General features: G+C 38.8%; 56 protein-coding genes and 1 riboswitch (2 of these 57 cut by a window edge). Of the genes, 28 read left to right on the top strand and 28 right to left on the bottom strand.

All coding sequences use genetic code 11. The annotated features are described in order from the left end of the window. From FCR2A7T_RS04325 to FCR2A7T_RS04260, 14 genes are all read right to left on the bottom strand, one after another. Window positions 1–1438, bottom strand: partial view of a T9SS type B sorting domain-containing protein gene (locus FCR2A7T_RS04325; RefSeq protein ID WP_023570066.1) — the 5' portion only. Its footprint begins 884 nt before the window's first position; 1438 of the gene's 2322 nt are visible here — the first part of the coding sequence; its start codon is at window positions 1436–1438; its stop codon lies beyond the left edge, outside the window. Window positions 1439–1453: 15 nt separating this feature from the next. Beyond that, on the bottom strand, window positions 1454–2293 hold the full coding sequence (locus FCR2A7T_RS04320) for an ABC transporter permease (protein WP_023570065.1): 840 nt from the start codon (window positions 2291–2293) through the stop codon (window positions 1454–1456). Window positions 2294–2303: 10 nt separating this feature from the next. Beyond that, the gene (locus tag FCR2A7T_RS04315) at window positions 2304–3200 is read right to left on the bottom strand and encodes an ABC transporter ATP-binding protein (RefSeq protein WP_023570064.1); all 897 of its coding nucleotides are present in this window, start codon (window positions 3198–3200) and stop codon (window positions 2304–2306) included. Between the two features lie 70 nt (window positions 3201–3270). Next, complete coding sequence (locus tag FCR2A7T_RS04310) at window positions 3271–4947, bottom strand: hypothetical protein (RefSeq protein ID WP_023570063.1); 1677 nt, start codon at window positions 4945–4947, stop codon at window positions 3271–3273. 275 nt (window positions 4948–5222) lie between these two features. Then, window positions 5223–6293, bottom strand: coding sequence for a tyrosine-type recombinase/integrase (locus tag FCR2A7T_RS04305; RefSeq protein ID WP_023570062.1), 1071 nt, complete (start codon window positions 6291–6293; stop codon window positions 5223–5225). Between the two features lie 99 nt (window positions 6294–6392). Then, the gene (locus FCR2A7T_RS04300) at window positions 6393–7451 is read right to left on the bottom strand and encodes a nucleoid-associated protein (RefSeq protein WP_023570061.1); all 1059 of its coding nucleotides are present in this window, start codon (window positions 7449–7451) and stop codon (window positions 6393–6395) included. Window positions 7452–7491: 40 nt separating this feature from the next. Next, window positions 7492–7851, bottom strand: a complete 360-nt coding sequence (locus FCR2A7T_RS04295; RefSeq protein ID WP_035117311.1) for a four helix bundle protein — start codon at window positions 7849–7851, stop codon at window positions 7492–7494. 83 nt (window positions 7852–7934) lie between these two features. Beyond that, window positions 7935–8486 carry an IS1096 element passenger TnpR family protein gene (locus FCR2A7T_RS04290; protein ID WP_023570059.1) on the bottom strand — a complete coding sequence of 184 codons (552 nt, stop codon included), beginning with the start codon at window positions 8484–8486 and terminating at the stop codon, window positions 7935–7937. 86 nt (window positions 8487–8572) lie between these two features. Next, window positions 8573–8962 (bottom strand): SMU1112c/YaeR family gloxylase I-like metalloprotein, encoded by a 390-nt coding sequence (gene gloA2, locus FCR2A7T_RS04285; protein ID WP_035117309.1) that lies wholly within the window; start codon window positions 8960–8962, stop codon window positions 8573–8575. After that, a complete protein-coding gene (locus FCR2A7T_RS04280) occupies window positions 8962–9561 on the bottom strand; it encodes an HPP family protein (RefSeq protein ID WP_023570057.1) in 600 nt (199 codons plus the stop codon). The genes gloA2 and FCR2A7T_RS04280 overlap by 1 nt, the downstream gene beginning before the upstream one ends. A 5-nt stretch (window positions 9562–9566) precedes the next feature. Next, window positions 9567–10847: a chloride channel protein gene (locus tag FCR2A7T_RS04275; protein ID WP_023570056.1), complete on the bottom strand. Its 1281-nt coding sequence runs from the start codon at window positions 10845–10847 to the stop codon at window positions 9567–9569. A 109-nt stretch (window positions 10848–10956) separates the two neighbouring features. Next, a complete protein-coding gene (locus FCR2A7T_RS04270) occupies window positions 10957–11304 on the bottom strand; it encodes an MmcQ/YjbR family DNA-binding protein (protein ID WP_023570055.1) in 348 nt (115 codons plus the stop codon). Between the two features lie 3 nt (window positions 11305–11307). After that, window positions 11308–11766, bottom strand: a complete 459-nt coding sequence (locus FCR2A7T_RS04265; RefSeq protein WP_023570054.1) for a YciI family protein — start codon at window positions 11764–11766, stop codon at window positions 11308–11310. A 44-nt stretch (window positions 11767–11810) separates the two neighbouring features. After that, window positions 11811–12161 (bottom strand): helix-turn-helix domain-containing protein, encoded by a 351-nt coding sequence (locus FCR2A7T_RS04260; protein ID WP_023570053.1) that lies wholly within the window; start codon window positions 12159–12161, stop codon window positions 11811–11813. Window positions 12162–12744: 583 nt separating this feature from the next. Here FCR2A7T_RS04260 and FCR2A7T_RS04255 point away from each other — a divergent pair. The 8 genes from FCR2A7T_RS04255 (at window position 12745) to FCR2A7T_RS04220 (ending at window position 20519) form a co-directional block, all read left to right on the top strand. After that, on the top strand, window positions 12745–14898 hold the full coding sequence (locus tag FCR2A7T_RS04255) for a TonB-dependent receptor (RefSeq protein ID WP_023570052.1): 2154 nt from the start codon (window positions 12745–12747) through the stop codon (window positions 14896–14898). A gap of 207 nt (window positions 14899–15105) precedes the next feature. Next, window positions 15106–15735 carry a hypothetical protein gene (locus FCR2A7T_RS04250; RefSeq protein WP_023570050.1) on the top strand — a complete coding sequence of 210 codons (630 nt, stop codon included), beginning with the start codon at window positions 15106–15108 and terminating at the stop codon, window positions 15733–15735. A gap of 55 nt (window positions 15736–15790) precedes the next feature. Then, window positions 15791–17128: a histidine kinase gene (locus FCR2A7T_RS04245; RefSeq protein WP_023570049.1), complete on the top strand. Its 1338-nt coding sequence runs from the start codon at window positions 15791–15793 to the stop codon at window positions 17126–17128. A 2-nt stretch (window positions 17129–17130) separates the two neighbouring features. Beyond that, on the top strand, window positions 17131–17457 hold the full coding sequence (locus FCR2A7T_RS04240) for a 2TM domain-containing protein (protein WP_023570048.1): 327 nt from the start codon (window positions 17131–17133) through the stop codon (window positions 17455–17457). A 2-nt stretch (window positions 17458–17459) separates the two neighbouring features. After that, window positions 17460–17765 (top strand): 2TM domain-containing protein, encoded by a 306-nt coding sequence (locus FCR2A7T_RS04235; protein ID WP_023570047.1) that lies wholly within the window; start codon window positions 17460–17462, stop codon window positions 17763–17765. Between the two features lie 8 nt (window positions 17766–17773). Then, a complete protein-coding gene (locus FCR2A7T_RS04230; protein ID WP_023570046.1) occupies window positions 17774–18091 on the top strand; it encodes a 2TM domain-containing protein in 318 nt (105 codons plus the stop codon). Between the two features lie 124 nt (window positions 18092–18215). Next, window positions 18216–19706: an ArnT family glycosyltransferase gene (locus FCR2A7T_RS04225; RefSeq protein WP_023570045.1), complete on the top strand. Its 1491-nt coding sequence runs from the start codon at window positions 18216–18218 to the stop codon at window positions 19704–19706. 60 nt (window positions 19707–19766) lie between these two features. Further along, window positions 19767–20519 carry a LytR/AlgR family response regulator transcription factor gene (locus FCR2A7T_RS04220; protein ID WP_023570044.1) on the top strand — a complete coding sequence of 251 codons (753 nt, stop codon included), beginning with the start codon at window positions 19767–19769 and terminating at the stop codon, window positions 20517–20519. A 64-nt stretch (window positions 20520–20583) separates the two neighbouring features. Here the strand turns inward: FCR2A7T_RS04220 and FCR2A7T_RS04215 are convergent, their stop codons facing one another. The 4 genes from FCR2A7T_RS04215 to FCR2A7T_RS04200 all read right to left on the bottom strand — a co-directional run bounded on the left by FCR2A7T_RS04215 (window position 20584) and on the right by FCR2A7T_RS04200 (window position 24181). Further along, window positions 20584–21606 (bottom strand): COX15/CtaA family protein, encoded by a 1023-nt coding sequence (locus FCR2A7T_RS04215; RefSeq protein ID WP_023570043.1) that lies wholly within the window; start codon window positions 21604–21606, stop codon window positions 20584–20586. A 75-nt stretch (window positions 21607–21681) separates the two neighbouring features. Beyond that, complete coding sequence (locus FCR2A7T_RS04210) at window positions 21682–22041, bottom strand: four helix bundle protein (RefSeq protein WP_035117306.1); 360 nt, start codon at window positions 22039–22041, stop codon at window positions 21682–21684. Between the two features lie 54 nt (window positions 22042–22095). Then, the gene (locus FCR2A7T_RS04205) at window positions 22096–23517 is read right to left on the bottom strand and encodes a CCA tRNA nucleotidyltransferase (RefSeq protein ID WP_023570041.1); all 1422 of its coding nucleotides are present in this window, start codon (window positions 23515–23517) and stop codon (window positions 22096–22098) included. A gap of 97 nt (window positions 23518–23614) precedes the next feature. Beyond that, on the bottom strand, window positions 23615–24181 hold the full coding sequence (locus tag FCR2A7T_RS04200) for an L-threonylcarbamoyladenylate synthase (RefSeq protein WP_023570040.1): 567 nt from the start codon (window positions 24179–24181) through the stop codon (window positions 23615–23617). A 146-nt stretch (window positions 24182–24327) separates the two neighbouring features. Here FCR2A7T_RS04200 and pseB point away from each other — a divergent pair, with 146 nt between their 5' ends. Genes pseB through FCR2A7T_RS04165 form a run of 7 tightly spaced genes read left to right on the top strand, consistent with a single transcriptional unit; the run spans window position 24328 to window position 33023 of the window. Then, window positions 24328–25341, top strand: a complete 1014-nt coding sequence (gene pseB / locus FCR2A7T_RS04195; RefSeq protein WP_035117305.1) for a UDP-N-acetylglucosamine 4,6-dehydratase (inverting) — start codon at window positions 24328–24330, stop codon at window positions 25339–25341. 2 nt (window positions 25342–25343) lie between these two features. Next, the gene (pseC, locus tag FCR2A7T_RS04190; RefSeq protein ID WP_023570038.1) at window positions 25344–26534 is read left to right on the top strand and encodes a UDP-4-amino-4,6-dideoxy-N-acetyl-beta-L-altrosamine transaminase; all 1191 of its coding nucleotides are present in this window, start codon (window positions 25344–25346) and stop codon (window positions 26532–26534) included. Window positions 26535–26536: 2 nt separating this feature from the next. Beyond that, the gene (locus tag FCR2A7T_RS04185) at window positions 26537–27385 is read left to right on the top strand and encodes an aldo/keto reductase (protein WP_023570037.1); all 849 of its coding nucleotides are present in this window, start codon (window positions 26537–26539) and stop codon (window positions 27383–27385) included. Further along, window positions 27382–29469, top strand: a complete 2088-nt coding sequence (locus FCR2A7T_RS04180; protein ID WP_081709363.1) for a glutamate-1-semialdehyde 2,1-aminomutase — start codon at window positions 27382–27384, stop codon at window positions 29467–29469. Before FCR2A7T_RS04185 ends, FCR2A7T_RS04180 begins: the two co-directional genes overlap by 4 nt. A 14-nt stretch (window positions 29470–29483) precedes the next feature. Beyond that, on the top strand, window positions 29484–30500 hold the full coding sequence (locus FCR2A7T_RS14955) for a GNAT family N-acetyltransferase (RefSeq protein ID WP_023570035.1): 1017 nt from the start codon (window positions 29484–29486) through the stop codon (window positions 30498–30500). Next, entirely contained in the window at window positions 30497–31534 is a 1038-nt protein-coding gene (pseI, locus tag FCR2A7T_RS04170) for a pseudaminic acid synthase (protein ID WP_051369500.1), read from the top strand. Before FCR2A7T_RS14955 ends, pseI begins: the two co-directional genes overlap by 4 nt. A 13-nt stretch (window positions 31535–31547) precedes the next feature. Then, the gene (locus FCR2A7T_RS04165) at window positions 31548–33023 is read left to right on the top strand and encodes a capsular polysaccharide export protein, LipB/KpsS family (protein WP_023570033.1); all 1476 of its coding nucleotides are present in this window, start codon (window positions 31548–31550) and stop codon (window positions 33021–33023) included. 24 nt (window positions 33024–33047) lie between these two features. Here FCR2A7T_RS04165 and FCR2A7T_RS14675 read toward each other — a convergent pair whose 3' ends face one another. After that, a complete protein-coding gene (locus FCR2A7T_RS14675; protein WP_023570032.1) occupies window positions 33048–34058 on the bottom strand; it encodes a glycosyltransferase family 2 protein in 1011 nt (336 codons plus the stop codon). Between the two features lie 116 nt (window positions 34059–34174). Between FCR2A7T_RS14675 and FCR2A7T_RS04155 the strand changes: the two genes are divergently transcribed. Beyond that, a complete protein-coding gene (locus FCR2A7T_RS04155; protein WP_023570031.1) occupies window positions 34175–35041 on the top strand; it encodes a hypothetical protein in 867 nt (288 codons plus the stop codon). A gap of 1 nt (window position 35042) precedes the next feature. Beyond that, window positions 35043–35828 (top strand): glycosyltransferase family 2 protein, encoded by a 786-nt coding sequence (locus FCR2A7T_RS04150; RefSeq protein WP_023570030.1) that lies wholly within the window; start codon window positions 35043–35045, stop codon window positions 35826–35828. Between the two features lie 6 nt (window positions 35829–35834). On the opposite strand, the gene FCR2A7T_RS04145 is transcribed toward FCR2A7T_RS04150, so the two are convergent. Continuing rightward, the gene (locus FCR2A7T_RS04145) at window positions 35835–36587 is read right to left on the bottom strand and encodes a glycosyltransferase family 2 protein (RefSeq protein WP_023570029.1); all 753 of its coding nucleotides are present in this window, start codon (window positions 36585–36587) and stop codon (window positions 35835–35837) included. A gap of 79 nt (window positions 36588–36666) precedes the next feature. Between FCR2A7T_RS04145 and FCR2A7T_RS04140 the strand changes: the two genes are divergently transcribed. Continuing rightward, a complete protein-coding gene (locus FCR2A7T_RS04140; protein ID WP_023570028.1) occupies window positions 36667–37374 on the top strand; it encodes a polysaccharide deacetylase family protein in 708 nt (235 codons plus the stop codon). On the opposite strand, the gene FCR2A7T_RS04135 is transcribed toward FCR2A7T_RS04140, so the two are convergent. After that, entirely contained in the window at window positions 37366–38103 is a 738-nt protein-coding gene (locus FCR2A7T_RS04135) for a glycosyltransferase family 2 protein (protein WP_023570027.1), read from the bottom strand. The genes FCR2A7T_RS04140 and FCR2A7T_RS04135 overlap by 9 nt on opposite strands. Window positions 38104–38157: 54 nt before the next feature. On the opposite strand from FCR2A7T_RS04135, the gene FCR2A7T_RS04130 reads away from it, so the two are divergent. Beyond that, complete coding sequence (locus tag FCR2A7T_RS04130; protein WP_023570026.1) at window positions 38158–38976, top strand: glycosyltransferase family 2 protein; 819 nt, start codon at window positions 38158–38160, stop codon at window positions 38974–38976. Between the two features lie 68 nt (window positions 38977–39044). Here the strand turns inward: FCR2A7T_RS04130 and FCR2A7T_RS04125 are convergent, their stop codons facing one another. Beyond that, window positions 39045–40106, bottom strand: a complete 1062-nt coding sequence (locus FCR2A7T_RS04125; protein ID WP_023570025.1) for a glycosyltransferase family 9 protein — start codon at window positions 40104–40106, stop codon at window positions 39045–39047. 64 nt (window positions 40107–40170) lie between these two features. Between FCR2A7T_RS04125 and FCR2A7T_RS04120 the strand changes: the two genes are divergently transcribed. Beyond that, window positions 40171–40926: a lipopolysaccharide kinase InaA family protein gene (locus FCR2A7T_RS04120; protein WP_023570024.1), complete on the top strand. Its 756-nt coding sequence runs from the start codon at window positions 40171–40173 to the stop codon at window positions 40924–40926. A 63-nt stretch (window positions 40927–40989) separates the two neighbouring features. Here the strand turns inward: FCR2A7T_RS04120 and FCR2A7T_RS04115 are convergent, their stop codons facing one another. After that, window positions 40990–41805, bottom strand: coding sequence for a 2,3,4,5-tetrahydropyridine-2,6-dicarboxylate N-succinyltransferase (locus FCR2A7T_RS04115; protein WP_023570023.1), 816 nt, complete (start codon window positions 41803–41805; stop codon window positions 40990–40992). 303 nt (window positions 41806–42108) lie between these two features. Between FCR2A7T_RS04115 and ruvX the strand changes: the two genes are divergently transcribed. Both ruvX and FCR2A7T_RS04100 read left to right on the top strand, forming a co-directional pair. Beyond that, a complete protein-coding gene (ruvX, locus tag FCR2A7T_RS04105; protein WP_023570022.1) occupies window positions 42109–42525 on the top strand; it encodes a Holliday junction resolvase RuvX in 417 nt (138 codons plus the stop codon). A gap of 104 nt (window positions 42526–42629) precedes the next feature. Continuing rightward, complete coding sequence (locus FCR2A7T_RS04100; protein WP_023570021.1) at window positions 42630–44138, top strand: malate:quinone oxidoreductase; 1509 nt, start codon at window positions 42630–42632, stop codon at window positions 44136–44138. Window positions 44139–44273: 135 nt separating this feature from the next. Here the strand turns inward: FCR2A7T_RS04100 and FCR2A7T_RS04095 are convergent, their stop codons facing one another. Further along, window positions 44274–46490: an FUSC family protein gene (locus tag FCR2A7T_RS04095; protein ID WP_023570020.1), complete on the bottom strand. Its 2217-nt coding sequence runs from the start codon at window positions 46488–46490 to the stop codon at window positions 44274–44276. 155 nt (window positions 46491–46645) lie between these two features. Between FCR2A7T_RS04095 and def the strand changes: the two genes are divergently transcribed. The 6 genes from def (at window position 46646) to FCR2A7T_RS04065 (ending at window position 51846) form a co-directional block, all read left to right on the top strand. Beyond that, the gene (def, locus tag FCR2A7T_RS04090) at window positions 46646–47233 is read left to right on the top strand and encodes a peptide deformylase (protein WP_023570019.1); all 588 of its coding nucleotides are present in this window, start codon (window positions 46646–46648) and stop codon (window positions 47231–47233) included. 60 nt (window positions 47234–47293) lie between these two features. Continuing rightward, a complete protein-coding gene (locus FCR2A7T_RS04085; protein ID WP_023570018.1) occupies window positions 47294–47722 on the top strand; it encodes a DUF5606 family protein in 429 nt (142 codons plus the stop codon). A 77-nt stretch (window positions 47723–47799) separates the two neighbouring features. After that, on the top strand, window positions 47800–48573 hold the full coding sequence (gene mazG, locus FCR2A7T_RS04080; RefSeq protein ID WP_023570017.1) for a nucleoside triphosphate pyrophosphohydrolase: 774 nt from the start codon (window positions 47800–47802) through the stop codon (window positions 48571–48573). A gap of 80 nt (window positions 48574–48653) precedes the next feature. Continuing rightward, the gene (locus tag FCR2A7T_RS04075) at window positions 48654–48971 is read left to right on the top strand and encodes an antibiotic biosynthesis monooxygenase family protein (protein ID WP_023570016.1); all 318 of its coding nucleotides are present in this window, start codon (window positions 48654–48656) and stop codon (window positions 48969–48971) included. Between the two features lie 13 nt (window positions 48972–48984). Continuing rightward, window positions 48985–50121 carry a hypothetical protein gene (locus tag FCR2A7T_RS04070; RefSeq protein WP_023570015.1) on the top strand — a complete coding sequence of 379 codons (1137 nt, stop codon included), beginning with the start codon at window positions 48985–48987 and terminating at the stop codon, window positions 50119–50121. Between the two features lie 310 nt (window positions 50122–50431). Then, a riboswitch (Fluoride riboswitch) is annotated at window positions 50432–50499 on the top strand. 30 nt (window positions 50500–50529) lie between these two features. Then, window positions 50530–51846, top strand: a complete 1317-nt coding sequence (locus FCR2A7T_RS04065) for a voltage-gated chloride channel family protein (RefSeq protein ID WP_023570013.1) — start codon at window positions 50530–50532, stop codon at window positions 51844–51846. Between the two features lie 69 nt (window positions 51847–51915). On the opposite strand, the gene FCR2A7T_RS04060 is transcribed toward FCR2A7T_RS04065, so the two are convergent. The 4 genes from FCR2A7T_RS04060 to FCR2A7T_RS04045 form a co-directional block, all read right to left on the bottom strand. Continuing rightward, on the bottom strand, window positions 51916–53808 hold the full coding sequence (locus FCR2A7T_RS04060; RefSeq protein ID WP_023570012.1) for a DUF349 domain-containing protein: 1893 nt from the start codon (window positions 53806–53808) through the stop codon (window positions 51916–51918). A gap of 300 nt (window positions 53809–54108) precedes the next feature. Beyond that, window positions 54109–54873 carry a shikimate dehydrogenase family protein gene (locus tag FCR2A7T_RS04055; protein WP_023570010.1) on the bottom strand — a complete coding sequence of 255 codons (765 nt, stop codon included), beginning with the start codon at window positions 54871–54873 and terminating at the stop codon, window positions 54109–54111. A 109-nt stretch (window positions 54874–54982) separates the two neighbouring features. Beyond that, entirely contained in the window at window positions 54983–56386 is a 1404-nt protein-coding gene (locus FCR2A7T_RS04050; protein ID WP_023570009.1) for a tetratricopeptide repeat protein, read from the bottom strand. A 204-nt stretch (window positions 56387–56590) separates the two neighbouring features. Then, window positions 56591–57671 carry the 3' portion of an aspartate aminotransferase family protein gene (locus FCR2A7T_RS04045; RefSeq protein WP_023570008.1) on the bottom strand. 116 nt of this gene lie beyond the right edge of the window, so only the last 1081 of its 1197 coding nucleotides appear in the window; the start codon falls outside the window, past its right edge; it ends in the stop codon at window positions 56591–56593.

The raw sequence follows: 57671 nt of genomic DNA, 5'->3' as shown, positions 1-57671 counted from the left end.
TTTGTTGTGTGATGTTGGTCAGATTAAATTGATTGAATCCGTCCTGAGCGTCTGTATCATAATCGCAAACTTCAACAGTTGGTATAGGGTTTAAAACCACACTGCTGTTTACTTGGAGTGTGATGGTTGCATAAGCCACACAATTAAAACCGTTTTTAACTCTTGCCACAACAGTGTTTCCGGCGGTGTTTTGATACGCTTGCGGAGTGGTAATCATGTTTTGTTGATTCTGCGCTTCTGAAATAGTACGGTAAAATCCCTGAACCGTCATGGCTGAATTTCCTCCTGTTACTACTGAAACGGCATCGTTCAGGTTAAAAGTGGCAATTCCGTCATTATTGATATCACATTGGGATAAAGATGTATTGTTGGCGGTTATCGGAGCATATTCAACCTGGATATAGCCACGAACAGTGCAGGTTCCGATGTCGGCTACCAAAGTATATACTCCCGCAGCATTAATCGTATAAGTAGGTGAGCTAACATTGGTGTATCCCGGAATGGGGATGCCGTCTTTCAGCCAGGTATAATTTAAGGTGCCCGGTACGATATAATCGGGTGTTACGGTCAGCGTTTCTCCGGGGCACAATGGGTTTCCGTCTGCAATCAAACGATCATCTCCCATGGCATAATCATTATTAAAACTGTTTCCACCAATAAAAATGGCCGAATCATAAAGATTATTTCCCTGATCGGCTATGACCATTTTTATATGATAGGAACGTCCGGGAATGATATCCGCTTCGGCGTTCATTACTTTAGTTTGTCCGTTAAAATTGGTGGGATGATTGCTGCCGTTGAAAGCATCAAAATATTGTGCATTGGCCGCCGGACAAATCGTTCCGGAACCACGAACTGTGGTAACTTTAACCGGAATGGTTGTGCCGGGAACTACAGCCAGATTCTGGTTTGAAGGCGAACCGTTTTCTTTCAGCAAAAAAGCGAATCCATCCGAATAATTGCATTGGTTTGAGCCGGGATTCGACAAATATTGTTCTGATGAAAAAATATAATTGAAACTGACATAATTGGTTACCGCAACAAAGTCAAATTCCACAACCGTTGCATTTATGGTGTTGGTTTCGTTTATGGCTCTTTCCAAATCTGTATCACCCGGCCATGAACTTGGTCCTTCACTTAGCAAAGAAGTATTCGGGCCAATGGCTGAACTGGCTCTTCCGGTGGAAATCAACAATCCTTTTTCAAGCGGAAAACCGGATCCGTTACTGTCAAACCAGGCAAAACTTTTTTCACCACCACCAAAATCATAACCGTTTATGGATATGTTGGTGGGCTGAACGCAACTTCCTGTGGTTATTAATTCCTGAACAAGTTGTGTTGGTGTTTTTGAATTGTCGACAGTAATCGTCTGTGCCGATGCCAAATTGGAAAGAATCAGCAGCAACAGTACCGAAAAAAGAATTTTATATTCACGCATAGTATCGCAAAGATACTACAAATCTCTTTTTTTAAGTATTTTATACGATATAAACATAAAAATACCTGTCCAAATTAACACGATTAGTATTTCATAATAATGAACCGAATAATCTTTCTCAAATGCCTTACCTCCAATGGTTTCGCCAACGTTTTTAATTACTGAAAGCCTTGAGAAAGGTTCTTTTATCAGATTGCTCATCGATTCCAGTGGGAAAAACTGACTCACTTTGGCAGCAACATCGGTATCTTTAAAGAAATTCCACTTCATTAATCCGATGGAAATGGCTTCGATAATGTTCCAGACAAATAAAAAGCCCAAGGCAAATGCCGATCGTTTTACCAAAATTCCCAAAAACAAACAGAAAGAGAAAAATCCAACCAGTTTTATGAAGTAGGCCAGCAGGTATTCTAAGTCGGAAAAAACAATTCCGATTTCATTATACGAAGAAAAACTATAGCCTAAAATAAGCGACATTACAAAAACAAAAACGGTTGAGCCAAAGGCAAACAGCATGACCGTTAAAAATTTCGACTGAATGAATTCTTTTTTACTCATCCCGTCAATAAGGTTTTGTTTTAGTGTTCCATAGCTGTATTCGTTGGCCATCATGGAAACAATTACAATGGCTAAGAACAGTTTTAGGATTGCGGCAATATAAGTGTTAAAGTGCCAGATGTAAGGGAAATTAAAAATTCCCTGTTCGGCGATGTGAAGCTGAAAAGCGCCAAATTCAAATTTAATGGAAGCAATTAAGGCAATAAAGGAAAGCAGTACGAAATAAGTAATGATTAAAATCTTGCTCGATCTGTTTTTCCAGAGTTTTTGTAATTCTATATCTAAAAGTCGTTTCATCGTAGGAGGATTAATTGTGGTTGGTTAGTTGTAAGAACTGTTCTTCAAGGCTGTGTTTTCTTTTTATCAGATGGTTTAGAATAATGTCGTTCTGAAATAAATAGCGGTTTAATTCAGAGGCTTCTAATGGTGACTTCAGATACACAAAAAGTTTTCCGTCTTCGTCTTCCATTTTATCCACAGCGGGATGGTTTTGCAGGATCTCTTTTAACCTGATAGTGTCGTTGGCCTGAAGTTCGAAGAAACCTTCGTTGGCAATAATTCCGTCTACAGTGCCGGAATATAATATTTGCCCTTTGCGCAAAACAACCACATGAGTACATACTTTTTCCACTTCATCCAAAAGGTGTGAAGCCAGCAATATTGTTGTTCCTAAGGAAGCAATGTGTTTGATAATATCGCGAATCTGGCGGATTCCCTGTGGGTCCAACCCGTTTGTAGGTTCGTCCAGAATTAATATTTCCGGATCGTTTAGCAGTGCTGAAGCAATAGCCAACCGTTGTTTCATTCCAAGCGAAAAAGTTCTGAATTTACTGTCTTTTCGATCCAAAAGACCTACAACTTCCAGTTTTTCATTCACTTTGTCGTAATGGATTCCTTTGATTTTACAAACCAGTCTAAGGTTTTCCTCAGCGGTCATGTAAGGATAGAAATTGGGGCGTTCAATGATGGCGCCCACTTTTTTCAGGGCATGATGGGTATCCATTTTTCCGTCAAACCATTTGTAATCTCCCGATGTTCGGTTGACGACATTCAGTATGATGCCTAAAGTGGTTGATTTTCCACTTCCGTTCGGACCTAAAATCCCGTAAACATTTCCTTTTTTAATTTCAAAGCATACATTTTTAACGGCGTGAACCCTTCCGTAATGTTTGTTTAGATTTTCAATGGTAAGAATAGTTTCCAAAGCTGTTTTTTTTTTGATTGATAGTAATAGGACGACCAACGACTGGTTTTGTTACCGAATCGGATGAGAATTACTGAAAAGGAACAATTGCCGGTTTTCCGATTTGAAAATCAAGCATGTCGATGTCGTTGTTTTTGAAGGAATTAAGCTTGTAAATATTGTCTCCTGTTCCCGGAATAGTAGGGTAGTAGGCAAACGACAGTAAAAAACTGTTGAATACAAGATAATCATTACTGATTAAGACGCCAATCCCGAATTTAGAATAGAGCGGACTTTGGAATAATTTCCGGTTTTGGTCGGCAAGCATTCCCATTGAGAAATTGAAAAAAGGACTCATACGGAATCCAAGGTAATTGCCCGGAATATAAGATTGTGTCTGGAATGTTGTTATAAATTTTTTGGTACCTTGAACAGAATTCTTAAAACCTTGAATGCCATTGTCGTCACTGAGGTTCAGCAAATCACTTTTGGTTGGAATACGATTGTTACCAATGGTTAATTGCGGTTTGATAAACTGTCGGAATTTCCATTTTCCAAATTCAATCAAATCGGTAAAATACAAGGCTTCGGCCCTAAAAGTGGTTTGTTCGGATATGCCTTCTCGTACGAAGCTTCCCAATTCAAAACTGCTTCCGAAATAACCGAAACTGTGGAATCCTCCAAAAGCAAACCGTCCTCCGAAATAGGCTCTTCGTTTGTTGTTTTTTTCTTCAAATCCCGTAGTAAAGGCATACGTCTTTCCAATTTGAACATATTCTGGAATTCCATAATTGAAAAGGTATTTGTTTTCAACAAATCGTCGGGAGGTGATGCCGATACTGCTCAGATACAATTTCGAGTTGCTGAAGTAATTGATGGAATCGTAGGCAAGATCCGGACTTTCGAGATATTTGATGTTTCGGAAGCGCAATGTGGTTACAAGGTTTGTAATGCGGTCTTCTTCCGTATTTCCTTTGAAAATTCGGAACGAATGTCCGCCCCAGTAATCCTGAGTTTCCGATTTGAAATTTTTCACCGCTAAAATAGCATTCGCATCGCCAATGGAATCCCTGTAGAACCGTTGTTCGAATCCGATACCTCCTGCCCAGCGGGTATAAGGTGAAAAGAATGGTCGATTGCTTCCTATTGCTTTGACATAATTTTTATCGAAATCTTCATCAAAAATAAAAGTGGTACTTATAAATGTGTTTCGGAAATTCGGAATGGTGTAACGCATCCCGTAAGCCGTTGTATTGTCAGTAAACCGTTGTTTGAAATTGTTTTCGAATTCATGTCCCAATCCCAGAAAATTTCTTTCGGTAATTTCCGTGTTTCCGTTGGTAGACGATATGGAACCGTTGGGAATCAAACTCCAGGAGTCTAAAACAAGGATGGAAATATCTACCGAATCTTTACTGTTTTTTATAGGAACCGGCTTTATGCTTACATTGCGGATGTAGCGCTGTCTTTGTATTAAACGTTCTGATTCTTTCACCAAGAGCGAATCCAGTTCGTCATTTTTTTTGAATAATAAATGGTTTCGGATGGTCCATTTTTTTGACTTCGTATGCAAACTATTTCCCGCCTTTTCAATCCATTTTTTAGGAGTTCTGTTAGGGTCGTCCATCGAAAAACCAAAAGGATCCATAACTTCAATAGTGATGTTTCGGATGATTTTGCACTCGTATTTTTTGAAGACATTCTGTTGTTGACGGGTTTGTTTCTTCTTTTTTGTTGGAGTTGTCCGTTCGGTAGGCTTAAAAATCAATTTGTGTACAAATTTGGTAAACTTCCTTTTTTTCGAATATCGTTCAATGTAACTGTAAACCTTTGTAGTATCTCTTGGCATTCTGGTCACTTGCCCAATTATAGGCTGACAAGTGAAAAATACTACTAGAGAAATAAAAAGGTAACGTTGTAACATAATGTGGCGATAAAAAATAGCTCAACGAAATTTAGTCTTTATTGTTGTGTTGAACAAGAAAAAATGGTGCCGAAATAGTGAAAAACCTTAAATAGGTTAATACAAGTGTTATCAGAAAACTAAAGTTTGTCTAACGGACTAATAATCTTTCGAATAGATTTATCCGTAACATGCGTATAAACAAACGTAGTTTTTATATCGTTATGTCCCAATAATTCCTGTATGAACCGTATATCGGTACCGCTTTCTAGTAAATGAGTTGCAAAACTGTGCCGCAAACTGTGAATGCCTACTTTTTTTGTGATTCGAGCTTTTTCCAGGGCTTTTTTAAACACTTCCTGTATGGTTCGCGAACTGTATTGTCCTCCGTGCAGTCCTTCAAACAAATATACTTTCGGTTTGTATTCCAGATAATAGGCGCGGAGTTGTTCCAAAATACTTTCCGGTAAATTTACATAGCGGTCTTTTTTCCCTTTGCCGCGCTCTATGTGTACCCGCATGGTTTTACTGTCCACATTCGAAACTTTAAGGTTCAGTATTTCACTCACCCGCAACCCCATGCCATAACAAAGTTTCAGCATCGTGTTGTGTTTCAGGTTTTCGGTTACGTCAAAGATGCGTTTTACTTCATAAGTATTTAAAGCTTTGGGAAGTTTGCTTTGCTTTTTTGGGCGTGGAATTTCCAGAAAGATCTTTTCCAGCAGCAACACTTTTTCATAATAAAATTTAACGGCATTGATTCTGCTGTGTAATGAATTCTCAGTAAGTCTTAAATCTTCAATACAGAAAATAAGGTAGTTGCGCACTTCGTTTTCCCCACATTTATTTGCAGATAAATTTTTCAGATAATATAAATACTGCGCAAATTCACTCACATAGGAACGAATCGTGTTCGGACTGTAGCCTTTTAATTTAAGTTGATGAACAAGTCGTTGTATTTCAGTCTGATTGACCTCTGAAATTTTGGACAAAACATATTTCCCAATAGCAAAATCTTCCGGTAAATTAAACAGTTTTCGGTAATCGGCAGTGTCCGGAACATACCAAGTAATAAGATTCCAATCCCACTTAGCATCTTTCAGTGCCTTGATTTGGGTAATAAGTTTCTGATTTTTTTCAAATCGGATGAAAATGACGTTCTTGTCATTAAGTTTTCCAAAGGAAAAAGTAAAAGGCTTTAAATCAATCATAATGGCGTATATCTAATAGAATCAAATATAAGAAAAATCCCCATGTAAATGAATGCATGAGGATTTTGTTTAGGATTATTTTTGAAATCAATTTCGGAACTAACTTTTGTTTTCTTTGTTGAAATACACCAAATAGTAGTACATCTGTTTTTCTTCGTCCCAGCCTTTTTCTACAAATTTTTCGGCACTTTCCGGGTTGATGAAATCCAGTTTAATCTGAATGTTCGTATCCAGTTCGATAACGTTTTTCATTTTCTTACGTGCATCCGAAACCGCTGCATTGGCAATAGGGAAGGTGGTTAAATCTTCGATAGAGTATTTCTCACCTTTGTCTACTTTATAGTTTTTGAATTCCGAAATCAAATCCGGATTGTCAATCACTTCGTTTAAGAATAACGATTCTTCAAAGTTGTCGTTTTTCGCAAAATGGTTTACGGCGCGGTTCATGAACATTACTTCTTCTTTCTTGTCTTCTGCCGGAAGTACTACTTCTTTGGCAAAATCCTGACAGAATTTCAAATACTTTTTCGTGATGAAATTCTCATCCTGAAACGCATCTACTGATAAGAAATGCTCTAACCAGTAACGTGCATCATAACGGTTGCTGTCGACAGTTAAAATCTTGTAGCCTTCTTCTTTTTTGTAATTGAAAATCAAACAGCCTTTGTCTAATTTGTTCAGATTGATTCCTTGTTGCAGAATCATTTCCAAATTGGTGTCTTTCTCTTCAAACTGAAGGAAATCCGCTTTTAGCTCACTTTTGAAAACACCAATAGCGTCCACCACATTGTTGTCAATTGATACATTTGTTAAGTAAGTCACATACACTTCTCCGTTTTTAATGTGCGGATGGTTGGACTGCTCAAACAAATGACGGGTAATTTTTTTAGTAACCTCATGTACGTTGCTCGGATTCGCGAAAATCTCGTTCGCAAAATTGTACATTTCATTGTAATCCAAATCCACATCGTGTGCAAACTGATAATAATTTTCTTCTTTGTCACGGAAAGGTTTAAAGAAAAACTCTTTCAAAAGCGGCATAATCTCATCATTAAGATTATACGGTTGCTCTGAAAGGAAAATAGCTTCGTTACGACTTTTGTTTCCAACGCGGTGGATGGACAAATTGTCTATGTGGGTGTTGAATAAGTTAATCATTTTTTGAGTTGCTGAGTAGCTGAGTGACTTAGTTTCTGAGTTAATTTGTTTCTTTTACTTTTCGGATTAAAGAAACCATCATTACTTCTAATTCACGGCTATTTTCGTACAGCTTATTAAAATCGTTTTCGTTTAAATAATTAATATTTTTAGCTATTTCAATTTGAGTCTGATATTCAAAAAGGGAACTCATGGAAATAGTTAGAAATCGGTGATACTCTTTGTTACTTCCTCTTCCGTAGCCTTCTGCAATATTACTGGGTATGGAAACTGCACATCGTCTAATTTGTGAAGTTAATCCAAAAAGTTCTTCTTTTGGAAACAGTTGCGTTATTTCATAGGTTTTAGTAACTAATGTCATTGATTTCTGCCAAATCAGAAGATTTTTAAATGTACTCATTTTTTATATTTATTAAGAATTTTCTTAAAAATACAAAAACTAAGTGACTCAGAAACTAAGTAACTCAGTTACTCAAAAGAAAATTAATTCCAATTCTCTTCGTAACCGAAATCCTCAAACGAATCATCGCCGTCGAACATGTCCATGTCGTCTTCGTCAAACTCGTCTTCGAAATCACCGTAGATGTCATCGTTGGAAACATCCGCGCCTCGGAAACCGCTTGTTGCTGCTTCTGCCGGTAATTCACCGTGAGAGAATAATAAGGTTGGGTAAGTTTCACCGTCTTCTTTTTCTTCGATTGCCGCTAATTCCACGAAAAACGTCCACATGCTGAAGAAATCATATACATACACCATTTTTGTACTGTCGCGGTGCAGTAAATCGTTCAGTTTGAAATCGGCCATTGTTTTCATTTCGCCGGGAACATCACCGGTGTCGAACATCGGAATTTCATCTTCTTCGTTCCATGTCCAATCGTCCTCACAAGTGAAAAAAGAACCGGTTTCGGTACCGTCAAAGCCAAAAGCATTAACGATAGCGTTGTGCAAATCTTCTAACGTGTCGTCTTCTAGAATTGCAATGTCTCTGAAAATATCTTCCTCTGCATCGAGGATTACTCGGAATTTGTAAACCATGACCTTATCATTTTTTTGAAAGGTCAAAGGTAATTATAATTTTAGATTTCAGATTTGAGAAATGCGTTTTGTTGATAAGATTTTAATCAGCTCTCATAGAATTCGATAGGCAAATCATCAGGATCGGAGATGAAGAAAAAACGTTTGTGGGAGTATTCATCCACGCGTATTGTTTCGGCTTCGATGTTGTTTGAAACGATGAAAGCTCTGGTTGCTTCAATGTCGTTCACTTCAAATGCCAGATGCCTTAATCCTGCTGCTTCCGGTCGGGAAACGCGTTTGGGCGGGTTGGGAAACGAAAACAGTTCCACCACATAATCACCATTTAAAGCCAAATCCAGTTTGTACGACTGACGTTCTTCCCGATACACTTCCTGAAGGATTTCCAAACCCAGAATTTGGGTGTAAAAGTGTTTCGATTTTTCGTAATCGGAAGAGATTATGGCGATATGATGTATTTTATTGAGTTGTAACATTATTTGTTGTTTATCCTGCTGACAATTCCTTTTTTAAGCTTAGTGAACTTCTTATTGGTAGGATATTGGCGGTTGACGGTCATATTGTTCACAATTAATGCGATAACCAAAAGCAGTAAAGCACCGCTTAGAACGGGTGAAATTACATACCAATAACCCAGTTTTAAAATTGCAGGCGAACCGGTAACGGCAATAAGGGCAGTGGCTCCACCGGGAGGATGAAGGGTTTTGGTAATTTGCATGAACACAATCGCACCAGCTACGGCAACGGCGGAAGCCAACCAAAGCATCTCCGGGAAAAGTTTGGCAGCGGTAACACCTACAATGGCCGAAATTACATGGCCACCAATAAGGTTTCGCGGTTGGGCAAGCGGACTCTGAATTACACCATACACCAACACACAAGAGGCTCCGAAAGAACCAATCAGAAAGACGAAGTCTTCTTTCGGGAACATATTGTACTGAAAGTAGGCGATGATTCCCATTCCCACAAAAGCGCCTACAAAAGCCCAGAAATGTTCTTTAAAATCAACCAGGGTTTCTTTGTAAAGTACGTATTTCGCTTTGCGGTAATTGCGTTTGATTTTGTGTGTGGGCATGCTAATTAGTTTGCAGGTTTTGGCTGATAGGTGTAAACGGTGTAAGGATATATAAGTTGTGCGGTGGTTTTGGAAACCAGACAAACGATTAATATTGGGAAGAATAAAGTATAGTCGTTTATCAGTCCGCAAATCAGGAACAACGCGGTAAACGGAGCGTGAATGCTCGCGCTTAACATGGCTGCCATTCCGATGATCATGAAGTTGAGCGGAATCACATTCGCATCAAAGAAGGTATTTAAAACTGTCGCCACCAGCAAACCAAGAAAGGCTCCGATAAACATACTCGGTGCAAAAACACCGCCATCGCCACCGGAAGCTAACGTTATCGAGGTGATAATGGGTTTCAGAAACAAAATTCCGATCATGGTCAACACGAAAGAAGTTGTAAGCACCACCGATCCGGAACTTACAAACAGGGTTTTCACCGCATGATAGCCTTCGCCGTATAGTTGCGGAAATAACAGTAAAGAAGCACTTATGATGACAGAACCAATGATGATTTTGGTTGCATGGTTGTCGATTTTGGTAAAACGACCTTTAATGTATACCACACATTTGGTCAGGTAAACTGAATTCGCTCCCGCCAATACCCCCAATAACAGGAAATAAGGAAAGGCGTGCAGGTGCCAGGTAGTAACGCCAACTTCAAACAGCGGTTTTTCATCTAAAATAAGGATGAAAGCATAAGCAACGGCAACAGCCAAACCCGAGGTTATGGCAAAAGTTTTACTGGTTTTTCGGGAAATGACTTCGTATGCAAATAAAATCCCGGCAATGGGACTGTTAAACAACGCAGTGATTCCGGCGGCAATTCCGGCGCAGATGAGTTCGGTTTTATGACGCTTGAAAACGTTTTCTTTTTGTTGTGCCACGGATCCGATAGCGGCTGAAGCAACCACGGTAGAAACTTCAATTCCAGTAGAACCTCCAAAAACTACCGTTAACAAGCCATTGAAAAAGTGGGAAGGGATTTTGTATACCGGAAGTTTCTTTGTAGGCGATTCGGTGCTTTCGAAAATCTCCTTAATGCCTTTGTTTTCTTTCTTTTTGAAGAGATAATACCTCAGGAAATAAATTACCGACAGTCCGAAAACTGGAAAAATGATGAAGAAAATCCAATTTGTAGCTGCTTTGTGAAATAAAATTGCTTCGTAATGTTCGGTAAGGTGTTTTAAGCAAACCGCCATAAAAGCGCAAAGAAAACCAATAATGATGGAAACAATACTTAGTTTTTGCAGCGTTATTCGTTTATGGTTTTTGCGAAGATGTGTGGTTGTATTCATTGAAAAACAGGTAGTCAGACAAAAAGTGAAGTACAAAAATAGCGACTGAAAAACGGAAAATTCTTTTTGAAACGTTAAAGTTTTCATTTGTTGTGGTTCCGTTGTGGTATCAGATGTTTAATTCTTTCCTGACTTTCGCCGGTAATTTGTCTTTAACTAAAGTATACGATTGTGTAACATAGTGCTGCCATTGTGCGGGCGATAAATTGTTGATGTCTTCGGCTAAAACCCATTTGTAACGGGCTACATAAGGTGCAGGTTTGAATCCGTTTCGGGTGGAAAGTTCGTCGAATTCCTCTTCCAAAACTTTAAAGGAAGCCGAAGTTGGAGTCTGATTCAAACCGATCACACAAAACATCTTTCCGCCGATGCAAAAACACAAATCATGTTCCCATTTAATGTCTTCGGTTACTGCGGGAAGGGATTTGCAGAGCTGTTGTAGTGCTTCGATATTCATGAATTACTGGGCAGGTTTGGTGATTTTTTTGTGGGTTTCCGGAACCACCATCAAAGCGGCGCTACAAAACCACGGGGTTAGTTCGGCTTCAAAAATTTTGGCTTTCACGGCTGGGTCGGTTTCTACCAACGCTTGTGCTTCTTCCACGGTAGCAACATTGAAGATGAAAATACCGCGGTAGTTTTTGTCGTTTTTCATGAACGGACCGGCTACGATTAGTTTGCCTTCCTCGGCAAGACGGTTGATGTTGGCCATGTGTCCCTCGAAATACTTGGTTTTTTCTTCTTTGGTGGCGGTAGTGTTGGAACCGGTTTTAAGCAGGCAGAAGACATAAGTTTTCATGCCGTTGTCGTTACCGCCTAAGGTTTTCGCAAGCTTTTCGTCGTAAACGGTTTCGGTTTTTTGCGCTGAAAGGGTGTTGAGGCCTATCACAAATGAAAGGATATAGAACAGTTTTTTCATGATGTTGCTGAATTTAGCGTAGTGTAAATATACACAATCCCAATTTATTTGGTGTTTTCGTTTTTTAGGAGTGCGGCAAGTGCTCTTATTTTTTCTACCGGAAGGTCGTGCAGCAGGTTGATGACCTCTTCGGCGGTGTCGTCGCGTTTTAGGGCATGCAACGGATGGGTTTCGGGTAAGGGGTTTTTCGAATCCGGACGAAATTCGAAGAGGTCGTTGGGCGTGCAATTAAAGTGAATGCACAATTCTTCCAGTCGTTTCACCGAGAAGGTCTGCATCTGACTTTGCGCCATTTTAGAAGCCAGTCCACGAGGATAGCCAAGCGACATAAAATAGGAAAACGGACGGTTGATGCCTTTGAGTTTGGTTAAGCGTTGTAAGTTTAAGAATAACATAGTGTGGATAGAATGTTAGTGGTTTATAATTAGCTTTTAGTTATCAAATGTAAGAAATAAGTTATTTAAAAATTAGAATTTGGTATCAAAAAATAAGATGTAATTATCAAATAATTGAATTATGTTGTCAAAATAAAGGATTATGTTATCAATGAGTAAAATAAGTTTATCAATAAATAAAACTATAGTATCAAATAATAGTATAATGTTATCAAAAAAGAGGATAGTTTTATCAGATCAAAGAAATTTGAAGACAAAGTATCCGGAAATCGATTGCAAACCTTAGTTTCTTAGCTCCACAGTACCTTAGTCCCTTTCAAAATTAAAAAGAAAACTTGTCTTTGATGATGGGATTTCTCCTTCGTCGAAATGACAAAAACGTTTTTAGAATTATACTAACGGAGTAATAATATGAGTCATTAATTATTATCCGGTAGACGATTGCAAACCTTAGTTTCTTAGCGCCATAGTACCTCAGTCCCTTTCAAAAAAACAGTTCATCCTTAAAAAATAACAATTCGGCATTCTTTTTTGTAAAGTGTGGTTTTTCTGATGCAAATTTGTCCTGTTAAAATAAAACAGCATGAAAACCGTATTCACATTTTTAGTTGCCTTGTACAGTATGAGCCTTTTGGCACAAACCACGATTTCGGGAAAAGTAACCGATAATAAAGGAAGACCGATTGAAGGCGCCAACGTTTTTATAGAAGGCGCTTACGATGGTACGACTTCCGATGCTAAAGGCGATTTTACCTTTACGACAACTGAAAAAGGGAATCAGACTTTAGTGGTGACTTATTTGAGTTTTGAAACCCAGCGCACCGCAATTGTGATTGAAACCTATCAGCCACAAACTCTGAAGTTGCGGGAAAGCGTGAATACATTAGATGCAGTGGTGATTTCGGCTGGAACGTTTAAGGCGGGCGACAATTCGAAAGTATCGGCGTTGAAACCACTGGATATTGTGACCACGGCTGGAGCGGCTGGGGATATTATCGGAGCATTGCAGACTTTACCGGGCGCACAGATTGTAGGCGAGAGCGGAAGGTTGTTCGTGCGCGGTGGGGAATCCGACGAAACCCAAACCTATGTGGACGGAATTCGAGTGGCACAGCCTTATGGCGCTACGGCGAACAATTTACCCACTCGGGGACGCTTCTCTCCGTTCTTATTTAGCGGTATGACGTTTTCCACCGGAGGGTATTCGGCAGAATTTGGCGATGCATTGTCGAGCGTTTTGTTGTTAAATACCACGAATGAAGCCGATCAGGAACAAACCAACCTGTCTTTTATGACGGTTGGTTTAGGAGCAAGTAATACACAGAAATGGAAGAAAAGTTCCTTGACGTTTAATACCTCTTACATCAACCTGGAACCGTATCAGAAGGTGATTAAACAGAATGTCGACTGGGTAAAACCGTATCAATCGCTATCGGGCGAATCGGTGTTCAGAAGAAGTTTTGAGAACGGATTGTTTAAGTTTTATGCCGCTTTTGATTATGCGATGTTTAATCTGAATCAGAAAGATGTGAATTCGGTAACACCTTTAAATGTGGATACGAAGAACAATAATTTTTATCTGAATTCGTCCTATAAAGGAAGTTTTGGATCAGGCTGGAGCATTCAGACGGGGATTAGTTTCGGATTTAGTCAGAACAAAATCGGATTGGATGTAAACGATTTGAACAACCGCGAAAATGCGTCGCATATGAAACTGAAGCTGACCAAGAAGTTTTCGGACCGTATTAATCTGACTTTCGGCGGGGATTATTTCATTACCGATTTTGATGAAACGTATAAAGACTATTCGTTTGGGGATTTCACTTACGGCTATCGCAACACTATAGGAGCTGCATTTGTGGAAACGGATATTTTCTTCTCGAAGAAATTGGCGGCTAAAGTGGGCGTGAGAGCTATGAATAGCGATTTGTTAGGTAAAAGTACCGTAGATCCGAGAGTTTCATTGGCGTATAAAACGAGTAAGAACGGACAGGTGTCGGTTGCCTATGGCGATTTTCATCAGAACCCGAAACAGGATTATCTTAAATTCCACTCCGATTTCAATTATGAAAAAACAACGCATTATATTTTAAATTACCTGTATGCAACCAACGGAAAAACCCTGCGTGCCGAAGTTTTCTTTAAAGATTACAAGGATTTGGTGAAATACGACAGCAATATGCCATTGTTTAACAGCCAATACAACAACAATGGTTATGGTTATGCAAAAGGACTGGATGTGTTTTGGAGGGATAATAAATCGGTTAAGAATCTGGATTACTGGGTTTCCTATTCGTTTATCGACAGCAAGCGCGATTATAAGAACTATGAAGCGAAAGTAACGCCGAATTTTGTGGCCAATCACACACTTTCCTTAGTGGGGAAATACTGGATTAACGATTGGAAATCGCAGTTGAGTGTTACCAATAGTTTTGCTACGGGACGACCTTACGACAATCCGAACGAAACCGCTTTTATGAACGGGAAGACCAAAAGCTATAACAGTTTGAGTATGAGTTGGGCGTATTTGCTTTCGCAACAAAAGATTTTGTATTTTTCGGTATCGAATGTATTGGGGAATAATAATGTTTTTGGCTACCAGTATGCGAATTCACCGGATTTGGCAGGGCAATTTCAGCGTCAGGCAATTACACAACCGGCAGACCGTTTCTTTTTTATCGGGTTCTTCTGGACGATTAGTCAGGATAAGAGTAAGAATCAGTTGGAGAATTTGTAATTGGAGTTTCTGAGTAGTTGAGTGACTGAGTAGCTGAGTGGTTAAATGCTAAGAAACTAAGAAACTCACCAACTAAAAAAACAATTCATCCTCAAATTTCGACAGTTCGGTAAGGATAAGTTTTACGGATTGGGAAACCGACTTACATTTGACGTATAAATTAAAAGAGTTTTAATCATCAATAAACAAATTAAACAAAAAGAAATTATGATCAGAATTATCACATCATTAGTATTTTTTATCTGCGGATTGGCATTTGCGCAGTCGCCATCACAGTACGAACAAGGAATGGGGAAAGCCATGGGATTGTGGAAAGAAGGTAAAACGGCAGAAGCAACTGCTATTTTTGAAAGAATTGCATCGGTGGAAAAAACAAACTGGCTGCCTAATTATTATGTAGCGTTTATTAATACGATTGAAGTATTCAAATCGCAGGATAAATCGAAAGCACCTGCTTATTTGGATAAAGCACAACAGGCTTTGGACAATGCTACGGCTATCAGTCCGAATAACGCCGAATTAATGGTGGCACAGGCGATGATTTATACGGCGTGGATTGTTCAGGATCCTATGGCTAACGGTATGAAATATTCCAGTAAAGCCATGGAACAATACTATAAAGCACAAGCCATTGCACCGGAAAACCCAAGAGTGGTGTTTTCTAAAGCTGAATTTGAAATTGGGGGCGCGAAATATTGGGGTACGGATACCAAACCAATGTGTGCGGAAATTGAGCGTTCTTTAGGGTTATTTGCTAAATTTAAACCGGAAACTGCTTTTCACCCAAGTTGGGGATTGGACAGAGCACAGGAAGCTTTAAAAAATTGCGGGAAATAAATCTTTAAGTGACTCAGCAACTTAGTTACTTAGTCACTCAGTTACTCTTACTAAAATGAATATATATCTGAAACATTTTTTACGTTCGGTTGCCATTGGGCTGATGGTTTTTTTTCTGCTGTTATTCATTACCTGGATAACCGGCGGTAACATTGACCTGGATCGGCGATTGCTCATGAACCTGCAGTATACGTTATTGTATTCGGTTTGTTTGTATATGGCGAATTCGATATTGTTCATTTTTTTAGACCGCATTTTTAACGATGACCGGTTTTCGTTTAAACGATTACTCATCGGATTTATAAGTTCTTTTTTTACCTCCGTTTTTATTATTTTCCTGTTGCGGGTTTTTGAAGAAGTGGTCATCAACAAAAGCACTTTAGAAGATTTTCTGGCTCACGAACACGCGGGGAATTATGTGGTGGCAACGATAGTGACATTTATTATTACGCTTGTTGTTCATTTGGGCTATTTCTACCGTTCGTATCAGGAGAACAGGGTGAAGCAACAGAAAATTATTGCGGGAACGGCTTCGGCGAAGTTTGAGAGTTTAAAGAATCAGATTGATCCGCATTTTTTGTTCAACAGTTTGAATGTATTGAGTTCGCTGATTGAGGAAAATCCGGAAAATGCACAGAAGTTCACGGCATCACTTTCAAAAATTTACCGCTATGTTCTCGAACAGCGCGACAAGGAACTGGTGAGTATTGAAGAAGAACTTGCTTTTGCCAAAACCTATATGAATTTGCTGAAAATGCGTTTCGAGAACAGTATTTTCTACGAATTGCCGGAAAAAGTGAACAATCCGGAAGCTAAAGTGGTTCCATTATCGTTGCAGTTGTTATTGGAAAACACTGTAAAACACAATGTGGTTAGCGAAAAGAAGCCGTTACATATCCGGATTTTTGAACGCGATAACTGCCTGATAGTGCAAAACGATTATCAGAAAAAAGAAGTGCTGAAAGACCGTCAGGGTGTCGGATTGCAAAACATCATCAGTCGGTACGCCATTTTAACCGACCGTAAAGTCAGCATCACACAAAATGAAAAAGAATTTACGGTAGCACTACCGTTATTAACCAAACAAGTAGGAATTATGGAAGCAACTTTTAATCATAACGACGATTCGGCTTATTATAATGCCAAGAAAAGAGTGGAAGCCATTCGTGGTTTTTACGGAAGCTTGATTTCGTATTGTGTTGTGATTCCGTTTTTAATCTTTATCAATCTGCAGTTTTCGTCTAAATTCCAATGGTTTTGGTTTCCGACATTGGGTTGGGGAATGGGATTAATTATGCACGGATTTGGAATTTTTGGCTACGGTTCGCGCTGGGAAGAACGCAAAATGAGAGAGATTCTGAATAAAGACAACGAAAAGCAAAACTGGAAATAGGGATGAGAAGCAATACAACAAATTATCAGCAGATGGAACTGGAAGCAATAGCGGCCAGACGGGTTCATCAAATCAAACGTTTTTTTAAGCATTTGTTTATGTATGCCATCGGAATGACGGTTTTTATTTTGAAGAAATACTGTAATGTACCGCTTAATTTTCCACCGCTTGAATTTATAAACTGGTTTTTTATGTTGTGCTGGACAGTGGTTTTAGTTGTTCAGGGACTTAAATTATTTATGAAAGAAATTGTGTTGGGTAAAAATTGGGAAGACCGACAAATGAATAAGATTTTAAATTCGGAATCAAACCATCAAAATTGGCAATAATCATGGAACGAAATTATACAGAAGAGGAACGCTATAACTTAGCTAAAAAGAGAGTGCAGGAAGTGAAAGGATTTTACGGAAACCTGACGGCTTACATTGTGGTGAATGTGTTTTTGATGATCGTTAATTTATTAACGTCGCCGGAACATTTATGGTTTTACTGGCCGATGCTGGGATGGGGAATCGGAGTGCTTTTTCACGGATTACGCGTTTTTAATCGCATGCCTTTTTTAGGGAAAGACTGGGAAGAGCGAAAAATGAAAGAGTTTATGGAAGAGGAGGAACGTCGTAAAAATCAATTTAAATAATCGTTGTTATGGATCATTTCGAGAACAACTTTGAAGAACGCTATCAGTATGCCCAACGAAGGGTGAAACGACTGAAAGGATTTTATTCCCATCTGGTTGCTTACATTCTGGTGAATATTATGATTGTTTTTTTAAATATCAGCAATTTAGATCCCGGAGAAAGCTATTTTCAGTTTGAAAACTTTTTTACGGCCTTTTTCTGGGGAATCGGTTTGCTGGCGCATGGCGTGAGTGTGTTCGGACACCATTTAATCTTTGGGAAAGAATGGGAAGAGAAGAAAATAAAAGAGTTGATGAACAAAGACAAACAGGAGAAATGGGAGTGATTTCAGTGGTCAGATTGCAGATTGCAGAAGGCAGAAATCAGATTGCGAAAATCAGAAACATACCTAAGAAGAAAAACAAATCTCAGTACTTTAGCGCCTCAGAACCTAAGTAACTCCAAAATAAATGAAGAAATACTTTCCGATTATCATTGCATTATCGTTTGTAAAATTACTAATTCATCTTGTTGCGAACCGCAATTATGGTTTTCATCGGGATGAATTACTGCATTTGTCCGTAAGCGAGCATTTGGATTGGGGGTATATGGAATTCCCACCATTTATAGCGGTTGTAGGGAAGTTGGTACATTTTTTATTTGGGTATTCGCTTTCGGGTGTGCGATTGTTTCCAACATTAGCGGGTATTGCAATTCTGGTACTGTGTTGTATGATTGCCAAAGAACTCGGTGGAAAGAAAAACGCAATTTTATTGGCGGGAATTTCAGTTTTGGCTTTTATTCCTTTCTTTCGGAACCATACACTTTTTCAACCCGTGGCTTTCGATCAGTTTTTCTGGACATTAGGGTTTTATTTCCTTGTTCGCTATCTGAATACGGAAAACATAAAATTTCTTATTTATCTCGGAATTACAGCGGGAATCGGACTCCTGAACAAATACACTTTTGTAGTTTGGGGATTGGGAATCGCCATAGGGTTGTTGTTTTTTGAGAAAGGAAAAGTATTCCGAAGCAAATGGATTTACCTCTCCGGAAGTATTGCATTCATAATCGTTTTACCGAATATCATCTGGCAATACCAGCATCATTTTCCGCTTTTGATGCATATGCAGCAATTAAAAGAAAGTCAGCTAGATGAAATCGGGGCCTACGATTTTGCGCTGGAACAACTGAAAATGCCGTTTACATTAATTATCAGCCTTATCGGATTGTCGGCCTGTTTCTTAGATAAGGAATTAAAAAAATACAAAAGTATTGGCGTAGCCGTTTTGGTTATCTTTTTTACAATGTGGTTCTTACAGTCAAAAGCCTATTATTTCTTTGCTATTTATCCGATGCTGTTCGCTTTTGGGGCAGTGAAAGTTGAAAAGTTACTGGAACGAAAACCTGTTTGGAATTATGTAGTGGCAGCCGTTTTATTTGTGCCGACGATTTTCTTTATTCCGATGGCAACTCCGATTTTACCAATTGATGAATTTGTAGCGTACAACAAACTGCAACCTGAAAAAGACGGAAGAATTATCCTGACGGGAGATTACGCTGATATGTTCGGATGGGACGAACAGGTGAAATTAGTGGATAGTCTGTATCGAACATTGCCAAAAGCTGAAAAGAACAAATGCATTATTCTGGCAGAGAATTACGGCGAAGCGGGAGCTGTAAAAATATTAGGAGAAAAATACGGTTTACCGGATCCGGTTTGTCGTCACGGCAGTTTCTGGACATGGGGCCCGGGCGAGCATGAAGGAGAAGTTTTTATAAGTGTCGGAAATGAAAAAGATGTGGTTTATGAGTTTTTTGAAGAACACACACTTGTTAAAATGGTAACGCATAAATATGCCATTGACGAAGAGAATAATATTCCGATTTACGTTTGCCGAAAACCAAGAGTAAAACTAAAGCAACTCTGGCCCGGATTGGAAAAATATGTTTTTGAATAAAAAAATAAAGTTGGAACTTAGTACCGCAGAACCTAAGCTTCTTAGCACCTTTCAAAGAAAATGAACATCATTATTATAGAAGACGAAAAACCCGCTGCACGTTTATTGCAACGGAAAGTCGAAAAATTAGGACTGAACATCAATACCATGTTGCATTCGGTAGAAGAATCATTGGATTGGTTTCAGAACAATCCGCATCCTGATTTGATTTTTCTCGATATACAATTGTCGGACGGATTGTCGTTTGAAATTTTTGAAAAAATAGACATCAAAAGCGCCGTTATTTTTACCACAGCGTACGACGAATATGCGCTGCGTGCTTTCAAACTTAACAGTATTGATTATCTTCTGAAACCAATTGATGAAGACGATTTGGAAGTTGCTGTCAACAAATTCAAAGAACGAAACCAACCGCAAAACCTGTCGTTGGATTTCGAAATGATTAAGAAAATGCTGGTCAATCCAATTGATAAGAATTACAAAAAACGCTTCACCGTAAAAATCGGACAACAGTTAAAACTGATTAATGTCGATGAGGTGGAATGTTTTTACAGTGAAAATAAAGGTACCTATCTGCATACGCTCGACAATCGCGATTATTTATTAGACGGTACTTTAGAACTGCTTGAAACCGAATTGGATCCGAAAGATTTTTATCGCGTCAGCCGGAAATTCATTGTGGCCACAAAGGCAATTAAGGAAATCCAACTGTACAGTAATTCCCGATTGAAAGTCATTTTACCGACCTATAATGACGATGAAGTTATCGTAGCAAGGGAACGTGTTAACGATTTTAAAGAATGGTTGGGGTAAAAAAATAGTGCTCAAAAGACGGTAAAAATCCGATTGTCTTTTGAGCACTAATTTATATAAAGTTTTATTTACTAAGGCGATGTAAGGTAAACACCATCGTTGATAACAACACAAAAGCCACCAACTGATGCGCCAGTCCCAACCAAAGCGGAACATGGAATAACAGCGTGAAAACGCCCAATGCAAACTGAACGAAAACAATCGCAACCAAGGTTGTTAATCCTTTTTTCTGAGTGGTGTTCAGTACATATTTTTTACTGCGGAAATACAAATACAACATCAAACCAACCACTACATAGGCCATCGTTCGGTGTACGAACTGCACGCCGCTTTTTCCTTCCGTAAGACGTAATAACCACGAATCTTTTTCCAAGGCAATGCTTTCGTGGAAAAACTGACCGTCACTCATTAACGGCCAATGGTTGTGAACCAAACCGGCGTTCAAACCGGCCACAAATCCGCCGTAAATAATTTGTATGATAAGTACAACCAAAGCAATTCGGGCAATGGTGCGTAAAGGTTTTATAACTTCAATTTTGTTCGGGTAAATTAAATCCAGTGCCACCCAAAGTGTGTAGGCGAAAGTGATGAAGGCAAACGTTAAGTGCAACGACAAACGGAAATGACTCACGTCCGGATTGTCAATCAAACCACTTTTTACCATGAACCAACCCAGGAATCCCTGAAAGGCACCCATTCCCAAAAGTACAATGCATTTTTTGATGGTTTCCGATGATAAACGTTTTTTGATTAAGAAATACACGAACGGAATTATGAAAACCATTCCGATGATACGTCCGATGAAACGGTGGAACCATTCCCAGAAATAAATGAATTTATAATCGCTTAAACCGAAATCGTTATGAATATTGATTTGCTGATACTCCGGAAACTTCTTGTATTCTTCAAAAGCATGCTCCCATTTTTCTTCCGTTAGCGGCGGAAATGTATCGGTAATTAAATGCCAATCGGTCATCGATAAACCGGAGTTGGTTAATCGGGTAATCCCGCCAACCATCACCATGATGAATAATAATGCACAACCGGATAACAACCAGATAATTACGGATTTGTCTTCTTTTTTCATTTTTTTTAGAGTTTCAGAGTTGCTGAGTTACAAAGTTGCTGAGTTACAAAGTTTCAAAGTAGCTTAGTTTCTAAGTTACAAAGTTACTTTTATCTTATTCATGAATGAACTAAGCATTCTTTCTAATGCTCGACTGTTTTCGAATATTGTATTGAATTCTGTTTCCGAAATGTATTTTAAATTATAAGCAATTTCAATTTGCGTTTGAAATTCAAATAATGAACCTATCGATATGGTTAAAAAGCGATAATAATCTTTATTGGTTCCTCTTCCAAATCCTTCAGCAACATTACTTGGAATAGACACGGAACATCTTCTGATTTGAGAAGTTAAACCAAATTGTTCCTCTTTTGGGAAATTTGTTGTAACAGAATAAGTATGAGTTACTAAAGCCATTGCCTTTTGCCAAATCAACAAATCTCTGAATGTTTTCATTTTTTTAAATTATCTAAATCTATCACTCTATAACTTTCCCACTTTGTAACTTTGCTACTTTGCTACTTTCTTAAGACCCATTTTTTCGGCTTTCATTAATACGAAATCATAAGCGGCCTGATATTCATTCGGAATTTCGCCTTCCAGAATCGCTTCTTTCACTGCTTCTTTCAAAACACCAATTTCTCTTGATGGTTTCAAGTCGAATAATTCCATGATTTCTTCTCCGGAAATAGGCGGTTGGAACACACGAACTTTGTCGCGTTCTTCCACTTCCACAATTTTCTCGCGCACAATCTTGAAATTGTGATGGTATTTCTGGAATTTCTTCGGATTTTTGGTCGTGATGTCGGCTTCACATAAGGTCATTAAACTTTCCACATCTTCACCGGCATCAAACACCAAACGTCTTACGGCAGAATCGGTTACAATGTCCTGAGCCAGTACAATTGGTCGCGAACTCATCATGACCATTTTCTGAACGAATTTCAGTTTTTGGTTTAGTGGCATATGCAAACGTTCGAAAATTTTCTTTGCCATTTTTCCGCCTAAAAACTCATGCCCGTGAAACGTCCAGCCTTGTTTTTTGTTGTATTTTTTTGTGGGCGCTTTCCCGATGTCGTGTAATAAAGCCGACCAGCGTAACCATACATCATCGGTATTCGGACAAATATTATCCACCACTTCTAACGTATGGTAAAAATTGTTTTTATGCGTATGCCCTTCAATCTCTTCTACCTGATTTAAAGCGGTAAGTTCCGGAAGAATAATGTCCAACAATCCGGTTTGGTATAACAGTAAAAATCCAACGGAAGGAACATCCGACATCAGAATTTTATTCAGTTCATCAACAATGCGTTCTCCTGAAATAATGCCGATTCGGTCTTTGTTTTTGGTGATGGAAGCTAACGATTCGGCTTCGATTTCAAAATTCAACTGGGAAGCAAAACGAATGGCGCGCATCATGCGCAACGGATCATCAGAATAAGTAATATCCGGATTTAAAGGCGTTTTGATGGTTTTGTTTTCCATATCGGCCAAGCCGTTGAAAGGATCTACAAGTTCGCCAAACGTACTTTCATTCAGCGAAAGAGCCAACGCATTAATGGTGAAATCACGACGGTTTTGATCGTCTTCCAGTGTTCCGTCTTCCACAATCGGATTACGGCTGTCGTGGTTGTAGCTTTCTTTTCTCGCTCCAACGAATTCAATATCCATATCGTTATAGCGCAACATCGCCGTTCCGTAGTTTTTAAAAACCTGAACTTTTGGTTTGCTCGGAATGAGTTCGGATACTTTTAACGCCAGTTCGATACCGCTGCCAACGGCTACAATATCAATGTCTTTTTTATGATCGCGTTTTAAAATCAAATCACGGACAAATCCACCGATAACGTAGCTTTCCACGTTAAGTTCGTTGGCTGCCTGAGCGATTATTTTAAATATTTTATCTTGTAATGCGTCTTTGTAATTCATTTCAAAGGTTCAGTTTTGTCATTCCAACGTAAGGAGAAATCTCATTTTATAGTTCAAATTATGAGATTCTTCGACAGGCTCAGAATGACAAGTAGTATTATTTACGAATCACTTTAACCTGACTGTCACTTGTTAATTTAATGATGGTCGAAGGTTTGTCGCAAATTTTATCGTGGTGCAAATTTACCACATAGTCCACACCTTTTAAAATTTCGGGACTGATTTCTTTGAAAGATTTTGGTGTAAACATCCCGGAAATATTTGCCGAAGTGGAAACCAATGGTTTTTTCATGCGTTCCATCAACTTGAAACAAAACGGTTCTTTTACGATTCGTACGCCTAAAGTTTTGTCTTCTGCGATAATATTCGGAGCCACATTTCTGGGATTGTCAAGAATTAAAGTGGTTGGTTTTTCAGATAAATCCAGAATTTGCCAAGCTACTTCGGGAATGTCTTTAAAAACGGTATACATCATTTTTTCGCCATTCATCAAAACAATCATGCTTTTACTTTCTTCGCGTTGCTTCAGAGCGTAAATTTTTTTTATGGCTTCTGGATTGGTTGCATCACAGCCAATGCCCCAAACGGTGTCGGTAGGGTAAAGAATGATGCCGCCGTTTTTGATGACTTCGTAGGCGTTGTGTACTTCGGTATTGATGTCCATAATCACATAATTTAACTGCAAATATAATTAACATTTGGGGCTTACCTTTCTAAAAATGACTAAAAATACAAGGAATAATTCGTTGTGAAGAATGACTTCTAAACTAAATCTTTAATTCATATATTTGTAAGCTAAAAATCATAAAAATGCTGAATAATAAATCCATATTAATTACAGGAGGAACAGGGTCTTTAGGTAAGGAATTGACCAAGACAATTTTAGAGAAATGGCCAAACGTTAAACGCCTTGTGATCTACTCCCGTGATGAACAGAAACAGTTTCAGATGGCTCAGGAATTTCCGGAGTCCCAATATCCTGCTATACGCTATTTTATTGGTGATGTGCGAGATTTGGAACGTTTGAAAAGAGCATTTAATGATATTGATTATGTTATTCATGCGGCCGCCATGAAACATGTTCATATTGCGGAATACAACCCGGATGAATGTGTGAAAACTAATATAGGTGGTGCTGAAAATGTGATTAAAGCCTGTTTGTCTAGTAATGTGACCAAAGTGGTGGCCTTGTCAACCGATAAAGCTTGTGCTCCAATTAATTTATATGGCGCAACGAAACTGACTTCCGATAAATTGTTTATTGCAGCCAACAACATCAAAGGTAAACAGGATATTAAATTTTCGGTAGTGCGTTACGGAAATGTGATGGGATCTAACGGTTCGGTAATTCCGTTTTTTATGAAGAAAAGAGAAGAAGGCGTTTTACCTATTACCGATGTGAACATGACCCGTTTCAATATTTCGCTTCAAGGTGGTGTTGATATGGTGTTACACGCGTTGGATACTGCTTGGGGAGGTGAATTGTTTGTTCCGAAAATTCCATCGTACCGAATTTTAGACGTGGCTCAGGCGATTGCGCCCAATTGTGAACACCGTGTAATCGGGATTCGTCCGGGTGAGAAAGTTCACGAAGAAATGATTACATCGTCGGATTCTTTTACTACTTATGATTTAGGAAAATATTATGTGATTCTACCACAGGTTACTAATTGGAATCTGGAAGATTATAAACACGCTTTTAATGCAAAATTGGTTCCGCAGGGATTCAGTTATACTTCGGGAGAAAATACCGAGTGGGAAACTGTAGAAAGCATGCGTGAGCAAATAAAAGAACACCTTTATCCTGATTTTGAAGCAAAATAAGAATGATACCATACGGAAAGCAAAACATCACGGAAGAAGATATTCAGGCGGTAGCAAAAGCACTAAAAGGTGATTTTCTTACACAGGGACCTACGATTTTAGAATTTGAGCAAGCATTTGCCAATTATATAGGATGTAACTATGCGGTAGCGGTTTCCAATGGAACAGCTGCTTTGCATTTATCGGCTTTGGCTTTAGGAGTCGGAAACGGCGATAAAGTCATTACGACACCGATTACTTTTGCAGCATCGGCGAATTGCGTTCGTTATTGCGGAGGTGAGGTTGTTTTTTCAGACATCGATCCGGATACGTATCTGTTGGATGTCGAAAAAGTAGAGCAGCTTTTAAAAGTGTCTCCAAAAGGAACGTATAAAGGAATTGTTCCCGTAGATTTCGCAGGACGTGCCGTGAATCTGGAAGCCTTTAGAAAACTGGCCGATGAATACGGATTATGGATTATCGAAGATGCCTGTCATGCGCCCGGTGGTTATTTCACCGACAGCAAAGGACAAAAACAAAATTGCGGAAACGGGAAGTATGCCGATTTAGCAATTTTCTCTTTTCATCCGGTGAAACACATCGCGACAGGAGAAGGCGGAATGATTACCACAAACGATGAGAAATTGTATAAAAAACTGTTGGAATTACGTACGCACGGAATTACAAGAGATACTGCAATTTTCAAAAATTCGGTTGAATTTGCTGTAGGACAATCTGTTAAGGAAGGTGATTCTTATCCGGGTTGGTACATGGAAATGCAAACCTTAGGATACAATTATCGTTTTACCGATTTTCAGGCGGCTTTGGGAATTAGTCAGTTATCCCGTGCCAATCAAGGAATCGAAAGACGTAAAGCCATTGCTTCAAAATACAATACCGCTTTCACCGGAAAAGAATATATCAACGGACAATCCGGTAACATTGATGGTCACGCGTATCACTTATATGTTATTGAAGTCGAAGACCGCGTTGGATTATACAACTATCTGAGAGAACATAAAATATTTGCTCAGATCCATTATATTCCGTGTCATCTGATGCCGTATTACAGAGATTTGGGTTGGAAAGAAAACGACATGCCTTTAGCGGAACAATATTATAAACATTGTATCAGCTTACCGATGTATCCTACGTTAACAGACGAAGAGCAATCTTTCGTAATTGATGCAATAGCCACTTATTTTAAGAAGTAATTTTGAAAATAACACTCGGAACGGTTCAATTTGGTATTAACTATGGTATTTCAAATACGCATGGTGTCCCTTCTGATGAAGCATTGCAGACTATTTTTTCAGTTGCAGCAGAAGCGGGAATCAATCAATTGGACACCGCGCTGGCTTATGGCAATGCAGAAGAACGATTGGGATTATTTGCCTCCGACCGTTTTCAGATTATTACCAAATTTCCCGCTGTTGCTTCACAGAATGAACTCGAAAATACGCTTGAGCAATCGTTGATCCGATTAAAAACGACTTCGGTTTACGGTTATTTGGCACATAACGCCGATATTCTTATTGAAAATCCTCAATTGTGGGAAACCTTGCAGAAGGCGAAAGCAGAAGGTAAAATCGAAAAAATCGGATTTTCCTTATACCATCCTGAACAATTGGAAAAGCTATTGGCTTTAAATATCGTTCCCGATTTAGTGCAGTTGCCTTACAGTATTCTGGATCGAAAATTCGAAAACAAACTGGCCGAATTAAAGCTATTGGGCACCGAAATTCACGTGCGTTCCGTTTTTCTTCAGGGATTGTATTTCATGAATCCGAAGCAATTACCGGAAAAACTAAAACCATTAACCGCTGCTTTAACGGAATTGCAAACGATTTGTACTGAAAATAAAGTTGGGGTTGGTGATGTTGCGCTGAATTACGTGATTTCAAATCCGAATATTGATAAAGTTGTCATGGGAGTTGAAACCGCAGCACAATTAAAACAAAACATACAAATGGTGTCAAATTGGGAAGCGAATTCCGGTTTGTTTTCTAAAATTGAAGCCATCGAAATAAACGATAAATCCTTGTTAAATCCTGTAAACTGGTGAAAATAATTGGTGTAACACAAGCCCGAATCGGATCGTCGCGTTTGCCTGGAAAAGTCCTTTTGGAAATTCAGGGAAAACCGCTGTTAGCCTACCATTTGGAAAGGGCAAGGCAGTCAAAATTAGTTACTGATTGGGTTGTGGCAACTACAGAAGAAAAGGATTCCGACTTGATTTGCGAAATTGCGAAACAGCTGAATATCGATTCGTATAAAGGAAGTCTGAATGATGTTTTAGACCGATTTTATCAGGCGGTGCAAAATAAGAAACCGGATTATGTGGTTCGCGTTACTTCGGATTGCCCGTTAATTGATGCTGAATTGATTGATAAAACGATACAATTTTGTCTGGACAATCAGTTGGAGTACCATTCAAATCAGTCGCAGGAAGCGTATCCCGACGGATTGGACGTGGAAGTTTTTAGTTTTAAAGCTTTGGAAGAAGCCTGGAAGTCTGCCACAGCAGAGGCCGACAGAGAGCACGTAACGCCTTTCATCCGAAGAAACGCCAAAAGGATGATATCCGATGAAGGCATTGATAAAAAATATGCAACATTAAGAATTACGGTTGATGAAGCTTCAGATTTTGAAGTGATTCAGCACTTGTTTCAGCACTTGGGCGATAAACAGTCGTGGAAAGTATATGCAGATTATTTATTGCAACACAAAGAAATACAAAGTATTAATCATTCTATTTTTAGAAACGAAGGTTATATGAAAAGTAAATTTAACGAAATACAGCTGCGAAATATCACGAATTTCAAAGCATCAGACGAATACAGAAAAGCCATTCATAATTTGATTCCGGGTGGAAGTCATACCTATTCAAAAGGCGACGATCAATTCCCGATTCTGTCTCCGGCAGCCATTGTAAGAGGGAAAGGTTCCCACATTTGGGATGTAGATGGAAACGAATATTTGGATTGCTCCATGGGATTGACCAGTGTGAGTTTAGGTCACGCGTATGAGCCTGTATTGGATGCAGTCCGAAAAGAATTGGAAAACGGCGTGAATTTTCAGCGTCCGGCGGCTTTGGAAAAAGAAATGGCCGAAACATTTTTAGCTTTGGTTCCCGGACATGACATGGTGAAGTTTTCCAAAAACGGATCAATCGTGACTACCGCTGCCGTAAAATTAGCCCGTGCAAAAACCGGACGTGATTTGGTTGCCTTTCCTGTAGATCATCCGTTTTACAGTTATGACGATTGGTTTATCGGAAAAACCGCTTGCAATAAAGGGGTTCCGGAAGCAGTTTCCAATTTGTCGGTTACGTTTCAGTCGTTTAATATTGAATCGTTAAAAGAATTGTTCGCAAAATATCCGGGACAGATTTCCTGTGTGATTACCGAACCGGAAAAAGGAAATTATCCGCATCTTCCAGCCGATTTTAATGTAGCCGACTTCCTAAAACAAGCTGTCGAATTGTGCCACGAAAACGGTGCTTTGTTTATTGCCGATGAAATGGTAACCGGATTCAAAACCGAATTCCCGGGAACTATAACAAAATACGGAGTTACGCCGGATATGGCCACTTGGGGTAAAGGAATCGCCAACGGATTTTCATTCTGTGCCTTAACCGGTACAAAAGAAGTGATGGAGTTGGGCGGCATTACCCGTGAAGGCGAAGAAAAAGTATTTTTGATTTCGACTACGCACGGTGGCGAAACCCACGGATTAGCCGCTGCCATTGCCACAATCAAAGAGTACCAGAATAAAAACGTAATTGCACACAATCACAGCATTGGTAAAAAAGTAGCCGAATTGTGTCAGCAATTAGTTACCGAAAATGGATTAAACAATTACATTGAAGTCGTGGCTGCCGAATGGATGCCGTTCTTTGTATTTAAAGACAAATCCGGTGCTGTAAGTCAAGGCTATCGAACACTTTTCATGCAGGAAATGATTAAACGAGGAGTATTGTTTCAAGGGGTTTTCATGCCTTGTTTCTCTCACACTGAAGAAGATGCGTACTATTTTGCAAAAGCATTCGGCGGATCATTAAAAGTATATCAGGAAGCGCTGGAGCAAGGGTACGAAAAATTCCTTGTGGGTAGTCCTGCCAAAGCGGTTTTTAGAAAAACATTATAAAACAGCTTGTTCCGATGCGCACATACAAATGTTTAGATAGTCAAGTTTTCCAGAATAATTCGTTCCATATTGAACCGATACGGGATGAAGACAAGTATGAAATTCTGAAGATTCGAAACGAACAATTGTATCATTTACGCCAATCGGAGCCTTTAACAACAGAAAAGCAGGAAAACTATTTTGCTACAGTGGTGGCGGGTTTGTTTGAAATCGATAAACCGAATCAATTGCTGTTTTCCTTTTTTCATGAGAATCAGTTTGTGGGGTATGGTGGTTTGGTACACATCAATTGGATAGACAAACATGCCGAAATCTCCTTCATCATGAAAACCGAACTGGAGAAGGAAAATTATGCAAAATATTGGTCAAATTACCTGAGTTTGATTGAAAAAGTAGCTTTTGAGGCACTGAAGTTCCATAAAATATTTACCTATGCGTTTGATTTGCGTCCGCATTTGTATGAGGTGCTTTTGAATTGCGGTTTTAAAGAAGATGCCCGATTGAAAGAACATTGCTGTTTTGACGGGAAATATTTGGATGTCCTGATTCATTCAAAAATAAACAACAATATTTGGTTTCGAAAAGCTTCAGAAGAAGACGTTGAGCTCTATTATAATTGGGCAAATGATCCGATAGTTAGAAGTAATTCATATGCTTCGGAAACCATTCCGTATGAAAACCATATCAATTGGTTTAACTCGAAACTGAAAGACGAAAATTGCTACATGTTTCTTTTTCAGGATCATGATGGTCAGAATATCGGACAGGTACGTATTCAGAAAATCGACGGTACTTCGGCAATAATCGGAATTTCCACCGATGAAAATCACCGAGGAAAAGGCCATGCTGCCAAAATGATAGCTATGGCTTCGGATGCATTTTTAGCAAAAAATCCTGAAATTTGCATCAGCGCTTATATAAAACTAGACAATCCGGCCTCGTCAAAAGCTTTTGAAAAGGCTGGTTATTCGATGCTGGAAATGCTTAAATATGAAAATGTAGACAGTTTTCATTATATAAAAAGACTATGATAATAGACAACTATAAAATAGATTCACAATCCCCGGTTTTTATCATTGCCGAACTTTCAGCGAACCACAACGGAAGCTTGGAAACTGCTTTGGAAACCGTAAGAGCTGCAAAACGCGCCGGTGCCGATTGTATTAAACTGCAAACCTACACTGCCGATACGATTACCTTGGATTCCGATAAGGAAGATTTCGTTATTAAAGGCACGATTTGGGACGGAAGAAAACTGCATTCTCTTTATCAGGAAGCGTATACGCCTTGGGAATGGCATGCCGAAATATACAAAGCAGCCAAAGAAGAAGGACTAATTTGTTTTTCATCGCCATTTGATAAAACAGCCGTTGATTTATTGGAAGAGTTGCATTCTCCGGCTTATAAAATTGCGTCTTTTGAAATTACCGATATTCCGCTAATTGAATACGTGGCTTCCAAAGGAAAACCCATCATTATTTCCACCGGAATTGCGCAACAGGAAGACATTGAATTGGCTTTGGACGCTTGCCGAAGAATGGGAAATAACAATATCGCGCTTTTGAAATGTACGTCGAGTTATCCGGCGCCCATTGACGAAGCGAACATGATTATGGTGAAAGATTTAGCCGAGCGTTATAACGTAATCAGCGGACTTTCCGATCATACCATGGGAAGTACGGTGCCAATTGTAGCTACTGCTTTCGGTGCCAAAATTATCGAAAAACATTTTATTTTGGATCGTGCTATTGGAGGTCCCGACGCCTCTTTTTCCATGAACGAAGAAGAATTTACCGCAATGGTAAAAGCGGTTCGTGAAGCCGAAAAAGCCATTGGCGTGGTAGATTATACCTTAACCGAAAAACAGGCCAAAGGACAAGATTTCAGTAGGTCGCTTTATATCGCCGAAGATATTAAAGCCGGAGAAGTTTTTACGGAGAAAAATTTACGTTCCGTGCGTCCTGGTTTCGGGTTGCATCCTAAGTTTTTTAACGAATTAATCGGTAAAAAAGCGAAATTGGATTTAGAAAAGGGAACTCCCATGAAACTTGATTTTGCCGAATAATCTAACTATAGCCATGACACATATCGACAACATACACAATAAAACAATTCTTGTACAAACCACGTACCATCCGGCACCACATTTGGAAACCGAAATGGAGATTGTGGAGCATCTGCTGCAACAGGGCAACAAAGTGTATTGGTTGGTTTGTAACGCCGACTTTAAGGCGTGTTTCAACAATCCGGAACACAAGAAAATGGATTGTGAAGTGTGTTTTTCAAGAGTCAACAAAGGGATTGATTTTCTGAAAAAAAAGGTAAAAAATGCTCATAATCTTCATGTTGTCCGATATGATTCGTATCTGAAACAATCTGATTTTAAAAAGAATTTCACTCCGAAAACCGACTTCATAAATATTTCCGAACTAAAAGCCTTCCGTTATAAAGATTATGATTCCGGAATGGCAACGGCTTCTTCATTGGTTTCTTATACTCGAAATCATGAGCCCTATGTAACCGATTATAAGGATTTTATTGCCAGAGGATTGTACACCGGAGCTTATCTGTATGAAGCTTTTCAAACGATTACCGAAGTAATTCAGCCTGATTTAGTAGTGCTTTTCAACGGAAGGTTTATAGAGAACCGTCCGGTGTTGCGCGTTTGTCAGGAAAAGAAAATTGACTATGCTACGCACGAACGCGGCGGAAAAATCGATTCGTTTTTGTTTCGTATCAATTCCATTCCGCATTCCATTGAAACCGTTAGTGAAGAAATGGAACAACTTTGGAAAAAGGCTACCGGAAATAAAGAAGCAATAGGAAAAACATTTTATACCAACAGAATACAACGGGTGGAAGACGCCTGGTATTCTTTTACAAAAGAACAGCAGGAAGGAAGGTTGCCCGAAAGTTTTAAAAATAATTCCGGTAAAAAAGTAATCACCATTTTCAATTCTTCATTGGATGAGTATGAAGGTTTGGAGGGGTTTGGGCCTTATTTTTATTCCAATGATAATGAAGGTATCCGACAGATTTGTGAAGCTCTGGAGGGGAATGCCGATATTAAACTTTATTTGAGAATTCATCCGAATCTGAAAGGATTAGACAACAGTCAGAATCAATATTTACGAGAGGTGATTGGAAAATACAATTCCGTTGAAATCATTCCTGCCGAAGACAGCGTGGATACCTACGCCCTCATTAACAAAAGCGATATAATCGTGGTTTTCGGTTCTACCGTTGGAGCAGAAGCAGCTTTTGCAGGGAAAAAAGTAGTTTTGTTGGGAAGAGCGGCATACGAGCGTTTGGATTGTTTCGTGATTCCGAAAAATCATGAGGAATTAGTACACATTTTAACGGATGATTCGTATGAATTTCCCAAAATAAAACATGAAGAAACCCTTAAGTACGGGTTTTGGAATGAGAGTTTCGGCTACAAATACAAACATTATTCTCCCATTAATTTGGGGAAGGGAAGTTATAAAGGAAAACAAATCAAAGCCAATTTTATCATTCGGGAATTGCGAAGGTTTATTAACAAAAAAAGATAGCTGAGAAGCTATCTTTTTTTGTTTTTATAATCTAGTAACGCATTTAAAGAACAGGATGATTTTGTCTACAAACCGAATGCGCTGGAACAAGCCGTTTTCCTCCTTTTTTAGGTAATTGAAAAAGGACATGTTGTGTTTTTTTGCATTTCTTACGGTTCTTAAAAGCACACTGTCGATTTGTTTTTTTAATAAACCGGCATCAAAATTACCTAGTTTTTCATTTTGTGAAATAAGGAATTTTGCCGCTTTAATCGTTTGTTTTATTTCTTCGGGCGTGAGTTTGCGTTTTAAGGTTAACGCATTCAGATAAGCGTCAATATTCGCATCAGAACTGTCGATTCCGAATTGCTTCAGCATGTTGATTTTTACCGCTCTTACCGAACGGTTGACATTGTCTATTTTTGTTTTACTGATGTTTGAATCGTGTTGGCGGTAATTCAAAAGCGATTCCTGAACGATATAAAAGTTGGTGGTTGTAATCATTCGACTCCATAAATCGTAATCTTCCACGGGAACATATTGGTTTTCAAAGCGATATTCTTTTAATGCGGATTTTCTAACCATCACGGTAGGATTTCCAATACTGCAACTGCTCAAAAACGAGACTTTAATTTTAGCATGTTTTTCTGGTTGTCGTACCGTTTTGTCTTTCTTTCCTCCGAAAAAAGTAAACCAGGTACCACAAACACCAACTTCCGGATGAGCATTCAAAACCTGAATTTGTTTTTCAAATCGGGTGGGGAGTGCAATATCATCTGCATCCATTAGGGCAATGTATTCTCCTTTTGAGAGGGAAAAACCTTCGTTTCTTAAATTAGCGGGGCCTACATTAACATCTTTAACAATAACACGTATACGGGAATCTTTCTGCTGATAACGTTCGATAATGGCTTGGGTGTCATCAGTCGAATTGTCGTTTAAAATCAGCAATTCAAAATCGGTAAAGGTTTGGTTTAAAATACTTTCAATGGTTTCGGAAAGGTATTTTTCACCGTTATATACCGGCATTATAACGGAAAGAAGCGGACTTTGCATACGAACGGTTATTAAAATTATTTCGTCAAAGATATTATTATTCTGTAGAAACTTGTTGCCGATGTACTAAAATACAGCACTAAAGATTGCTATATTTGTCTGTTAAATTGAGTAAGATGAATAAAATTCAGGTTGGTTTTTTGGTATCCTATGATTATGAGCTGCTGAAAAACGCAATTCCTTTGGTTTATAAGGAATCCGATACCATTTTTCTGGCGGTCGACAAAAACCGAAAAACCTGGAAAGGTGAAGTTTTTGAGATAAATCCGTTATTTTTCGAATGGGTAAAGTCTTTTGATACCGATAAAAAGATAGTGATTTACGAAGAAGATTTTTATCAGCCGCAATTAACCGCGATGGAATGTGAAGTCCGCGAACGTAAAATGCTGGCAAACGAAATGGGTATCGGAAATTGGATCATTCAGTTGGATGCCGACGAATATTTCATCGATTTCAAGAGTTTTGTGACCTATTTAAAATCGCAAAACCACTTTTTAAAGTATCCGGAAAAACATCCGGTACAGATTTCCCCTTTTTTAATCAATCTCTATAAACGGCTTGAGAATGGTATTTTGTATGTAGATGAGGCCAGTAAAGTCATGGCAGTTACCAATTATCCCGATTATAAATTCGGCCGCAATACCCGAGCACGGATTATTTATCACGATTCGATTATTCTGCACGAATGTTTGTCGCGTACGAAAGAAGAATTAATTCAGAAATTCAGCAATTGGGGACATGATGTTGATGTTAATATCGATTCATTTCTAAAGAAATGGGAAGCAGTAAACGACAAAAATTACCATACGATGAGCGACTTTTTTTATTTGGAGCCGCACAAATGGAAAACTTTGCAGTTTATACAGGCGAATTCCTTTTCGGATATCTTTTCCAACATAGAAAAGACCAATAAAATTAGGCCTTCTGCTTTTTTTATCTGGAAAAAGAACTTGGGGCAGTGGTTTAAGCATTTATTCAAATAAAATGAAAACAGCGTTATTGTTATCAACATACAATTGGCCGGCCGCGCTGAATTTGGTGCTGAAAAGTGCGATGCGACAATCGGTACTTCCGGATGAAATCCTTATTGCAGACGACGGTTCCAAAGATGAAACGAAGCTGTTAATCGAGTCGTTTCAAAAAATCAGTTCGGTACCGATAAAACATTTTTGGCAGGAAGATTTAGGTTTTCGAAAATCAAGAATCTTAAATCAGGCCGTTGCGGGTACTGATGCGGAGTATATCATTCAAGTCGATGGTGATTGTATTTTGCATTCAAAATTTGTGGAAGATCATATTAATGCCCGTGCTGAGAATACATATTTGTACGGTGCCAGGGTGAACATTTTACCGGAGTATGTAGAAACCGTTTTTGAAAAACAAATCATCAACTTTGGCTATTTTTCAAAAGAAATCAAAAACAAATCGCGATCGCTGCACGTTCCGTTTTTAGCATCATTTTATAAAGTACACAAAGCGTATTCCGATAAATTCAGAGGTTGTAATGTATCTTTTTGGCGCAAGGATTTTATCGAGATCAACGGTTATAACGAAGATTATGAAGGCTGGGGAAGGGAAGATTCCGATTTGGTTATCCGTATGGGAAATAAAGGCGTTTTGGCCAAAAGACTCCGTTATGCCGGAATTGTATTCCACATTCATCATAAAATAAATGCAAGGGATAACTTCGATAGAAATGATGCGATGCAAAATCAGACGATTGCCGATAAAGTGGTTTGGATAGAAAATGGAATCAGTAAATACCTGTAATAGAAATTAGTCGATTTTTCGGTACATCATCCACAGCTGTAAATAACGTTTGAATACCGAAAAAGCGTGAACATAAGCCAAAATAAACCCTTCTTTGCCATCCATAAAGCCCAGACGGTAGAAATATTGCCAAACAAAACGGTATTTGGGTCTTATGAAAAAATGATAGGCATTTGGTCTTTTGTTTTTTACGTAAAGACTTTCAGCCTGAAGTTTACTGTATAAATTCAGCTTGTCGTTATAATTGTCAAAACTTCTGTAGCTGAAGTGATTTACACGTTCTTTTAAATAGCCTACTTTTCCGTTGGCTACGACAGTTTCGTGAACAAGACCATTGTATTTGCAATGCTTTTTGTTGAAAACACGAATGGCTTTATCAGATTGCCAACCTCCGAATTTAATGCGTTTTCCCATAAAATGGAAGTTTCGCTTCACATAATAGGCAACACAATCGGAATTAGAAGAAGTCACAGATACAATTTCGGTGTTCAGTTCCGGAGTAACAATTTCGTCCAGGTCGAAAAAAACTATCCAATCGTTTTTAGCCTGATTAATGGCAAAATTACGCTGGTTGGAAAAATTATCGAAGTCTCTTTGAATTACTTTAACGCCTAAACTTTGAGCAATTTCAACGGTTTTGTCGCTACTGTTGGAATCTACAAAAATAATTTCATCTGCAAAAGACAAACTCTCAACATATTGTTTTACGTTTTCTTCCTCATTTAAAGTAATTGCTAGTGCAGTTATTTTTGATTTCAAATTAATTTGGGTTCTGTTTTGGTGTATATAAAAGCAAATGTAATAATTTTACAATTATTTACTAATATAAAATAACGAAATGACTCGATTGCCGATTTTGATGTATCACAATGTTGCTGAAGATGATAAAATGAGCAGCGGACTTACCATTTCCGTTCAAAATTTAGAACGCCATTTTCGTTATCTGGCTGAGAATAATTATAACAGTTTTCATCTTGCCGAACTGGAGCATAAAACCAGTCTTCAAGGTAAAAATGTTGTGATTACTTTTGATGATGTTACCGAAAATCAGTTGGTTGCAGTTGATTTGTTGCAAAAATACAATCTCAAAGCCACCTTTTTTGTACCGTTTGCTTATGTGGGAAAAACAGACGCCTGGAACAACGGAACCGAGAAAATTATGTCGGCAGAACAACTGAGAAGTCTTCCCGAAAACATCGAGTTAGGATTGCATTCATACGCTCATAAAAAATACAGTTCCCTTTCCGAAGCTGAAATCAATGAAGATTTCAATAATTGTTTCTCGGCCATAAAAGATTATAATCTGAAAGTTTATGATGCGGTGGCTTATCCCTATGGGAATTATCCCAAAAAGGAGCCTCAAAGATCCAAGTTTAAAGCGGTTTTAGTGCAGAACGGAATAAAAGCGGGACTGCGGATCGGAAATAAAATCAATAGATTCCCATTTAAAAATCCGCATGAAATTATGCGTATTGATGTGAAAGGCGATGACAGCTTCCTGAAATTCAAACTGAAATTGCGTTTTGGAAAACTAAAACTATTTTAAGTTTTTCTGAAGCAATAACATTTTGGCATACCGTGAGAAAACCCCATAAGCATTTACACTGGCGAGTGCCAAACCAGGAACACCGTCCATGAAACCTCTTTTGAGAATGTAAGAAGAAAAAAAGCGGTAAAAGGGTTTAAAAAAAAGATGGAAATAGGTAACCCTTTTCTTTTTCTTCACAGAAGTGACTGCCTGAAACCAAGCGTAAGAATCTTTCTTTTGTAAAAGATGAAACAAACCTTTGTAGGTATAATGAATCATGAAGTTTTTTAATTGCCCGATGCTGCCCTCCACATGAAGTTTTTCATGAACATCTCCAGTAAAACTAATGTTTTTGTTTTTTACCAAACGAAGTACACGGTCAACTTTATGATACAAAAAGCGATTCATGTAAAAATGAGGGAAACAGATTTTATATCCCGAATGGTTTCCGTTTTGGATGACTGAAAGAATCTCCAATTTTAATTTTTGGGTTACCCGTTCATCGGCATCCAAAAATAAAACCCAATCTCCGGTTGCAGAAGCAATGGCATGGTTTTTCTGACTGGAAAAATTATCAAATTTCCGTTCTAAAACTTTGCAGCCTAAATGCATAGCCTTTTCTTTGGTACCATCCGTACTATAAGAATCAATAACTATTATTTCATCAGCAAAATCTACTGATTTCACTGCGTCTTCAATATAATCAACTTCATTGTAGGTAGGAATAATTACCGAAAGCGTACTCATTATTTCGTTTTATGAAAAACAAATTTAACAAAATTAGGTTACCTTTGCAGCATTATGCAAAAGAATATTTCAGTTGTAATTAGCACATACAATTCACCCGAATGGCTTAAAAAAGTAATTTGGGGGTATAACACACAAACCTACCGTAACTTCGAAATGGTAATTGCAGACGATGGTTCGCGCAAAGACACTGCCGATTTAATAGAAGAAATGCGAAAAGAAGTGTTTTATCCGATTATTCATGTTTGGCATGAAGACAATGGTTTTCAAAAATCGCAAATCTTGAATAAAGCTATTTTAGCTTGTACGACTGATTATATCATGATGTCGGACGGCGATTGTATCCCGCGTCCCGATTTTGTGGAACAGCATGTTAAATTCCGTGAAGAAGGCTATTTTCTTTCGGGAGGCTACCACAAACTACCCATGGATTTGTCTCAAAATATTACCAAAGATGATATTTATTCGGGAAAGTGTTTCGAAATGGACTGGCTGAAAAAACACGGCATGAAAGCATCGTTCAAAAACAACAAAGTGGATGCGGTGGGTTTAAAGAGTTGGTTTATGAACCTTTTAACGCCAACAACGCCCAGCTGGAACGGTCATAATGCTTCCGGTTGGAAAAAAGATATCATGGGTATCAATGGTTTCGATGAACGCATGCAATACGGAGGTCAGGACAGGGAATTGGGCGAACGCTTGGTAAACTACGGCATCAAACCGAAACAAATCCGTTACAGTACTGTTTGTTTGCATCTGGATCATCCGCGTGGGTATGCTACTCCGGAATCCATCAACAAGAACAAAAACATCCGAAAAGAAACGAAGGAACAAAATAAAAAATGGACCGATTTCGGAATCGTTAAAAAATAGGGATTCACACATAAAAGAGAAAAGCTCCAAGTTCAGTATTTGGAGCTTTTTTTATCGGTGTTATCGCTTTATAAATTGTTTTTTAGAAAAATATCCAATTCCGGCAGAATCATTTCCGGTGTCAGTTGCTTGTACAATTCGTCGGGATTGGCTTCGATTTTTTTGCGTTCCTCAAAAGTAAAACTGTCAAACAAATCGGGTTTCATTTCCAGCAAATGTACCGAATGGTGGAATTTCCCGTCTTCAAAACTTGCCCAATGGTCTTTGTTGACATACGGTGAGAAAATCGTGAATGTAGGTTTGTTTAGTGCTTTGGCGATATGAACCGTACCGCCTTCATTGGAAACCAACGCATCGCATTGCGCCATTAGTTTGATGAAATCCCGAATACTCGGCGCATAAATATCTAAAATGATGTTTTCTTTCTTTTGACACATCGCATAGATTTTCATTGCTTCTTCTTTCTGATGCGGAGCATAATTGAAAAGGATGTTCACATCGAATTTCGCGGCAATAAAATCTACCATTTCAGCTACATATTCGTAAGGCATCGATTTTTGCGGTGTGCTTCCCAAAACGCCCAGGACGATTACTTTTTTGTTGCGGTATTTTCCCAGCCAATCTTCTTTTTTTTCGGCTTCCGATAAAAAGATTTTTGGTTCATAATCAATCGGTTCGAAATTCCCGGCCTGATTCAGCAAATGAATTCGGTCTTCAATCGCTTTACCGCAGATTTTGGTTTTTTCTTTCGAGATTTCAACCGGATGGGTGTAATAGCCCCAATTGCCAAACTTCTTACGGCTTTTATGTCCGATGGTTTGTTTCGCTCCTGAAAATTTACAGATGATGCGGCTTTGTGTTTTGGAATACGGGTCGAAAATGATATCGTATTTTTCTTTTCGAATCTGACGAACCAGTTTCAGTAAAACGGGGAATTTTTTCAGTTCCTTGTCGTTTATGGAAATGATTTTATCAATGTTCGGATTGTTCAGAATCACGCCGTGCGTAAAGTCATACGCCATGAAATGCACTTCGCTGTCGGGGTATTTTGCCTTGAAATTGTTAGCAATCACCGAGCTTATTAATACATCGCCAATGCGCTTGTTCTGTATGATTAAAATCTTCTTCATAAAAGTAATTCTTGGTGCAAAGTACTATTTTTTATACTTTTAAACCAAAATATTATTTACCTCAGTGAGAATTATCATTCATTCCAAATACGCCGCACAGGAAAAAGCTATACTTCAATTGGTTACCGCCTTTTTTGATGCCGGCAATCTGATTGTAAAAGGTTCCCGAAACACCATTAAATCAAATGTTTTGGGCGAGGAGAAGGTAAATATCAAATATTTCAAGAAACCAGGAGTGTTTAAATCGGTTATTTATTCTTTTTTCAGAAGTACGAAAGCCAAACGTTCCTACGATTATGCCAATTATTTACTGGAACATAATATTCCGACACCTTTCCCGATTGCTTATGTTGAAGAAAGGAATCAATTCGGACTTTTAGGCGACAGTTATTATGTTTCCGAACAAATCGATTACGATTTTACCATTCGCGAGTTAATTCACGATCCGTTGTTTCCAGAACGAAATGTTATTTTAGAACAGTTCGCCGAGTTTACCTTCAGAATGCACGAAGCCAAGGTGAATTTTCTCGACCATTCTCCCGGCAATACGTTGATTATTAAAAATGGAGCAGGACAATACGGTTTCTATCTAATTGATCTGAACCGAATGCAATTCGAGAACCTTTCCATTGAAGCCCGAATGGACAATTTCAAAAAGATGTGGCTTTCAAAATCAATGGTAAAAGTAATCGCAAAAAAATATGCAGAGTTAAGCGGGCAGTCTGAGGAAAAATTACATGCTGTTCTTTTAGAAAAAACATTAGATTTCAAGCGAAAAATCACCAAAAAGAAATGGCTGAAGCGTAAACTGAAAAGATAATTACGAATTACGAATTACGCGATTATTGTGTGTCATAATTCGTAATTCCCAATTCGTAATTTATTAAACTGCTACATCATACTCACGCAACGCATTGTTCAACGATGTTTTCAAATCAGTAGAAGGTTTACGTTTTCCGATAATCAACGCACAAGGCACCTGAAATTCACCTGCAGGGAATTTTTTAGCATAACTACCCGGAATCACTACCGAACGCGCCGGAACAATTCCTTTATATTCAATTGGTGTATCGCCGGTAACATCAATAATTTTTGTGGATGCCGTTAAACACACATTTGCGCCCAAAACCGCTTCGGTCTCCACACGAACACCTTCTACGACAATACAACGCGAACCGATGAACGCACCGTCTTCAATGATAACCGGAGCCGCCTGTAAAGGTTCTAAAACACCACCAATACCAACCCCACCACTCAGGTGAACGTTTTTACCAATTTGTGCACAGCTTCCAACGGTTGCCCAAGTATCCACCATCGTACCTTCATCTACATAAGCACCGATGTTAACATAACTCGGCATTAAAATCACACCGCTTGAAATGTATGCACCGTAACGGGCTACTGCATTGGGAACCACACGGATACCTTTTTCGGCATAACCGCGTTTCAATAGCATTTTATCGTGGTATTCGAAAATACCCGCTTCCCAGGTTTCCATTTTCTGGATCGGGAAGTACATCACTACCGCTTTCTTTACCCATTCGTTTACCTGCCAGCCACCTTCAACAGGTTCTGCCACACGCAGTTTTCCGGAATCCAGCAATTCGATTACATCACGGATGGCTTTAATTGTGGTTTCTTCCTGTAACAATGCACGGTTCTCCCAAGCTTGTTCTATTATTGGTTGTAAAGTGTTCATAGAATTTGATTTTGCACAAAGATAAAGGATTTAGGGAAAAGTCGAAAGGGAAAAGGGATAGTGTATTCACATAGTGTCATGCTGAGCTTGTCGAAGCAGCTGGAGCGAATGGCTTGGGAATTTTTGGAATCCATTTTCCCGCTGTCCGCTTTACAAGGTGCCGCTCCCATCGGGGCTAGACGGTAAAGGTCTGGTTTGTTTGGAAAGTTCATGGATTATTAGATAAAAAGAAGAAAAAATCAGGTATTTGATACTTAAAACCTTAGCGACTTAGTATCTTTGTGCCTTAGTACCTTATAAAAAATGCCAAGAATACTCGCCATCGACTACGGACAAAAAAGAACCGGAATTGCCGTGACCGACGATTTACAGATTATCGGTTCGGGTTTGACTACCATTCCGTCAGAAACCGTAATCACTTTCTTAAAAGATTATTTCGCAAAAGAAAATGTGGCGAAAGTCCTCATCGGCGAACCCAAACAAATGAACGGGCAACCGTCTGAAAGTGCCCCAATCATTGAGGCTTTCGTAGTGAAATTCAAAACCGCTTTCCCCGAAATGCAATTGGAGCGCGTTGACGAACGATTTACGTCCAAAATGGCGTTTCAAACCATGATTGACAGCGGACTCAAAAAGAAACAACGTCAGAATAAAGCGTTGATTGATGAGATTTCGGCAACGATTATGCTTCAGGATTATCTATCCCGAAAAATGTTTTAGATTTTATTTTCAATTTCCTAAAAATGATTTAGCGCCTGTAAACCCTTGAAAATTAAGATAACTTTTGCATTGTAAGCCGTAAATTTGTGCTTTAAAACTTTGCGATGACTACAACTACAACAACACAAAAATCAGAAGCAGATGTGGTTTTAATTGGTGCCGGAATCATGAGCGCCACGTTAGGATTACTGCTGAAAGAACTACAACCTAATTTAAAAATCGAAATCTTTGAACGTCTGGACGTTGCCGCTGCCGAAAGTTCCGATGCGTGGAACAATGCCGGAACCGGCCATGCCGCTTTCTGCGAGTTAAACTACACTCCCGAAAAAAGCGACGGTTCAATTGATACTTCCAAAGCCGTTAAAATTGTGGAAGCTTTTGAAGTTTCTCGTCAGTTTTGGTCGTATTTGGTGGAAAAAGGGTTGTTGAAAAATCCTGAAAATTTCATCAAAAGTATCCCTCACATGAGTTTTGTATGGGGCGAAAAAAACACCAAATACCTCAAAAAACGTTACGATGCCTTACAGCAATTCCATCTTTTTAAAGACATGGAATATACAGAAGATGCCGAGAAAATTAAAGAATGGGCGCCACTGATTATGGAAGGACGTAAAGGAGCGAAGAAATTAGCCGCAACTTCAATGCGTTTCGGTACGGATGTTAACTTTGGTGAATTAACCCGAAGCATTTTCAGGTATCTGGAAACGTTAGAAGGTGTACAATTGCACTTTAATCATGAAGTGCGAAAATTGAGAAAATACGACGACGGAACCTGGAGAGTGAAAGTGAAAGAACTGGAAACCGGTGCCAAAAAACGCGTAAAAGCGAAATTTGTATTCATCGGTGCGGGAGGCGGTTCGCTTTTATTGCTGGAAAAAGCCAACATTCCGGAAGGAGAAGGTTTTGGCGGTTTTCCGGTGAGCGGACAATGGTTAAAATGTACGAACGAAGCATTAATCGCCAAACATCAGGCAAAAGTTTACGGAAAAGCGGCTGTTGGCGCACCACCTATGTCAGTTCCGCACATCGATACGCGAATGATTGACGGTAAAAAAGCCTTATTATTCGGACCCTATGCCGGATTTTCAACCAAATTTTTAAAGAACGGTTCGTATTTCGATTTGGCAAAATCCATTCAGTTAGACAACATTAAACCGATGCTTGGTGCCGGAATCAATAATATTCCATTGACGAAATATTTGATTGAGCAGGTTTTTCAATCCTCGGAAGACCGCATGAAAGCGTTACGGGAATATTTACCGGATGCGAAGAAAGAAGATTGGGTGCTTGAAAATGCCGGACAGCGTGTTCAGGTCATTAAAAAAGACAAAAACGGAAAAGGCGTTTTAGAATTTGGAACCGAAGTTGTGAATTGTGCCGATGGTTCTTTAGCAGTTCTTTTAGGGGCTTCTCCGGGAGCTTCCACAGCAGTTTCGATTATGTTGGATTTAATAGGACGTTGTTTTAAAGACGAATTAGCATCACCTGAATGGCAAAATAAATTGAAAGAGATGATTCCGTCGTACGGACAATCGCTGAATGCTAATCCGCAGTTAGCTGATGAACTTCGTCACAAAACCGGAACCATTTTAAAGTTGAAAACTTTGGTTTAATCTGTGCTATTATAATAAAAGAGATTCTTTAAAAAAGAATCTCTTTTGTCATTTCGACCAAAGGGAGAAATCACATAATCAATGTCACAAAATTATGAGATTCCTCCTTGCGTCGGAATGACTTTTTTACGGTTTTTATTCTTCCATGTTTAAGTTTTTGGTCACTTTTAAAAGATTTTCAGATAAATTAATCAGCCAAATCAACTGATCGATTACGAGTTGTGCTTCTTCCATTTTCAATTGGAAATCTTCATCGTCAATAGTGTCGCTTCGCAATTCCTGCGCCCGGATGTTTTTCAATTCGGAAAAACTCAAATCCAGTCGTTCCTTTTCATCGTTTGTCAGCGCTACTGCATTTTGTTTTCCGTTAAGGATTTCAATAGCTAAATCTAAATTTCTAATAACCGTTTCGGCAACAATATTAAAGGCTTTTGATGCTTTGGTGGTTTTATGCGATTGCACGTAGGTTCCCAACGAGGCGGCAGACGAAAGGACGGTATGATTCAAAACCACGGCTTTGTATACCTTTGCCTTGTTTTTCTGCTTCGATTTTGGTTCCTGTTTCATTCTCTGGAACGATGCCATCAGGTTTCCAATTTCGATGAAAGCCTGTTTTCGGGATAGTTTATAGGCTACGGTTACTTCGCCTTTCTGATTGTAAAAAAGGGTGATTTCCTTAAGATAATTTCGGTTGGCTGCAATCGATTTTTCAAGATACTTGTTGAGGTTCAGGAATTCCCAGGAAGGCCACAGGAAATAATTGGCTAAAAACGCCAAAACTGCACCAAAAACGGTATCCAGGATGCGGTATTGCACCACTTCGGTTACATTCGGCGTAAGCATTCCGTAAATAAAAATCACATAAATGGTCACAAAAGTGGCGCCTATTTTATAATTGATTTGGGAATACGTAAAACCTAAAATCATCGCAATCACGGATAATGTTCCTAAAATATAATTGTTGTGTACAAAATAAAGCACCCCAAACGCAATAATTCCGCCAATTATCGTCCCGAAAATCCGTTCAAAAGAACGTTGTTTGGTTAAACCGTAACCGGGACGCATGATGACTACGATAGTCAGTAAAATCCAATAGCCGTTTTGAAATGGAAGCAGTTTTCCAATGATAAAACCCACCAAAATGGTTAACGACAACCGAAGGGAATGTCGGAAAGTAGTCGACGAAAAACTCAGATTTTCAAGCAACGTGCCCAAACGATAATTTTGCGGGGTGAGAAACTTTTCGATTTCCTTGTGTTTTCGTTTCAGCTCTTCCATATTCATCGACCCGGTTAGTGCTTTTTCGATAATTTTAATTTTTTCAATCTGTTTTTCGGCGTAATGCTGCATGTTTTTCAGCATCAGAAGTCCTTCAGCAGAACCGGTGGTGCCCACTTCCGTTTGATACCGTTCAATAATTCGTTCCAATTTTTCCAAATCATCAAATAAGGAATGATCGGAAATGTATTTGGTGTTGGTTTCCAGACTTTGGGACAGTTTCTTGAGGGTTTCAGCTATGGTGTACGCCAGATTCTGATAGGTTTTTAACGTCTTCGGATGGTTGTCAAATTTCTGATGCAATTCGTTGTGATTGAAAGCAAAGGAAAGTGCGATTTCGAGTATTTCCACCAGATTGGTAAAGACAATCAGCATTTTTCGGTTTTCATCGGAATTACTCGAATTGATCGTATTTCGAATTAAAAACTCACGAATGTTTTCATGAATTGTATTAATTTCCACCTGAATTTCCAACTGTTTTTCGGTTATTTCGGAACGATTGGCATCAATATTCCATAAATCGCCGCGGAGTTTTAAGTATTTAGAAGTGAGTCGGAGGCAATCGGCAATTTGCAATTCCATGTACCGATGCGGTCGTAAAAAATAAAATAACAGTGAAATGCACAAATAAAACAATCCGCCCGTGAGAATGTAAACCGAATGTTCCACAAGCTCCCAGCCTTTGTAGGAATGACTGAAAGCAAGCGTTACCGTAATCAGGCAAACGAATGAAATCATGTTCGCGCGGTGTCCGTACACGGAAATCATTGAGAAAAAGAATGCTAAAACCAGTAAAACCGGATAGACTATTATCGGATTTTGCTGGATAAAACCAAGCAGTAAGGTTGTTGTTGTGATTAAGAAAACGGCAATTAAGATTCCTTTTACCTTATGACTGAAACTTCCCGGAACATCGCTGGGAAAGGTTAATAACGCTCCTATGGCTATGGCAAACCCCTGTTGAAAATGACCAAACTGTGATAAAATAATTACCGGAAGCACACAGGCAATGGTTGCTTTTAAAGCATTTGCAACGTTGGTGTTGTCGGTATATTTTCGAATTTTATGAATCATATGTTTCAACAGTACAAGGGTAGGTGTTGTAAGAAAAGCAACTATAAATTTAAGAATCATTTCACATATTATGTTTAAAAAAAGCCAAAAGCAGTGAAAGTCTGCCTGATTCTCTCTTTTTTGATTATTTTTGCGGCATAATTAAGCAGCAAAAAATGATTTTACCAATTATAGGATACGGCGATCCGGTACTTCGCAAAGTAGGAGAGGAAATTTCTAAAGATTATCCGAATCTGAAAGAAACGATTGCCAATATGTATGAGACCATGTACAATGCTTATGGCGTTGGATTGGCTGCCCCACAGGTTGGGTTAGCGATTCGTCTTTTTATTGTGGATTGCGAGCCGTTCAGTGACAGTGATGATTTAAGTAAAGAAGAAGCAGCACAGTTGAAAGGATTCAAAAAAACATTCATCAACGCTAAAATTCTGAAAGAAGAAGGCGAAGAATGGGGTTTTAACGAAGGTTGTTTGAGTATTCCGGAAGTTCGTGAAGACGTTTTTCGTCATGAGCAAATCACAATCGAGTACTACGACGAGGATTTTAATAAAAAGACTGAGGTTTATGATGGTCTGATTGCCAGAGTAATCCAGCACGAATACGACCATATCGAAGGAATTTTGTTTACCGACAGAATATCTTCACTAAAAAAACGTTTAATATCCAAGAAATTGCAAAACATCATGGAAGGGAAAACCCGTCCGGATTATAAAATGAAATTTGTTGCCAAAAAAGGCAGATAATTTTTGTTTTTCAATGTAAAGATTAGATATTTGTCACCCTTAAAATAATACACAATCACAATGAGCATAGAAAGAATATTATCCATTTCGGGTAAACCAGGATTATACGATTTAAAATTACAAACAAGAACAGGATTTGTTGCCGAGTCATTAATCGACGGTAAAAAAATCACGGTTGGAATGAGAAGTAACGTAAGTTTGTTATCTGAAATTTCAATTTACACGTACAATGAAGAAGTGCGTTTGTCAGAAGTTTTCAGAAAAATTGCTGAAAAAGAAGATAACGGCCCTGCAATGTCTCATAAAGAAGATAACGATAAATTAGCGGCTTATTTCAGAGAGATTTTACCGGAATATGACGAAGACCGTGTATATGCATCAGACATTAAAAAAGTAATGAACTGGTACAACATGCTTCAGGCAAAAGGATTGGTTTCTAAAGAAGCTCCGGCGCAAGTTGAAGCAGAAGCTGAGAAAACAGAAGAATAATTCTTTCTAAAAAAGATACTGAAAAATAAATCCTGCCTTCGGGTGGGATTTGTTATTTTTACACAAAATTCAACGCAATGAATACACGTCAGCAACAATTGGAAGCTTTTGGCCGTTTACTCGATATTATGGACGATTTGCGCGCAAAATGTCCGTGGGATAAAAAGCAAACACTCGAAAGTTTACGCCATTTAACCATCGAAGAAGTTTACGAATTGGGTGATGCCATTCTGGACAACGATTTGGAGGAAATTAAAAAAGAGTTGGGCGATGTGTTGTTGCATATTGTCTTTTATTCCAAAATAGGAAGCGAAAAGCAAGCGTTTGATATAGCCGATGTGGCGAATTCCATTTGCGATAAATTAATCGACCGTCATCCGCACATTTACGGAGATGTTGTAGTAGAAAATGAAGAACAGGTAAAGCAAAACTGGGAAAAACTCAAGCTGAAAGAAGGCAAGAAATCCGTTTTGGAAGGCGTTCCTAAAAGTTTGCCGGCTTTAGTAAAAGCGAGCCGTATTCAAGACAAAGTAAAAGGTGTTGGTTTCGATTGGGAAGAACCGCATCAGGTTTGGGAAAAGGTACAAGAGGAACTTTCCGAATTGCAACATGAAGTAGAAAGCGCTAATCAGGATAAGATTGAAGCCGAATTTGGCGATGTTTTGTTCTCGATGATTAATTATGCACGGTTTTTGAATGTCAACCCAGAAGATGCTCTGGAACGCACGAATAAGAAGTTTATCAAGCGTTTTCAGTATCTGGAAAGCAAAGCAAATGAAATCGGGAAACCTTTATCGGATATGACTTTGGCGGAGATGGACGTGTTCTGGGAAGAAGCGAAACGGCTTTAGTGTTTAGTAAGCAGAAGACAGAAAGCGGGAAGCAGAAGGTAGAAGCAGAATAGTTTAGTAAATAATAATCAGAATTTGTAATGATAGCTAAAACCCCGGAACCACCTTATTACGCGGTGATTTTTACTTCGGTAAGAACGGAAACAGAAAATGGTTATGCTCAAATGGCCGACAGAATGGTGGAATTAGCAGCAGAGCAACCGGGTTTTTTAGGCGTCGAATCAGCCCGAAATGAAATTGGGATTACCGTTTCTTATTGGACAGACTTAGCAACGATAAAAAACTGGAAAATGAATGCCGAGCATACGATTGCCAGAGAAATCGGACGAAGCGATTGGTACAAAGCGTTTAAAGTGCGCATCGCCAAAGTGGAACGTGATTATGATTTTATAAAATAATAGTAAAATACAAATGAAAAAAATTGCCCTTTTATTGTTGTTAGTTACCAATGTGATTTTTGCGCAAAAAGCAATTAAAGTCACGGAACAAACCATAAAAATTAAGCCCAATTCTGCCGAAGAACTGCTTTTTGGTTTCACGGAAGGTGATCGAATCGTATTTACTTTTTCGGTAGAAGATGGGAAGAAAGTCAGCGAAGTAGCAGTTGCCGAATATCCGGATAACATAAAATTTAAAGTGCTGGATACCAAAAAAGTGAAGAAAGAGGAAATCGTGGTGATTCACAAATCGGCTTATCAGTTCAAATTTAAAAATGACTCGAAAGAGGAAATGACCGTTTCCGTTTTAATTCAGCGCATTCCCCCGGGAGAATCGGCAGTTACTTTCAACACTGCGGTGAAATGGGTAACCGAACAGGATACGACCTGGAATTCATTAACGAAAGATGTTGTTGTCGGATACGATACGCTGCAAATTCAGAAAATCCGAAAAGTGGTGACCTATGAAAAGAAATACGAAGAAATGGTTCTGGATAAAACATCACGGGTAAATGCAAAAACCACTTTCGAATCCAGCACATCTAGTGTTTATTTTACGTTGCCGAAAAATACGATTACCGAAAACGAAACCAAAAAAGTCGTAGCTTGGGCTTATTGGGTTGGGGTAGGAAAAGAAAGTAACGAATACTGGCAGCAAAACCGAAAAATGATTGTAGGAGCAGTTCAGGGCGCCACAACTATATTTACCACACCTTTAGGAGGAATTGCGGCAGGTGCAGTGACCAATTTAGCGTTGCCGTCTATTGGGGAAGATGTGGAATATCTGTTAGTTAACGAAGAAAATAAAAAACTCTTTTTAGAAGAAAAACCGGCTAAATCCTATGATTTCGGAAAAGGAATCGCGGCTTTTAAAAAGTTTACTGAAAGTAATATGCTTCAGGGACGTTATTATGTTGTGCTTAAGAACGATAACTATGTACAGCCTATTGATGTAAACGTAAAAGTTTCCGCTATAATGGAGCATAAGAAGTTCAAAGAGGAAACGTATACCGACAAACAAATCACGCCAAAATACGGCAAAAAAATCGTTTCGGAACCAACAATTACTACCCGAAAGTTTCCGGCGACTTTTGATTACAAACGAAAGTAATATGATATTGGGATTCATATTTGGTGTTTCGATTTTGCAAATTGCAGTTAGCCTTCTTTCAGATTACTATAAATTACGTTTTGTGAAAACTGTTTTTTTTGTAGTGTTGCTGATTTGTAATTTATTTTTTTTCCAAAATATTTTCTTTCTCAGTTAACCAATGAAGGAGGTATAAATTGTGGAATACCACAAATGGCTATTTTTATGGGGTTTTGGTTTATCGGTAACGGAGCTTTGCTGGTTGTCCATTTTTCGTATTATCTTATTAAAAAGTTTGCTTTCAGGAAGAAAATATAATTTCTATATTTGTCAGACAAAAGGAAATGGTGTTCTTCCTTACCCAACCGCTTCACAAAAGCTGATGACGCCTGATTAATAGATGAATAAACACATTTAATCGGGAGAATTATGTATAATAAAGAACAAGAAAAGTCATTCAGACAACCAAGCCAACAAACGTTTCAGATTGCTTTTAATCGTTTTCCAACCACTTTTTATCTTTTAAAATGGTTAGCGATAAGTTGTATCATTGGGGCAACCGTTGGTACTGCTTCGGCAGGATTTCTTATTTCTTTAGACTGGGTTACCAATTACAGAGAACAGCATTTATGGCTGATTGCATTCCTGCCCGTGGGCGGATTGTTAATCGGACTATTATACCATTATTTAGGGAAAGACATCGAAGCAGGAAACAATTTGCTGATCGATACTATTCACGAACCCAAAACCATTATTCCGTTCCGAATGGCGCCTTTCGTGTACCTTGGCACTATGGCGACGCATTTGTTAGGAGGTTCGGCCGGTAGGGAAGGTACCGCATTGCAAATGGCAGGCGCTATTTCGGATCAATTTACCAAGCCGTTTAAACTTTCGCACAGCGAGCGTAAAATTTTAATCATTGCTGCGATTGCAGCCGGTTTTGGCTCAGTTTTCGGGACACCTCTGGCCGGGGCAATCTTTGGATTGGAGGTTTTTCTAATCGGAAGAATTCGCTACAACGCTATTTTCCCTGCGTTTGTCTCCGCTATTTTAGCCGATTTGGTTACTGATCTCTGGCAAGTACATCACACACAATATCACATCGGTTACATTCCGAAATTAGATGCCGTACCGGTACTTTACAGTATTCTTGCCGGAATCGTTTTTGGATTGTGTGCGGCTTCGTTCAGTAAAATTATTCATTTTACGACTTCCATCTTCAAATCAAAAATCAAATATCCGCCTTTGCGTCCGGTAATCGGAGGAAGCATAGTCGCTTTGGCTGTTTTCGCTATCGGTACCACTAAATATATCGGATTGGGTATTCCAACGATTGTGGCGTCTTTTGATGCACAATTGCCAATGTATGATTTCGCTTTAAAAATGGCATTCACCATTCTGACGCTTTCTGCCGGATTTAAAGGAGGAGAAGTTACGCCGTTATTCTTTATAGGAGCCACTTTGGGCAGCGCTTTGTCGTTGTTTGTTCCTTTACCGGTTGGATTGTTGGCCGGAATGGGGTTTGTTGCAGTTTTTGCAGGTGCCACCAATACGCCTTTAGCCTGTATGATTATGGCCATCGAATTGTTTGGGGTAGAATGTGGTGTTTACGCTGCAATAGCCTGTGTAGTGGCCTATCTTTTTTCGGGACACAACAGTATTTATAAAAAACAAATAGTGGGAGAACCTAAAAACGAACGTTTTGAAGCGCATTCGGGGAAACCTATCGGTGAATTGAAAAAATAAATCTTCTAATTTTGATTGCAGTATAAGTATAAAAAAAAATCCCGATTACTATAATCGGGATTTTCTTTTTTATTCCTGTTTCAGACTTCTGATTTGTTTCAGTTTGTCTTTCCAGGTTTTTAATTCTTCTTTATGACGGTCGATGCTTTTTTGTACTTCCTTCACAAACGGATTTTCAGTTTTCGCATTTTTACCGCTGGAAATGAATTGGATGTTGTTTTCCAACTGGATAATATCGCTTTGCATTTCGTCAATCTTACGCATGATGAAAATTTGCTCGTTTTGCAGTTGTCTTTCATCGCCTTCCGCCAATTGTTCCAAACGATTGCTGAATTTTGCCATTTCGGCATCTTTCTTCGACAAACTCAATTTGTCAAACAAGGCATCTAGGATTTTATTAAACTTTCCTTCAATATGACGACGCGCGTGCGGTACTTTTCCAAACGACTTCCAAGTCTCGATATGCTTTTTAATAGCATCTAGATCCGCTTTGTGTTCGCCGGTTAACTGGAATTCTTTCAGACTTTCCAAATACTCTTTTTTCTTGTCGAAAGCTTCCACTTCTTCGCTGCTGGCTTCGTTGCGCTTTTCGTGCATTCTGTCGAAATAGTGGTTGCAGGCATCTTTAAAATCCTTCCAAACACTATCCGAATATTTTCTCGGCACATGTCCGATTTTTTTCCACTCTTCCTGAATCTGTTTCATAATTGGTGTTGTGGCATTAAAATCATCGCTTTCTTGCAATGATTTTGCTCTTTCCACCAAAGCCAGTTTTTTATTCAGATTGTCCTGCTGATCCTTTTTAATGTCTTTGTAAAACGCATTTTTTTGCGCATTGAAGTTACGAACCGCTTCTTTAAAAGCAGCCCAGGTTTCTTCGTTTACTTCTAAAGGCACTTTCCCTGCCTGCATGAACGCTGCACGTAAAGCTTCTATTTTTTCAATCTGACCTTGCCAAGCACTGTGAACTGTAATTTTCTCATTAGCCACGGCTTCAATCATTGCAATGATTTCTCTCTTTTTGGCTAAATTTTCTACTTCAAACTCTCTTGCTTTTGCAAATAAGGCTTCGCGTTTGTCGTGTAGTTGTTTGGTCAGTTCGCTGAAGCGGTTCCATAATTCCTCACGATGTTCGCGGGAAACCGGTCCGATTTCTTCTTTCCAGATTTTGTGTAACGATTGCAATTCACGGAACGCTTTGGCAACATCTTCTTCGTTGACCAATTCTTCTACACGGGAAATAATTTTCGACTTTAACTCATAATTGTGCTTAAAGTCAAGATCGCGCGCTTCACGGTCCAAATGCAAATGGTCATAGAATCGTTCAATATGGAAATGGAAGTTGTTCCAAACGTGGTTGTATTTGTCGCGCGGAATCGGTCCGGCGTTTTTCCAACGTTCGCGCAAATCATTTACGCTTTTCAACATTCCCTGCATGTTGTCGCCGGAATTGTCAATCAGGTTTTTCAGCTCTTCAATAATGGCGGTACGAACATCCAAATTGTGTTTCAGATTGTTCTGCATTTGTTTGAAATGCTGATTTTTTTGGTCTTTATAGTGATTGTAAATCGAATCGAATTTGTGTTTCAACGGTAAATGGTAATCGAAACCGCTGGTGTCGCCATTGTTTTCATGGCTGTATTCATCGCGTTTTTCATCAATAAAATGATGGTATTTCACCATGAATTCTTTTTTGATTTCTTCCACATGGTTGCGGATTGCCATCATTTTTTCATCGGAAACCAGTTTGCTCAGTTCGTCGGTAAGTTCTTCCATCGACATCGCTTCATAATTCAGCATCGGAATATCATGACCTTCACTGATGCTTTCGTCTTCGCTTTCCTCTGCGTTTGAACTTTCAATGGCTGCTATGGCCGATTGGTTTTCCTGAACAGTTTCCTCTTGTGTAATTTGCTCCTGTCCGTCTGCCGTTGGCAGGTTATCATTCTTTTCTTCTAACATTGTAAATAATGCTTAAGTTTAACAAAATTGAGCCGAAAGATACTAAAGCAGCCCGATAATTCAAAGGAAAAACGGATAAATAAACCCGTTTTCCGGATAAAATGTTAATAAAATCGATTAGGAGCGACCCGACCCGCCGTTGCGGGGAATTGGCGAAGCAATGGCTTGGGATTTTTTGGTTTCCGTATTCCTGCTGTCCGTTGCAATTCCCGCAAAAAAAGCGGGAGATTTCCACTCCCATCAGGGCTATAAGAGGAAAGTTTTTGTTGTTTTGGAATGGGTTGAAGTTTCTTAAAACGATTATTTGTTCCAGATTTCCCAGGCTTTTTCTGCCTGAAAAACCAGCATGTCGTAACCGTTTTTGGTTTTTGCGCCCTGCTCTTTGGCTAAACGTAAAAATTTGGTTTCCATAGGATTGTAAATCAAATCAAAAGCTATATGATTTTCGGTAAACAGAGAATAATCCAGTGGCGGACATTCGTCTATATTCGGGAAAGTGCCCACCGGTGTGGTGTTGATGATGATTTGGTATTCACTGAAAAGTTCTTTCGTCAGTTCCTCATACCCCAGCTGATATTCTGAAGGGTTTCTCGATACGAAATCATAATCGATGTTGAGTTTGCGCAAAGCGTAGGCGACTGCTTTACTCGCACCACCGGTTCCGAGAATCAACGCTCTTTGATGGTGTTTTTTCAGTAAGGGTTTAAGTGCTTTTTTAAAACCGTAAAAATCACTGTTGTAGCCTTTTAAGGTGCCGTTTTTCGCAATCTTTATTACGTTAACCGCACCAATTATTTTTGCGTTTTTGGATAATTTTGTCAAATAAGGAATGACTGCTTCTTTGTAGGGAATGGTTACATTCAGACCTTTCAGGTTTTTTGTGTTGGCCAAAATTTCAGGAAATTGTACAATGCTTTCCACGTCAAAATTCTTATACGAGTAATGGGTGAAATTGATTTTGGCAAATTTCTCCGTAAAATACTTTTTGGAAAAAGAATAGCTGATATTCTTTCCCAATAATCCGAATTTTTTCTTCTTTGGTTTTTTGGTTTTATCCGTTTTCATTTTTAACAGTAGGAGTGAAACTTGCTTTTGAATTCCTTGTAAAAAATTATGGTCAGCTAATATCAGTAGCTGACCATAAAGATAATAGTAAATTGTGGTATTTGGTTTACTATTCGTCTGCTTTTTTATGTTTGTCGATGCAATTCTGAACCATTTTTCGGGTCCAGATTACAGGGAATAATTCTTCCAACAAAGTTCTGTTTTCAAAATTCTGACGCAAAGCGTTGCTTAAATGAAATTTTCCTTTCACGTCGTCATGTAGCATGAAATACAATCCGGCCAAGCGATATTCCACTTGGTATTCTTCCGGAAAATATTCCGCAGCCTGTAATAAAGTTTGAACTGCACTTTCGAATTCGCCAAGGAATTGTAAAATGTCCACCCAAAACAACCAAGTGTCTAATTCATAATCACCATATTCCACTGCTTTTCTGAAACCGTATTCGGCTTCTTCGAAAAAATTCAGCGCTTTATTGATGATAGCGTAGCGTTTCCAGTACAATTTATTTTCGTTGTCTATGCCGATGGCTTTGTTGGCATAGTATAGTGCTTTTTGGAAATTCTTCTGACGGATGTAAAAATCGGTAATCGCAATCCAGGCTTTGTCCAATAACGGATCTTCGTGTACGGTTTTTTGATAAAACTGTAACGCTAACTCGTAATTGCCTAATTTTTCATGGCATTTTCCAACACGCAATAAGGCAAAGGAAGTTGCATCGTCCAATTCCATGGTAACGCTGTAACAATCAATTGCTTCCTGATATTTTTTCAGTTTCTCCAGTGCTTTGGCTTTTTCAAGATAAGCACCTAAGAAATTTTCATCGATTAAGGTAGCATAATCGAAAGCACGAACGGCCTGATCATAATCCTTAGTCGTGTAGTATTGACGACCTAATTGGTGCCAGGCTACTTCGCTGTAAGGATTTCTGTCGATGAAACTGTTCAGGAACAATATAGCTTCGTTGTATTGGTCTAAAAAGTCAAAACAATACACTACATTGTATAAGGCCGAATGGTCTTCGATATCTTCGTCCAAACATTTGATGAAATTTTCTTTCGCCTTTTCCAAATCGTCCATGAACAGATATTCCATCCCGATTAAGGAATAAACATCGGCATAGTCGTCGGTATATTTTAAGGCATATTTCAGTAATTCAACGGCTTTTTCGTGTTCATCCCTTTTCGAATGAATATTTGCCTTCTGAATATAAATTTCTTCGTTTGTAGGTTCGATGGCATACAACTCGTTCAGCATTCTTTCTGCAATATCGAGTTTGTCCTCAAAAATTAAAAGTTCTACTTGAACCAACTTCAAACCGGTTGATTTGGGGTGTTGTTCTAAGCCTAATTTTAAAGCCTTTTTGGCTAAGTTTATTCTGCCCGTGTCGAGATAATGAAGAATAATGTCTTCAAACTCTTCCGAGTCAAAGAAGAATACCTTGTTGGTTTTCAACATGGATTCAAACTTCGATAAGGATAAACTGTTTTCCTCTTCCTCGTTACTCAAATACATACTCCACTTGTTTAAAATTATCCTTATTAAAATTACTAAAGGTTTTAGGTCCTTTAGTGATGAACGTCTTTATGTTGTAAACAATATTATTAACAATTTTTTTAATTGATAATTGATAATTGATAATTGATAATTGATAATTGATAATTGATAATTGATATAATTATTAAAGCACTCTAATTGTTAATTATCCATTGTTAATTTTTAATTGTTCATTGATTCCTCCATCACCTCATTCATAGCTTCAAGAATGATGCCACAACCTTCTTCAATCTCTTGGTTGGAAAGAGTTAGGGGCGGAGTGATACGGATAGCGCAACCTTCAAACAACAACCAGAATAAAATAAGTCCTTTATCCTGACATTTAAAAATAACTTTATTGGTGATTTCAGGACTTTCTGTCATAGCCGCGAGCATTAAGCCTTCGCCGCGAATTTCTGTTATTAAAGGATGTGTCAGTAATTTACGAATTAATTGCTCTTTTTCCAAAGCCTGAGGCATTAAATCGGTTTCAAGAAGTTCTTTTAGCGTAGCTAAACAAGCTGCAGCAATTACGGGATGTCCGCCAAATGTTGTGATATGTCCTAATTTTGGATCATGGCTTAATAAATCCATGTATTCCGCTTTAGCCATGAAAGCGCCTACAGGCATACCACCACCCATGCCTTTGCCCATCACGACAACATCGGGTACAATATCGTAATTCTGGAATCCGAACAGTTTTCCGGTACGGCCAAAACCCGGTTGGATTTCGTCTAAAATCAATAAAGCGCCTACTTCGTCGCAACGCTGGCGTACTTTTTTAAGGAAATCGTTTTGCGGTTGTATGAATCCGGCACCACCCTGAATGGTTTCCAGGATGATTCCGGCTGTTTTTTCAGTTATTTTGAGTAAATCTTCTTCATTGTTAAAGGTGATGAAATCTACATCGGGAATCAAGGGGCGGAAGATTTGTTTACGTTCTTCGAATCCCATTACGCTCATCGAACCCATGGTGTTTCCGTGATACGCATTATGGCATGAGATAAGCTGACTTCTTCCGGTAACGCGGCGCGCCAGTTTTAAAGCGCCTTCCGTTGCTTCAGTACCGGAATTAACCAAATAAACTTTGTCTAATGGGGCAGGGGTGTTTTCGGCTAATAATTTGCATAATTCTACCGCCGGATCCTGTGCATATTCACCATACACCATTACGTGTGCATATTTGTCCAATTGGTTTACAATGGCCTCACGCACCCGCGGATGCTGATGACCCAGTGTACAGGCTGATACGCCCGCAACAAAA

The organism is Flavobacterium cauense R2A-7 (assembly GCF_000498475.1).
GTDB classification, from domain to species: domain Bacteria; phylum Bacteroidota; class Bacteroidia; order Flavobacteriales; family Flavobacteriaceae; genus Flavobacterium; species Flavobacterium cauense.
This window is presented reverse-complemented; position numbering and strand designations above follow the sequence as displayed.

Excerpts from the sequence above, each read along its gene's own strand:
- FCR2A7T_RS04320 (WP_023570065.1), bottom strand. The coding sequence starts at position 2,293 with ATGAAACGACTTTTAGATATAGAATTACAAAAACTCTGGAAAAACAGA.
- FCR2A7T_RS04305 (WP_023570062.1), bottom strand. The coding sequence starts at position 6,293 with ATGATTGATTTAAAGCCTTTTACTTTTTCCTTTGGAAAACTTAATGAC.
- FCR2A7T_RS04300 (WP_023570061.1), bottom strand. The coding sequence starts at position 7,451 with ATGATTAACTTATTCAACACCCACATAGACAATTTGTCCATCCACCGC.
- FCR2A7T_RS04295 (WP_035117311.1), bottom strand. The coding sequence starts at position 7,851 with ATGAGTACATTTAAAAATCTTCTGATTTGGCAGAAATCAATGACATTA.
- FCR2A7T_RS04290 (WP_023570059.1), bottom strand. The coding sequence starts at position 8,486 with ATGGTTTACAAATTCCGAGTAATCCTCGATGCAGAGGAAGATATTTTC.
- gloA2 (WP_035117309.1), bottom strand. The coding sequence starts at position 8,962 with ATGTTACAACTCAATAAAATACATCATATCGCCATAATCTCTTCCGAT.
- FCR2A7T_RS04280 (WP_023570057.1), bottom strand. The coding sequence starts at position 9,561 with ATGCCCACACACAAAATCAAACGCAATTACCGCAAAGCGAAATACGTA.
- FCR2A7T_RS04275 (WP_023570056.1), bottom strand. The coding sequence starts at position 10,847 with ATGAATACAACCACACATCTTCGCAAAAACCATAAACGAATAACGCTG.
- FCR2A7T_RS04270 (WP_023570055.1), bottom strand. The coding sequence starts at position 11,304 with ATGAATATCGAAGCACTACAACAGCTCTGCAAATCCCTTCCCGCAGTA.
- FCR2A7T_RS04265 (WP_023570054.1), bottom strand. The coding sequence starts at position 11,766 with ATGAAAAAACTGTTCTATATCCTTTCATTTGTGATAGGCCTCAACACC.
- FCR2A7T_RS04260 (WP_023570053.1), bottom strand. The coding sequence starts at position 12,161 with ATGTTATTCTTAAACTTACAACGCTTAACCAAACTCAAAGGCATCAAC.
- FCR2A7T_RS04255 (WP_023570052.1), top strand. The coding sequence starts at position 12,745 with ATGAAAACCGTATTCACATTTTTAGTTGCCTTGTACAGTATGAGCCTT.
- FCR2A7T_RS04250 (WP_023570050.1), top strand. The coding sequence starts at position 15,106 with ATGATCAGAATTATCACATCATTAGTATTTTTTATCTGCGGATTGGCA.
- FCR2A7T_RS04245 (WP_023570049.1), top strand. The coding sequence starts at position 15,791 with ATGAATATATATCTGAAACATTTTTTACGTTCGGTTGCCATTGGGCTG.
- FCR2A7T_RS04240 (WP_023570048.1), top strand. The coding sequence starts at position 17,131 with ATGAGAAGCAATACAACAAATTATCAGCAGATGGAACTGGAAGCAATA.
- FCR2A7T_RS04235 (WP_023570047.1), top strand. The coding sequence starts at position 17,460 with ATGGAACGAAATTATACAGAAGAGGAACGCTATAACTTAGCTAAAAAG.
- FCR2A7T_RS04230 (WP_023570046.1), top strand. The coding sequence starts at position 17,774 with ATGGATCATTTCGAGAACAACTTTGAAGAACGCTATCAGTATGCCCAA.
- FCR2A7T_RS04225 (WP_023570045.1), top strand. The coding sequence starts at position 18,216 with ATGAAGAAATACTTTCCGATTATCATTGCATTATCGTTTGTAAAATTA.
- FCR2A7T_RS04220 (WP_023570044.1), top strand. The coding sequence starts at position 19,767 with ATGAACATCATTATTATAGAAGACGAAAAACCCGCTGCACGTTTATTG.
- FCR2A7T_RS04215 (WP_023570043.1), bottom strand. The coding sequence starts at position 21,606 with ATGAAAAAAGAAGACAAATCCGTAATTATCTGGTTGTTATCCGGTTGT.
- FCR2A7T_RS04210 (WP_035117306.1), bottom strand. The coding sequence starts at position 22,041 with ATGAAAACATTCAGAGATTTGTTGATTTGGCAAAAGGCAATGGCTTTA.
- FCR2A7T_RS04205 (WP_023570041.1), bottom strand. The coding sequence starts at position 23,517 with ATGAATTACAAAGACGCATTACAAGATAAAATATTTAAAATAATCGCT.
- FCR2A7T_RS04200 (WP_023570040.1), bottom strand. The coding sequence starts at position 24,181 with ATGGACATCAATACCGAAGTACACAACGCCTACGAAGTCATCAAAAAC.
- pseB (WP_035117305.1), top strand. The coding sequence starts at position 24,328 with ATGCTGAATAATAAATCCATATTAATTACAGGAGGAACAGGGTCTTTA.
- pseC (WP_023570038.1), top strand. The coding sequence starts at position 25,344 with ATGATACCATACGGAAAGCAAAACATCACGGAAGAAGATATTCAGGCG.
- FCR2A7T_RS14955 (WP_023570035.1), top strand. The coding sequence starts at position 29,484 with ATGCGCACATACAAATGTTTAGATAGTCAAGTTTTCCAGAATAATTCG.
- pseI (WP_051369500.1), top strand. The coding sequence starts at position 30,497 with ATGATAATAGACAACTATAAAATAGATTCACAATCCCCGGTTTTTATC.
- FCR2A7T_RS04165 (WP_023570033.1), top strand. The coding sequence starts at position 31,548 with ATGACACATATCGACAACATACACAATAAAACAATTCTTGTACAAACC.
- FCR2A7T_RS14675 (WP_023570032.1), bottom strand. The coding sequence starts at position 34,058 with ATGCAAAGTCCGCTTCTTTCCGTTATAATGCCGGTATATAACGGTGAA.
- FCR2A7T_RS04155 (WP_023570031.1), top strand. The coding sequence starts at position 34,175 with ATGAATAAAATTCAGGTTGGTTTTTTGGTATCCTATGATTATGAGCTG.
- FCR2A7T_RS04150 (WP_023570030.1), top strand. The coding sequence starts at position 35,043 with ATGAAAACAGCGTTATTGTTATCAACATACAATTGGCCGGCCGCGCTG.
- FCR2A7T_RS04140 (WP_023570028.1), top strand. The coding sequence starts at position 36,667 with ATGACTCGATTGCCGATTTTGATGTATCACAATGTTGCTGAAGATGAT.
- FCR2A7T_RS04135 (WP_023570027.1), bottom strand. The coding sequence starts at position 38,103 with ATGAGTACGCTTTCGGTAATTATTCCTACCTACAATGAAGTTGATTAT.
- FCR2A7T_RS04130 (WP_023570026.1), top strand. The coding sequence starts at position 38,158 with ATGCAAAAGAATATTTCAGTTGTAATTAGCACATACAATTCACCCGAA.
- FCR2A7T_RS04125 (WP_023570025.1), bottom strand. The coding sequence starts at position 40,106 with ATGAAGAAGATTTTAATCATACAGAACAAGCGCATTGGCGATGTATTA.
- FCR2A7T_RS04115 (WP_023570023.1), bottom strand. The coding sequence starts at position 41,805 with ATGAACACTTTACAACCAATAATAGAACAAGCTTGGGAGAACCGTGCA.
- ruvX (WP_023570022.1), top strand. The coding sequence starts at position 42,109 with ATGCCAAGAATACTCGCCATCGACTACGGACAAAAAAGAACCGGAATT.
- FCR2A7T_RS04100 (WP_023570021.1), top strand. The coding sequence starts at position 42,630 with ATGACTACAACTACAACAACACAAAAATCAGAAGCAGATGTGGTTTTA.
- FCR2A7T_RS04095 (WP_023570020.1), bottom strand. The coding sequence starts at position 46,490 with ATGATTCATAAAATTCGAAAATATACCGACAACACCAACGTTGCAAAT.
- def (WP_023570019.1), top strand. The coding sequence starts at position 46,646 with ATGATTTTACCAATTATAGGATACGGCGATCCGGTACTTCGCAAAGTA.
- FCR2A7T_RS04085 (WP_023570018.1), top strand. The coding sequence starts at position 47,294 with ATGAGCATAGAAAGAATATTATCCATTTCGGGTAAACCAGGATTATAC.
- mazG (WP_023570017.1), top strand. The coding sequence starts at position 47,800 with ATGAATACACGTCAGCAACAATTGGAAGCTTTTGGCCGTTTACTCGAT.
- FCR2A7T_RS04075 (WP_023570016.1), top strand. The coding sequence starts at position 48,654 with ATGATAGCTAAAACCCCGGAACCACCTTATTACGCGGTGATTTTTACT.
- FCR2A7T_RS04070 (WP_023570015.1), top strand. The coding sequence starts at position 48,985 with ATGAAAAAAATTGCCCTTTTATTGTTGTTAGTTACCAATGTGATTTTT.
- FCR2A7T_RS04065 (WP_023570013.1), top strand. The coding sequence starts at position 50,530 with ATGTATAATAAAGAACAAGAAAAGTCATTCAGACAACCAAGCCAACAA.
- FCR2A7T_RS04060 (WP_023570012.1), bottom strand. The coding sequence starts at position 53,808 with ATGTTAGAAGAAAAGAATGATAACCTGCCAACGGCAGACGGACAGGAG.
- FCR2A7T_RS04055 (WP_023570010.1), bottom strand. The coding sequence starts at position 54,873 with ATGAAAACGGATAAAACCAAAAAACCAAAGAAGAAAAAATTCGGATTA.
- FCR2A7T_RS04050 (WP_023570009.1), bottom strand. The coding sequence starts at position 56,386 with ATGTATTTGAGTAACGAGGAAGAGGAAAACAGTTTATCCTTATCGAAG.